The 57,671-nt window shown below is 49.7% G+C and carries 56 protein-coding genes (2 of these 56 running past the window's edge); 55 read left to right on the forward strand and 1 reads right to left on the reverse strand.

From position 1 onward, the window contains the following. The 55 genes from tsf to DX130_RS05995 all read left to right on the forward strand — a co-directional run. Positions 1 to 602 carry the 3' portion of a translation elongation factor Ts gene (tsf, locus tag DX130_RS05730; RefSeq protein WP_116043536.1) on the forward strand. Its footprint begins 49 nt before the window's first position, so 602 of the gene's 651 nt are visible here — the last part of the coding sequence; its start codon lies off the left edge, out of view; it ends in the stop codon at positions 600 to 602. Between the two features lie 131 nt (positions 603 to 733). Continuing rightward, positions 734 to 1,462: a UMP kinase gene (gene pyrH, locus DX130_RS05735; protein WP_116043538.1), complete on the forward strand. Its 729-nt coding sequence runs from the start codon at positions 734 to 736 to the stop codon at positions 1,460 to 1,462. Position 1,463: 1 nt separating this feature from the next. Continuing rightward, positions 1,464 to 2,018 (forward strand): ribosome recycling factor, encoded by a 555-nt coding sequence (frr, locus tag DX130_RS05740; RefSeq protein WP_116043539.1) that lies wholly within the window; start codon positions 1,464 to 1,466, stop codon positions 2,016 to 2,018. 126 nt (positions 2,019 to 2,144) lie between these two features. Beyond that, positions 2,145 to 2,909 carry an isoprenyl transferase gene (locus DX130_RS05745; RefSeq protein WP_116043541.1) on the forward strand — a complete coding sequence of 255 codons (765 nt, stop codon included), beginning with the start codon at positions 2,145 to 2,147 and terminating at the stop codon, positions 2,907 to 2,909. 27 nt (positions 2,910 to 2,936) lie between these two features. Next, complete coding sequence (locus tag DX130_RS05750) at positions 2,937 to 3,731, forward strand: phosphatidate cytidylyltransferase (protein ID WP_116045760.1); 795 nt, start codon at positions 2,937 to 2,939, stop codon at positions 3,729 to 3,731. Between the two features lie 16 nt (positions 3,732 to 3,747). Further along, entirely contained in the window at positions 3,748 to 4,887 is a 1,140-nt protein-coding gene (locus DX130_RS05755; protein ID WP_116043542.1) for a 1-deoxy-D-xylulose-5-phosphate reductoisomerase, read from the forward strand. A gap of 88 nt (positions 4,888 to 4,975) precedes the next feature. After that, a complete protein-coding gene (gene rseP, locus DX130_RS05760; RefSeq protein ID WP_116043544.1) occupies positions 4,976 to 6,250 on the forward strand; it encodes an RIP metalloprotease RseP in 1,275 nt (424 codons plus the stop codon). Positions 6,251 to 6,260: 10 nt separating this feature from the next. Then, positions 6,261 to 7,709, forward strand: a complete 1,449-nt coding sequence (proS, locus tag DX130_RS05765; RefSeq protein WP_116043545.1) for a proline--tRNA ligase — start codon at positions 6,261 to 6,263, stop codon at positions 7,707 to 7,709. Positions 7,710 to 7,754: 45 nt separating this feature from the next. Continuing rightward, a complete protein-coding gene (locus tag DX130_RS05770) occupies positions 7,755 to 12,071 on the forward strand; it encodes a PolC-type DNA polymerase III (RefSeq protein ID WP_116043547.1) in 4,317 nt (1,438 codons plus the stop codon). A 190-nt stretch (positions 12,072 to 12,261) separates the two neighbouring features. Continuing rightward, on the forward strand, positions 12,262 to 12,723 hold the full coding sequence (gene rimP, locus DX130_RS05775) for a ribosome maturation factor RimP (RefSeq protein ID WP_116043549.1): 462 nt from the start codon (positions 12,262 to 12,264) through the stop codon (positions 12,721 to 12,723). 37 nt (positions 12,724 to 12,760) lie between these two features. Then, positions 12,761 to 13,858 (forward strand): transcription termination factor NusA, encoded by a 1,098-nt coding sequence (nusA, locus tag DX130_RS05780; RefSeq protein WP_116043550.1) that lies wholly within the window; start codon positions 12,761 to 12,763, stop codon positions 13,856 to 13,858. 38 nt (positions 13,859 to 13,896) lie between these two features. Continuing rightward, positions 13,897 to 14,214 (forward strand): RNase P modulator RnpM, encoded by a 318-nt coding sequence (gene rnpM, locus DX130_RS05785; protein ID WP_116043552.1) that lies wholly within the window; start codon positions 13,897 to 13,899, stop codon positions 14,212 to 14,214. Further along, positions 14,201 to 14,554, forward strand: coding sequence for a L7Ae/L30e/S12e/Gadd45 family ribosomal protein (locus DX130_RS05790; protein WP_116045762.1), 354 nt, complete (start codon positions 14,201 to 14,203; stop codon positions 14,552 to 14,554). Before rnpM ends, DX130_RS05790 begins: the two co-directional genes overlap by 14 nt. Then, positions 14,523 to 17,321: a translation initiation factor IF-2 gene (gene infB, locus DX130_RS05795; protein ID WP_116043553.1), complete on the forward strand. Its 2,799-nt coding sequence runs from the start codon at positions 14,523 to 14,525 to the stop codon at positions 17,319 to 17,321. Before DX130_RS05790 ends, infB begins: the two co-directional genes overlap by 32 nt. Before the next feature lie 7 nt (positions 17,322 to 17,328). Then, positions 17,329 to 17,685, forward strand: coding sequence for a 30S ribosome-binding factor RbfA (rbfA, locus tag DX130_RS05800; RefSeq protein ID WP_116043555.1), 357 nt, complete (start codon positions 17,329 to 17,331; stop codon positions 17,683 to 17,685). After that, the gene (locus DX130_RS05805; RefSeq protein ID WP_116043556.1) at positions 17,685 to 18,671 is read left to right on the forward strand and encodes a DHH family phosphoesterase; all 987 of its coding nucleotides are present in this window, start codon (positions 17,685 to 17,687) and stop codon (positions 18,669 to 18,671) included. The genes rbfA and DX130_RS05805 overlap by 1 nt, the downstream gene beginning before the upstream one ends. 3 nt (positions 18,672 to 18,674) lie before the next feature. Beyond that, positions 18,675 to 19,607, forward strand: a complete 933-nt coding sequence (truB, locus tag DX130_RS05810; RefSeq protein ID WP_116043558.1) for a tRNA pseudouridine(55) synthase TruB — start codon at positions 18,675 to 18,677, stop codon at positions 19,605 to 19,607. A gap of 120 nt (positions 19,608 to 19,727) precedes the next feature. Further along, on the forward strand, positions 19,728 to 20,675 hold the full coding sequence (locus DX130_RS05815; RefSeq protein WP_116043560.1) for a bifunctional riboflavin kinase/FAD synthetase: 948 nt from the start codon (positions 19,728 to 19,730) through the stop codon (positions 20,673 to 20,675). A gap of 173 nt (positions 20,676 to 20,848) precedes the next feature. Then, on the forward strand, positions 20,849 to 21,118 hold the full coding sequence (gene rpsO, locus DX130_RS05820; RefSeq protein WP_116043562.1) for a 30S ribosomal protein S15: 270 nt from the start codon (positions 20,849 to 20,851) through the stop codon (positions 21,116 to 21,118). A 106-nt stretch (positions 21,119 to 21,224) separates the two neighbouring features. Beyond that, positions 21,225 to 23,327 carry a polyribonucleotide nucleotidyltransferase gene (gene pnp, locus DX130_RS05825; protein ID WP_116043563.1) on the forward strand — a complete coding sequence of 701 codons (2,103 nt, stop codon included), beginning with the start codon at positions 21,225 to 21,227 and terminating at the stop codon, positions 23,325 to 23,327. A 180-nt stretch (positions 23,328 to 23,507) separates the two neighbouring features. After that, complete coding sequence (locus DX130_RS05830) at positions 23,508 to 24,512, forward strand: polysaccharide deacetylase family protein (protein ID WP_116043565.1); 1,005 nt, start codon at positions 23,508 to 23,510, stop codon at positions 24,510 to 24,512. Positions 24,513 to 24,552: 40 nt separating this feature from the next. Beyond that, positions 24,553 to 25,818 (forward strand): M16 family metallopeptidase, encoded by a 1,266-nt coding sequence (locus DX130_RS05835; protein WP_240644320.1) that lies wholly within the window; start codon positions 24,553 to 24,555, stop codon positions 25,816 to 25,818. After that, positions 25,799 to 26,245 (forward strand): dUTP diphosphatase, encoded by a 447-nt coding sequence (dut, locus tag DX130_RS05840; protein ID WP_116043568.1) that lies wholly within the window; start codon positions 25,799 to 25,801, stop codon positions 26,243 to 26,245. Before DX130_RS05835 ends, dut begins: the two co-directional genes overlap by 20 nt. Positions 26,246 to 26,380: 135 nt before the next feature. Continuing rightward, the gene (gene dpsA, locus DX130_RS05845; protein WP_116043569.1) at positions 26,381 to 27,280 is read left to right on the forward strand and encodes a dipicolinate synthase subunit DpsA; all 900 of its coding nucleotides are present in this window, start codon (positions 26,381 to 26,383) and stop codon (positions 27,278 to 27,280) included. Then, entirely contained in the window at positions 27,277 to 27,867 is a 591-nt protein-coding gene (locus DX130_RS05850) for a dipicolinate synthase subunit B (RefSeq protein WP_116043571.1), read from the forward strand. Before dpsA ends, DX130_RS05850 begins: the two co-directional genes overlap by 4 nt. A gap of 144 nt (positions 27,868 to 28,011) precedes the next feature. Further along, positions 28,012 to 28,146 carry a hypothetical protein gene (locus DX130_RS27195; RefSeq protein WP_276310882.1) on the forward strand — a complete coding sequence of 45 codons (135 nt, stop codon included), beginning with the start codon at positions 28,012 to 28,014 and terminating at the stop codon, positions 28,144 to 28,146. Positions 28,147 to 28,312: 166 nt separating this feature from the next. Next, entirely contained in the window at positions 28,313 to 29,527 is a 1,215-nt protein-coding gene (dapG, locus tag DX130_RS05855) for an aspartate kinase (protein WP_116043572.1), read from the forward strand. Positions 29,528 to 29,603: 76 nt separating this feature from the next. Further along, entirely contained in the window at positions 29,604 to 30,479 is an 876-nt protein-coding gene (dapA, locus tag DX130_RS05860) for a 4-hydroxy-tetrahydrodipicolinate synthase (protein ID WP_116043574.1), read from the forward strand. A gap of 270 nt (positions 30,480 to 30,749) precedes the next feature. Then, positions 30,750 to 32,429 (forward strand): ribonuclease J, encoded by a 1,680-nt coding sequence (locus DX130_RS05865; protein ID WP_116043576.1) that lies wholly within the window; start codon positions 30,750 to 30,752, stop codon positions 32,427 to 32,429. Between the two features lie 174 nt (positions 32,430 to 32,603). Beyond that, positions 32,604 to 33,371 carry a ClpP family protease gene (locus DX130_RS05870; protein WP_116043577.1) on the forward strand — a complete coding sequence of 256 codons (768 nt, stop codon included), beginning with the start codon at positions 32,604 to 32,606 and terminating at the stop codon, positions 33,369 to 33,371. Next, the gene (locus tag DX130_RS05875) at positions 33,368 to 33,595 is read left to right on the forward strand and encodes a YlzJ-like family protein (RefSeq protein WP_116043579.1); all 228 of its coding nucleotides are present in this window, start codon (positions 33,368 to 33,370) and stop codon (positions 33,593 to 33,595) included. Before DX130_RS05870 ends, DX130_RS05875 begins: the two co-directional genes overlap by 4 nt. A 76-nt stretch (positions 33,596 to 33,671) precedes the next feature. Next, a complete protein-coding gene (locus tag DX130_RS05880) occupies positions 33,672 to 36,359 on the forward strand; it encodes a DNA translocase FtsK (RefSeq protein WP_116043580.1) in 2,688 nt (895 codons plus the stop codon). 106 nt (positions 36,360 to 36,465) lie between these two features. Next, positions 36,466 to 37,254, forward strand: coding sequence for a spore cortex-lytic enzyme (gene sleB, locus DX130_RS05885; RefSeq protein ID WP_116043582.1), 789 nt, complete (start codon positions 36,466 to 36,468; stop codon positions 37,252 to 37,254). A 108-nt stretch (positions 37,255 to 37,362) separates the two neighbouring features. Then, positions 37,363 to 38,655, forward strand: a complete 1,293-nt coding sequence (gene yfmF, locus DX130_RS05890; protein ID WP_116045764.1) for an EF-P 5-aminopentanol modification-associated protein YfmF — start codon at positions 37,363 to 37,365, stop codon at positions 38,653 to 38,655. 3 nt (positions 38,656 to 38,658) lie between these two features. Then, positions 38,659 to 39,951, forward strand: a complete 1,293-nt coding sequence (gene yfmH, locus DX130_RS05895; RefSeq protein WP_116043583.1) for an EF-P 5-aminopentanol modification-associated protein YfmH — start codon at positions 38,659 to 38,661, stop codon at positions 39,949 to 39,951. After that, on the forward strand, positions 39,948 to 40,694 hold the full coding sequence (gene ymfI / locus DX130_RS05900) for an elongation factor P 5-aminopentanone reductase (RefSeq protein WP_116043585.1): 747 nt from the start codon (positions 39,948 to 39,950) through the stop codon (positions 40,692 to 40,694). The genes yfmH and ymfI overlap by 4 nt, the downstream gene beginning before the upstream one ends. Before the next feature lie 103 nt (positions 40,695 to 40,797). After that, positions 40,798 to 41,049 (forward strand): DUF3243 domain-containing protein, encoded by a 252-nt coding sequence (locus DX130_RS05905; protein WP_116043586.1) that lies wholly within the window; start codon positions 40,798 to 40,800, stop codon positions 41,047 to 41,049. A 177-nt stretch (positions 41,050 to 41,226) separates the two neighbouring features. After that, positions 41,227 to 41,994, forward strand: coding sequence for a DUF3388 domain-containing protein (locus DX130_RS05910; protein WP_116043588.1), 768 nt, complete (start codon positions 41,227 to 41,229; stop codon positions 41,992 to 41,994). Positions 41,995 to 42,017: 23 nt separating this feature from the next. After that, positions 42,018 to 42,938, forward strand: a complete 921-nt coding sequence (locus DX130_RS05915) for a helix-turn-helix domain-containing protein (protein ID WP_116043589.1) — start codon at positions 42,018 to 42,020, stop codon at positions 42,936 to 42,938. A gap of 36 nt (positions 42,939 to 42,974) precedes the next feature. Next, positions 42,975 to 43,466: a YajQ family cyclic di-GMP-binding protein gene (locus tag DX130_RS05920; protein WP_116043591.1), complete on the forward strand. Its 492-nt coding sequence runs from the start codon at positions 42,975 to 42,977 to the stop codon at positions 43,464 to 43,466. A 29-nt stretch (positions 43,467 to 43,495) separates the two neighbouring features. Then, complete coding sequence (locus DX130_RS27330; RefSeq protein ID WP_165861174.1) at positions 43,496 to 43,795, forward strand: hypothetical protein; 300 nt, start codon at positions 43,496 to 43,498, stop codon at positions 43,793 to 43,795. Next, positions 43,792 to 44,367: a CDP-diacylglycerol--glycerol-3-phosphate 3-phosphatidyltransferase gene (gene pgsA, locus DX130_RS05930; protein WP_116043592.1), complete on the forward strand. Its 576-nt coding sequence runs from the start codon at positions 43,792 to 43,794 to the stop codon at positions 44,365 to 44,367. The genes DX130_RS27330 and pgsA overlap by 4 nt, the downstream gene beginning before the upstream one ends. Positions 44,368 to 44,510: 143 nt before the next feature. After that, the gene (locus DX130_RS05935; protein WP_116043594.1) at positions 44,511 to 45,758 is read left to right on the forward strand and encodes a competence/damage-inducible protein A; all 1,248 of its coding nucleotides are present in this window, start codon (positions 44,511 to 44,513) and stop codon (positions 45,756 to 45,758) included. A gap of 236 nt (positions 45,759 to 45,994) precedes the next feature. Then, a complete protein-coding gene (gene recA, locus DX130_RS05940; RefSeq protein ID WP_116043595.1) occupies positions 45,995 to 47,047 on the forward strand; it encodes a recombinase RecA in 1,053 nt (350 codons plus the stop codon). A 71-nt stretch (positions 47,048 to 47,118) separates the two neighbouring features. Continuing rightward, positions 47,119 to 47,823, forward strand: a complete 705-nt coding sequence (locus DX130_RS05945) for a RecX family transcriptional regulator (RefSeq protein WP_240644469.1) — start codon at positions 47,119 to 47,121, stop codon at positions 47,821 to 47,823. 184 nt (positions 47,824 to 48,007) lie between these two features. After that, on the forward strand, positions 48,008 to 49,555 hold the full coding sequence (gene rny / locus DX130_RS05950) for a ribonuclease Y (RefSeq protein WP_116043596.1): 1,548 nt from the start codon (positions 48,008 to 48,010) through the stop codon (positions 49,553 to 49,555). A 78-nt stretch (positions 49,556 to 49,633) separates the two neighbouring features. Continuing rightward, on the forward strand, positions 49,634 to 50,428 hold the full coding sequence (locus tag DX130_RS05955; RefSeq protein ID WP_116043598.1) for a TIGR00282 family metallophosphoesterase: 795 nt from the start codon (positions 49,634 to 49,636) through the stop codon (positions 50,426 to 50,428). A 159-nt stretch (positions 50,429 to 50,587) separates the two neighbouring features. Continuing rightward, positions 50,588 to 50,848 carry a stage V sporulation protein S gene (locus tag DX130_RS05960; protein WP_006036664.1) on the forward strand — a complete coding sequence of 87 codons (261 nt, stop codon included), beginning with the start codon at positions 50,588 to 50,590 and terminating at the stop codon, positions 50,846 to 50,848. 88 nt (positions 50,849 to 50,936) lie between these two features. Further along, positions 50,937 to 51,887, forward strand: coding sequence for a dipeptidase (locus tag DX130_RS05965; protein WP_116043599.1), 951 nt, complete (start codon positions 50,937 to 50,939; stop codon positions 51,885 to 51,887). 184 nt (positions 51,888 to 52,071) lie between these two features. Further along, a complete protein-coding gene (locus DX130_RS05970; RefSeq protein WP_116043600.1) occupies positions 52,072 to 53,805 on the forward strand; it encodes a 2-oxoacid:acceptor oxidoreductase subunit alpha in 1,734 nt (577 codons plus the stop codon). Between the two features lies 1 nt (position 53,806). Further along, complete coding sequence (locus DX130_RS05975) at positions 53,807 to 54,673, forward strand: 2-oxoacid:ferredoxin oxidoreductase subunit beta (RefSeq protein WP_116043601.1); 867 nt, start codon at positions 53,807 to 53,809, stop codon at positions 54,671 to 54,673. 87 nt (positions 54,674 to 54,760) lie between these two features. Next, the gene (pduL, locus tag DX130_RS05980) at positions 54,761 to 55,333 is read left to right on the forward strand and encodes a phosphate propanoyltransferase (RefSeq protein WP_116043602.1); all 573 of its coding nucleotides are present in this window, start codon (positions 54,761 to 54,763) and stop codon (positions 55,331 to 55,333) included. 193 nt (positions 55,334 to 55,526) lie between these two features. Further along, positions 55,527 to 55,913: a GntR family transcriptional regulator gene (locus tag DX130_RS05985; RefSeq protein WP_116043604.1), complete on the forward strand. Its 387-nt coding sequence runs from the start codon at positions 55,527 to 55,529 to the stop codon at positions 55,911 to 55,913. After that, positions 55,910 to 56,782: an ABC transporter ATP-binding protein gene (locus DX130_RS05990; protein WP_116043605.1), complete on the forward strand. Its 873-nt coding sequence runs from the start codon at positions 55,910 to 55,912 to the stop codon at positions 56,780 to 56,782. The genes DX130_RS05985 and DX130_RS05990 overlap by 4 nt, the downstream gene beginning before the upstream one ends. Beyond that, entirely contained in the window at positions 56,775 to 57,398 is a 624-nt protein-coding gene (locus DX130_RS05995) for an ABC-2 transporter permease (RefSeq protein WP_116043606.1), read from the forward strand. The genes DX130_RS05990 and DX130_RS05995 overlap by 8 nt, the downstream gene beginning before the upstream one ends. Before the next feature lie 71 nt (positions 57,399 to 57,469). Here the strand turns inward: DX130_RS05995 and DX130_RS06000 are convergent, their stop codons facing one another. Beyond that, a protein-coding gene (locus DX130_RS06000; RefSeq protein ID WP_116043607.1) for a DHA2 family efflux MFS transporter permease subunit crosses the window boundary here: on the reverse strand, positions 57,470 to 57,671 show its 3' end. It continues 1,289 nt past the right edge of the window; only the last 202 of its 1,491 coding nucleotides appear in the window; its start codon lies off the right edge, out of view; its stop codon occupies positions 57,470 to 57,472.

Genomic DNA, 57,671 nt, shown 5'->3' on the forward strand with positions numbered 1-57,671 from the left:
CAGGTATGCTCGATTGCAAAAAAGCGCTGGACGAGACAGGCGGCGACGTAGAAAAAGCGATCGCATTGCTTCGTGAGAAAGGTCTATCTGCGGCAGCGAACAAAGCTGGACGCATCGCGACTGAGGGCGTAGTTGAATCTTACATCCATGCTGGCGGCCGTATCGGCGTGCTGGTTGAAGTAAACTGCGAGACAGACTTTGTTGCAAAAACGGATCAATTCCGTGAATTTGCTAGAGATATCGCGATGCAAATCGCAGCAGCTAATCCGAAATTCGTTCGTCGTGAAGAAGTACCGGGTGACGAAATCGAAAAAGAAAAAGAAATTCTTAAAAACCAAGCTCTTAACGAAGGCAAGCCTGAAAAAATCGTTGAAAAAATGGTTGAAGGCCGTATTTCGAAATACTATGAAGAATATTGCTTGCTTGAGCAATCCTTCATTAAAGATCCAGACAAAACGATCTCCAACCTGCTGAACGAAAAAATCAGCAAAATTGGTGAAAATATTACGATCCGTCGCTTCGTTCGTTATGAGCTGGGCGAAGGCCTTGAGAAAAAAGTCGACAACTTCGTTGAAGAAGTTATGGCTCAAGCGAAACTGTAATCCGAACGCACAGGCGGGGCGGGGCGTCCGCCCCGCCTTCTTTTCTATAAATGGCCTATCGAACAATACTAGCTAACAGGGAATAAAAAAGAGTGTCCTCGCTTGCGGGGTGCATGATGGAGGTAATTACGTTGGAACATCCAGTATTTAAACGCATCGTCTTGAAGGTGAGCGGCGAATCACTATCAGGCCAAGAAGGTTACGGCATTGAAGCTTCCGTCATCTCGTCCATCGCCAATCAAGTGAAGGAAGTCATCGATCTTGGTGTAGAAGTCGCTATTGTTGTAGGCGGCGGCAACATCTGGAGAGGCATAGCCGGCTCAGCCAAAGGCATCGACCGCGCAACAGCGGATTACATGGGCATGCTGGCTACCGTCATGAATTCGCTAGCTCTTCAAGACGCATTGGAGCAGATTGATGTGCCAACCCGTGTACAAACTTCGATTGCCATGCAGCAAATCGCCGAGCCTTATATTAGACGCCGTGCCATTCGTCACCTGGAGAAAGGCCGCGTCGTCATCTTCGCAGCCGGCACAGGCAACCCGTTCTTCTCCACAGATACGACAGCAGCTCTCCGTGCAGCGGAGATCGAGGCTGAAGTGATTCTGATGGCGAAAAACAAAGTAGATGGCGTATATTCCGCCGATCCATTCAAGGACGAAAATGCCGAGAAGTTCGAAGAGCTTACCTATCTGGACATGCTTAACCGCAATCTGGGTGTTATGGATTCGACCGCTTCGTCACTTTGCATGGACAACAACATCCCGCTAATCGTATTCTCCATAACAGAGAACGGAAATATTAAACGGGTCGTGCTGGGAGAGAAGATCGGCACGATTGTGAAAGGAAGTGCTAAATAATATGCCACAGGCGATTAAGAAAAGTGCAGAAGACCGTATGGAAAAAGCGATCGGCGCTCTAAGACGCGATCTATCCACACTTCGCGCGGGCAAAGCAAGCCCGGCACTGATGGACCGTATCCAAGTTGAATATTATGGTGCGCAAACACCGCTGAATCAGCTTGCGAACATCAATACACCGGATTCTCGGACTCTGATGATTCAGCCTTGGGACAAATCATCCCTGTCAGCCATCGAGAAGGCAATCCTGAAATCGGATCTGGGACTTACGCCATCCAATGACGGACTGGCTATTCGCATCTCCGTACCGCCTCTTACCGAAGAGCGCCGCGCCGAGCTGGTAAAAACATCGAAAAAATTCGGTGAAGAAGCGAAGGTAGCGATCCGTAACATTCGCCGCGACGCAAACGATGATGTGAAGAAGCTGGAGAAAACAGATATTTCCGAAGACGAATCCCGTCGCCATCAGGACGATATTCAGAAAGCGACTGACAAGTATATTGCTGAAGTCGAAAAAGTTCTCTCTTCCAAAGAAAAAGAAATAATGGAAGTTTAATTAACGCCAAGCCCCTCCGATAGGTGGGGTTACGTTTTTATTGATCATACCAAAAGGGATGGGTCCTGGGCTCATCCTTGAAGTACTCCGATAGAGAATTGTTCTTATCGGTTGGGAGGAAGCTAGATGATCAAGCGACTTTGGGCTAAACTAAGCGGATCAATCGCACCGAAGCCGGCTTCAATGGAAGAGGGTAATGTGCCTACGCATGTTGCCATTATTATGGATGGGAACGGACGATGGGCCAAGAAACGCGGATTGCCGCGAATGGCGGGTCATCATTCCGGGATGAAGACAGTCAAGCGCATTACGATTGCGGCGGATCGGCTGGGGATAAAATACTTAACGATGTATGCATTTTCTACGGAAAATTGGAAGCGTCCAAAAGCGGAAGTCGATTTTCTGATGAAACTTCCGCAGCAGTTTCTGGAGATAGAGCTGGACGAGTTGATTGCTAACAATGTACAAGTACGTATGATGGGATCTAGGGATAACTTGCCCTCCCATACGATACATGCTTTGGAAGAAGCAGTGAGCAAGACAGCTGGCAATACGGGACTTGTCCTTAACTTTGCTCTTAATTACGGCAGCCGCATTGAAATGTTGGACGCGATCAAACATATTGCGTTGGACGTGAAAAATGGCAAGCTGGATGCAGAGGATATCGATGAAGATGTCATGTCGAGCCGGTTGCTTACATGCGACATTCCAGATCCTGATTTACTGATTCGTACAAGCGGCGAGCTGCGGTTAAGCAACTTCATGCTCTGGCAGCTGGCGTACAGCGAGTTTTGGTTTACGGATGTGTATTGGCCTGAATTCACGGAGAAGCATTTCCATGAAGCCATTGAAACTTATCAACGGCGGGCTCGGAGATACGGGGGATTATAGCATCAAACGACGGAGTGTGACTTGGCATTGAAACAACGATTGATTACAGGTGTGATTGCAGGCGCAGTATTTGTCGCTTTGGCTCTCTTGGGCGGAGCTTACTACACAGGATTGCTGGTGCTGCTTGCTATTATCGGATTTTATGAATATACCCGTATGAACGGGGTTTCCCCGTTTCACCCAACCGCGTTGCTTGGCTTCGCCGGGGTGCTGTACTTCGTTCTTCCGTGGAAGGCGTGGGGTATTGGCATGCCTTCGCCACTTACGGTTTTATGGATGCTGGCGTTTCTTCTGCTTGCCGTCACGGTTGTTACCAAGAACAAAACGACGATAGACGGCGCTTCGCTCATGCTGCTTGGCGCCTTATATGTGGGTTATGGATTTGCAGCGATGATCGAGGTACGCGATATGGGCGAGCATGGCTTGTTCTGGACGTTTCTTTCCTTCGGATGTATATGGGCTTCCGATATTGGCGCTTATTTCACCGGACGAGCGATCGGCAAGACGAAGCTCTGGCCTTCCATTAGTCCAAATAAGACCATTGAAGGCGCGGTTGGGGGTATTGTGTTGTCCTTGGCTGTAGCCGTTGTATTCGCCCTTCTAGGACCAGATACAGCTAGTATTGGGAGAGCGTTGCTGATTGGTATCATTGCGGCGATCGCCGGACAATTCGGTGACCTTATCCAATCCGCATATAAGCGCGTGAGAGACATTAAAGATACGGGCAATTTGCTTCCCGGCCATGGCGGTGTGCTTGACCGCTGTGACAGCTGGTTGATTGTATTTCCGCTATTAGTGCTGACGGAGCTTATCCCAGGTTAACTTGGAGGTACTTTAGTTGAAGAAAATAGCGCTATTAGGCTCAACAGGGTCCATCGGTACACAAACGCTAGATATTGTCAGGCATCAGCCGGACCGCTTCTGCATCGTTGGCTTGTCTGCTGGCAGCAATGTAGACTTGGTCATCGAGCAAGCGAAGGAGTTCAGGCCTGCTTTGGTCAGTCTGGCTACCAAAGAGCTTGCGGAACAGGCACGGTCCTACTTGCCGGAGGGGACGAGAGTCACCTATGGAGAAGAAGGGCTGATCGAAGTAGCTGCGGGAACGGATGCGGATACTGTAGTGACGGCCATAATAGGCAGCAGAGGGCTGCCTGCTACACTAGCGGCTATTCAAGCTGGCAAAACCATTGGTCTCGCGAACAAAGAAACGCTTGTCACAGCGGGTCATATTGTCATGCAGCGCGCTAAGGAACGCGGCGTGTCGGTCTTGCCGATCGATTCCGAACACTCGGCCATCTATCAATGTTTGAATGGTGAGAGACAGGATGATGTGCTCGGCATTACACTGACAGCCTCCGGGGGTTCGTTCCGCGATCGCACACGAGCAGAACTGGCAGATGTCACGGTAGAGGATGCGCTCAAGCATCCCAACTGGTCAATGGGAGCAAAAATTACGATCGACTCGGCTACAATGGTGAACAAGGGACTTGAAGTCATTGAAGCCAAGTGGCTCTTCGGCTTAGACTACGATCAAGTAAGCGTACTTATCCATCCGGAAAGTATTATTCATTCATTTGTTGAATTCAGGGACCATAGCATCGTCGCTCAGCTAGGTATGCCGGATATGCGAGTACCGATTCAATACGCACTGACGTATCCGGAGCGGATTCCTACACCTACCGAACGACTTAGCCTAGCCCAGATTGGGAAGCTTCACTTTAGAGAGATGGACTACGAGCGTTTTCCTTGCCTCAGATTGGCATTCGATTGTGGACGTCTGGGCCAGTCGGCACCGACGGTATATAATGCGGCGAACGAAGTGGCAGTAGCACGCTTCCTGAACAGGGAGATTTCCTTCCTGGATATCGAGCGGGTTCTGGAAACGGTAGTAGAGCGCCATCATGTATGTGATGTCCATGATTTGCAGACCATTGCGGAAGTGGACGAATGGGCTCGCGGGTTAGCCGCGACGGTCTGACCCTGCCGAAAAAGTGGTTCTCTTGTATCGGGCGGGAGAATAATGATAATCTATGTACAGGCCGTAACGAACAGGAGGCAACACGTCTATGGGGATGATACAGGTCGTATTATCGACTGTGCTCGTATTTTTCGTCATTGTGACGATACATGAATGGGGACATTACTTTTTTGCCAAGCGGGCGGGTATTCTCGTCAGGGAATTTGCAATTGGCTTCGGTCCGAAGCTTCTTTCTGTCAAACGCGGCGAAACCAGATACACACTGCGGCTCATACCGGCAGGCGGCTTTGTCAGGATGGCGGGAGAAGATCCTGAGATCGTTGAAGTGCAGCCAGGGCAGACAGTTGCCCTTCGGATAAAGGATAATCAGGTCACGCGCATTTTTCTGGATCGTCTGGATGAGCGGACAGGAACCGTTCGCGGAGAGGTAGAAGACGTTGATCTGGAACGCAAATTATCGATATCCTTGCTTGTAGAAGGAGAGTCCGAACAATACGACGTTCATCCGCAAGCGCTTGTTATTTCCAAGGGCAGAGACACACAGATCGCGCCGATTGACAGGCATTTCGGCAGCAAGTCCGTCGGCAAGAAAGCGATGGCGATATTTGCCGGTCCGATGATGAATTTTATTCTGGCATTCGTGCTCTACGCCGTGTATGCTCAAATGGTAGGTGTGCCAGTAGAGAATCCGGATAAGCTGATCATAAGCTCCATTGAGGAGAAAATGCCCGCAGCCGGAGTAGATCTGAAAAAAGGCGATGTGGTGGAATCCGTAAACGGCATTAAAATCGGTGCGGATTTGGAACGTATGATCGATATTATTGGTAAGTCTCCAGGTGCTCCGGTCGAAATGATTGTGAACAGGGACGGTCAGATACATACGATCAACGTTACACCGAGGGAAAATGAAGCAGGCGTCGGCAAAGTCGGTATTAGCGCTACTAAGCCTATGCGATCTGCTACATTTGGCGAGACGCTAACAAATGCTGCTACATTGATGGAAAATTCAACGAGGTTTATATTCGAGAGCTTTAAAATGCTGGTTACAGGTCAATTCAAGCTTGAGGATTTAGGCGGTCCAGTCAGAACCGCTGATATGACGGCGGAGATTGCGCGTAAAGGGATTGTATACCTCACGTCCTGGACGGCATTGCTAAGCCTGTATCTGGGCATCTTCAATTTGCTGCCGATTCCGGCGCTGGATGGCAGTAGGCTGATTTTCATTGGCCTGGAGGCCATTAGAAGAAAACCGATTGATCCGAACAAAGAGAGCATGGTGCATTTCGTCGGTTTTGCGATGTTGATGCTGCTAATGCTGGTTGTCACCTATAATGATATTTTACGATTAGTTCGAGGGGAGTAGTCTGTCGCTCATGTCAAAGGATAAAGGATTTGTAACGGAAATTACGCCGCAAAGCGAAGATTTCTCGAGATGGTATATTGATGTTATTAAAAAAGCGGAGCTAATGGATTATTCACCAGTGCGCGGTTGTATCGTCTTTCGTCCGGAAGGCTATGAGCTGTGGGAGAATATTCAGCGTGATCTGGATCGCCGCTTCAAGGAAACGGGGCATCGCAACGCCTATTTCCCGCTCTTCATTCCCGAGAGCTTCTTCCAGAAGGAGAAGGAGCACGTCGAGGGCTTTAATCCGGAGCTTCCGTGGGTAACGGAAGCTGCAGGAGAGAAGCTGGAAGAGCGTCTGGCGATTCGTCCGACATCCGAGACGATGATTGGCCATATGTATGCCAAATGGATTCAATCCTATCGCGATCTTCCTGTATTGATCAACCAATGGGCCAATGTCGTCCGTTGGGAGAAACGTACGCTGCCGTTCCTTCGGACAAGCGAATTTCTGTGGCAGGAAGGCCATACGGCCCATGAGACAGAGGAAGAGGCACGTCAAGAAACGATGCAAATGCTTGATGTGTATACAAGCTTCGTAGAGGATTTCCTCGCTATTCCGGTTATCAAGGGCGAGAAGACACCTTCTGAGCGTTTCGCGGGAGCGGTAGACACTTATTCGATCGAAGCGATGATGAAGGACGGAAAAGCAGTGCAAGCGGGAACGTCGCACTACCTCGGCAATAAATTCGCGATTGCGTTCGACATTAAATATCTGGACCGTGAAAATACGCTTCAATTCGCGCACACCACTTCGTGGGGGGTCAGCACGCGTCTGATCGGCGCGCTTATTATGGTTCACGGTGATGACCGCGGTCTGGCGCTTCCTCCGAAGGTAGCGCCGACTCAAGTGATTATGATTCCGATTGGACCGGCGAAGATGCGTGATCAAGTCGTAGGACGTGTGGATGAGCTGTTTGCCGAGCTGAAGAAAGCCGGCGTGCGCGTGCGCGTAGACGATCGCTCCGATGTGAGCCCGGGCTGGAAGTTCAATGAATACGAGATGCGCGGTGTACCGGTCAGACTTGAGCTTGGACCTCGCGATATGGAGAACGGTGTAGTTGTCCTTGTATCCCGTATTACGGGCGAGAAGCGAAACGTGAAGCAGGATAACCTGGTCGCGGAAGTAGAAGCGATGCTGGAGGAAACCCATCAGGAAATGTTCAACCGGGCGAAAGCGTTCCGCGAGGAGAATTCGCGTACGGTCGATACGCTGGATGAGATGAAGGCGTTCCTGGAAGAGCAGCGCGGCTTTGTTGAAGCTGGATGGTGTGGTTCCGCGGCATGTGAGAAACAAGTGAAAGAAGAGACGGGTGCGACTAGCCGCAATATTCCGTTCGAGCCTTCCGTCCACAAGTCCTCTTGCCTTGTATGCGGAGACGAAGCCAAACATACCGTCGTCTTTGCACGCGCTTATTAAGAACTGAATAGGGTTTTCGGTTCGGATCGACAGGAGCTGATTGTGATGAGCCTAACCGGTAACAAGCGACAGCGCTTCGAGCTGCTATTGCAGCAAGCGGGGCTGCCGCAAGAACTTATTCATACGTATTTTCAAGATGGTTATATAGATCAGGTTGTTGTGAGCAACAGCAACCGCGAATGGACGTTTTGCATCCGCAAGACGTCCATGGTTCCTTTACAAGCCTATAACGGACTTTGCCAAGCCGTCAGGATGAAGTTTGAGCATATTGCCGCTGTAACCTTTGTATTTCAATACGATTCCATTGTCGAGACGGAAAATATCGTGATGCAATATTGGCCGCTCTTCATCGAGTGGGCCCAACGGGAAATTGCTTCGGTTAATGGTTGGCTGCAGAAGGCTTCGATCGAGGCGCAAGGTAACAGTATTCATATATCGTTGCTGGACTCGACCGGGCTTGAGCTGGCAAAGAAGAAGAAAGTGGACGATGCTGTTGCCTCTTTTTACAAAACTTACTTTGATCGGGACTGCCAGGTCAAGCTTGCCGTAGGGGAGCAAAGGCAAGAGGTTTATGAAGAGTTTCAGCAAAAAAAGATGCAAGAAGAGCGCGATGCTGTTCAGCAGCTGATGGCTGATGCAATGGTAGAATCGGCTGCGGGCGAGGACAATGGCGAAGAGGTTGTCCGTCTTGCGGTTGGTTATGATATTCGTGAAGAAGCCGTACCGCTTATGAACATTCAGGATGAAGAGAAGAAGATTACGGTGCAAGGCACAGTATTCGGCCTGGATATGAAGGAGCTTCGCAACGGCAGCACGCTATTCACCTTCAATGTTACGGATTTCTCCGATTCCATCGCGATGAAGATGTTCGCGAAAACGAAAGACGATGTGAAGGTTTTGTCGCAGCTGGCGAACGGCAAGTGGATCAAAGCGCGCGGCAGAATTGAGTACGACCGGTTCATGCAGGAGCCTGAGCTTGTCATGATGCCGAATGACCTTCATGAGGTTAATTCTCCACCGGAGCGGGCGGACAAGGCTGAGGAGAAGCGCGTCGAGTTCCATCTTCATACGACGATGAGCACGATGGATGCCGTCACGCCAATCGGTGAATATGTGAAGATGGCGGCAAAATGGGGCCATAAGGCTATCGCTGTAACGGATCACAGCAACATACAATGCTACCCGGATGCGGTGAAGGCTGCCAAGAAGCATGGCATGAAAGTGTTGTTCGGTCTGGAAGCGAATGTTGTCAATGACGCAGTTCCGATGGTGTTGAACTCAAGACCCGATCCACTTGCGACTGCCACGTACATCGTATTCGATATTGAGACGACGGGGCTCTCTGTCGTGAACAACAAAATTATCGAACTTGCCGGCGTGAAAATGCAGGATGGCAAAGAGATTGATCGCTTCTCTACCTTCATTAATCCGCATGAGAAAATTCCTTATCATATTCAGCAGTTGACGAATATTAATGATGACATGGTCAAGGATGCACCGGAACTTGCGCCGAAGCTGCGCGAGTTTATCGCGTTTATCGGGGACGATATTCTGGTTGCGCACAACGCCAGATTCGATATTGGCTTTATCCAGGCCAATTGCAAGTCGTTGGGTTTGCCGGAGGTAACTAATCCCGTGCTGGATACGCTGGAGCTTGCCCGATTTATCCATCCGACGATGAAGAATCATCGGCTCAATACGCTGTCTGACAAATATAAGATCAGTCTGGAAAACCATCACCGAGCCGTTGACGACTCCGTGGCACTCGGCGGTGTGCTGTATGGACTGATTGGACATGCGGCAGAGCGCAACATTAAGGATTTGCATCAGCTGAACGATTATGTAGGACTGGATTTATCGAACGCAAGGCCATTCCATTGCAACATTTACGCTATGAACGCAGTAGGCAAAAAAAACTTATTCAAATTGATCTCATTATCTCATACCCAACATTTTAAACGAGTGGCAACGATTCCGAGAACCAAGCTGGTTGAGCTGCGCGAAGGCTTATTGGTCATTTCCGGCTGCGAAAAGGGCGAGTTTTTTGAGTCTGTTCTTAATAAATCGCAAGAGGAAGCGACGGAAGTTGCGGGATTTTACGATGTGCTGGAAATTCAGCCGATCGACTTCTACATGCATCTTGTCGATAAAGGGCTCGTCGGCAGCCGTGCGGAGATCGAAGGCGCGATGCGGCGCATCTGCGAGATTGCCGATGAGCTTGGCAAGCCCGTTATTGCGACGGGCAATGTGCATTATTTGAATCCTAGAGATAAAATGTACAGAGATATTACGATTCACGGCATTACCGGCTTCAGCCCGCTTAAAGCACAACGCAAGCCAGATGCTCATTTCCGTACAACGGAAGAGATGCTTCAGGAATTTGCCTTCCTTGGCGAGGCAAGGGCTAGACAGGTTGTGATTACGAATACTTCGGAAATTGCCGATCGATTCGAGTCGTATGATATGTTTCCGAGGGAACTGTTCACGCCGAATATCGATGGGGCTGACGAAGAGATTCGCCATACATGCTACGAGACTGCAAAGTCTATGTATGGAGACGATCTTCCTCAGGTCGTGATCGACAGACTGGAGAAGGAACTGGTTCCGATTATCAAGTTCAAATTCTCCGCCAACTATCTGATCTCCGAGAAGCTGGTCAAAAAGTCCAACCGTGATGGTTATTTGGTCGGCTCTCGGGGTTCCGTAGGCTCTTCAGTCGTGGCTACGTTTCTCGGTATCTCCGAGGTTAATCCGCTGCCAGCGCATTACTTATGCCTGAATTCGGAATGTCGGAACAGCGAGTGGTTCCTCGACGGCAGCGTGCCAAGCGGCTTCGACTTGCCAAGCAAGGACTGCCCGAATTGCGGCAAGCCGATGAAAGGCGAAGGCCAAGATATTCCGTTCGAGACGTTCCTTGGTTTCAAGGGAGATAAAGTTCCCGATATCGACTTGAACTTTTCCGGGGAATATCAGCCCATTGCGCATAACTACACAAAAGAGCTTTTCGGCGAGAAAAGCGTGTTTCGCGCAGGTACGATCGGCACTGTTGCGGAGAAGACAGCCTATGGGTTTGCCAAGAAATACGAGGAAGAGCATCAGAAGAAATGGCGCGGCGCGGAACTTGCAAGACTCGCAAGCGGCTGTACCGGCGTCAAGCGGAGTACAGGTCAACATCCCGGCGGCATCGTAGTTGTCCCCGACTATATTGAGGTTGAGGATGTTACGCCGGTGCAATACCCGGCTGATGATACGAACGCGGAGTGGAAAACAACCCACTTCGATTACCATGCCTTCGACGAGAATCTGTTGAAGCTTGATATACTGGGACACGATGATCCCACCATGATGAGAATGCTGCAGGATTTGACCGGAGTCGATCCGACGACCATTCCGATGAATGATCCTAAAGTCATGAGCATGTTCAACTCAACTGCTGCGATTGAGGTGTCAGCGGAGAAGATCAAGTCTTCCGTTGCGACCTACGGCGTTCCTGAGATGGGAACCAAGTTCGTTCGCCAGATGCTTCAAGAGACGCAGCCGTCTTCCTTTGCGGATTTGCTTCAGATTTCGGGATTATCGCATGGAACCGGTGTATGGCTCGGCAATGCTCAAGAGTTGATCAAAAACGGAACATGCAACATCAAAACCGTTATCGGCTGTCGTGACGACATCATGCTTTATTTGATTTACAAAGCAGGAATGGATGCAGGGCTTGCCTTTAAGATTACGGAAAGCGTGCGTAAAGGTAAAGGTTTGACGCAAGAATGGATCGACGAGATGAAGCGCTGCAAGGTGCCGCAGTGGTATATTGATTCATGCCTTCGCATCGAATACATGTTCCCGAAGGCTCACGCCGCTGCCTATGTTATTTCTGCGGTGCGGACAGCCTTCTTCAAGCTTTATTATCCGATCCATTATTATGCGACTTACTTCACGGTGCGTGCGGACGATTTTGATTTGGAGCTGCTGTGTCAAGGGTACGATGCGATTCTTCGCAAGCTGATTGAGATCGAGGCGAAGGGCTTCAACGCGACTCCGAAGGAGAAGAGCATGGTGTCGCAGTTGGAGATGTCGCTGGAGATGACGGCGCGGGGCTTCTCATTCAAGCCGATCGATCTGTACCGTTCCGATGCGATCAAGTTTCAGGTGGACGGCGAATCATTGATTCCGCCATTCGCTGCCATCGCTGGCATCGGCGACAATGCGGCCCGCAATATCGCGGCAGCGCGCAACGACGGCGAATTCCTGTCGATTGAGGATTTCCAGATGAAATCCAAAGCGTCCAAGACAATTATTGAAGTGTTGAACGGTATGGGCTGCTTTAGAGGTTTGCCTGAATCTAACCAACTCTCCTTGTTTTAATCATTAGATTGCCAATTGTTATCATTCGGGATGACTAGAAATCATTTCTTGTCACGTTTATGCGATTATGATATAATTTTTGTGGCAATGATGAGGATAGATTCTTGATGCAGAAGAGTGGGGAAACCCACTCTTTACGTTTTGTATTCGGCAATATCACATTGCAACCTATACAGGAGGTTAACCCAATTTGAGCACATCCAATATCAAATCCGCCATTGAGCCTATGGTACTTCCGTATCTCAATGACAATGGCTTTGAACTGGTCGACATTGAATATATCAAGGAAGGCAGCAACTGGTTTCTGCGCGTTTTTGTAGACAAGGAAGGCGGCATTGACATCGATGAATGCGGACGTATCAGTGAATACGTCAGTGAGCAGCTAGACAACAACGATCCTATCTCCGGTGCCTATTTCCTTGAAGTATCTTCGCCAGGAGCGGAAAGGCCGCTGAAAAAGCCAGAAGATGTGCGTAGGGCGATCGGTAAGTTTGTGTATGTAACTACTTACGAGCCATTCGATAGTTCCAAGGAGTTCGAAGGCACGCTGCTATCGTTTGACGGCGAGATTGCCGTTATTCGCGTAGGCAAAAAAGAGCATAACATTCCTTACGAAAAAATCGCCAGCGCCCGCTTGGCTATCCAATTTTAATTATTGCTTCTATTATGAAAGGGGGAACATCGTTCCAATGAGTATGGATTTTATTGAAGCGTTGCAGGAGATCGAGAGAGATAAAGGTATCGTTAAGGATGTGCTGCTTGAAGCGATAGAGGCTGCTCTAATTTCCAGCTACAAACGTAATTTCAACTCTGCGCAAAACGTAAGAGTCGATATTAACCGTCATACCGGTGTAATTAAGGTATACGCGCGCAAAACCGTTGTTGACGAGGTGCTTGACCCTCGTCTTGAGATTACGGTAGAGGCTTCCCGCGAGGTCAACCCGCATTATCAGCTGGATGACGTAGCGGAGATCGAAGTTACGCCGCGTGACTTCGGCCGCATCGCCGCGCAGACGGCAAAGCAGGTCGTGACACAGCGTATTCGCGAGGCAGAGCGCGGGCTGATCTATAATGCTTTTATCGACAAAGAAGAGGATATCGTAAATGGTATCGTGCAGCGTCAGGATGTGCGCAATCTGTTCGTAGATTTGGGCAAAGTGGAGGCGGTGCTGCCTTTGACGGAGCTAATGCCGACGGACAAGTTTAAGCATGGCGACCGCGTGAAATCGTTTATTACGAAAGTAGAGAATACAACTAAAGGTCCTCAAATCATTTTATCCCGTACGCATCCAGGCCTTCTTAAACGGTTGTTTGAGCTTGAAGTGCCTGAAATCTATGACGGCGTCGTCGAAATTCGCTCCGTTGCACGCGAAGCGGGATTCCGTTCCAAAATCGCCGTTCATTCTCGTAATGATGAAGTAGATCCGGTAGGTTCTTGCGTCGGCCAAAAAGGGATGCGCGTGCAGACGATTGTCGGCGAGCTGAAAGGCGAGAAGATCGATATCGTGCGCTGGTCGGAGAACGTGGAGGAATATGTGGCCAATGCGCTTAGTCCTTCCAAGGTACTTGAAGTTATCGTGTTCGAGCAAGAGAAGATGGCCAGAGTAATCGTACCGGACTACCAGTTGTCGCTGGCAATCGGCATCAAAGGCCAGAATGCAAGACTTGCGGCCAAGCTTACGGGCTGGAAGATTGATATTAAGAGCGAGGCGCAGGCGGAGCAGGAATACGGGCGTCCGAAATCGGCAACGGGAACGATGCATCAGGATTCCGTATCGATCGACTAACCGTCTTGCTGCAATCACGCTGAAAGGGAGGGTGTACGGTGAGACCGAGGAAAGTACCGCTTCGCAAGTGCGTCGCTTGCCAAGAAATGATGCCGAAGAAGGAGCTCATTCGGATCGTTCGCACTCCGGATGGCGAGGTTGGCATCGATTTGACCGGCAAAAAAGCAGGCCGAGGAGCTTATTTGTGCGGAAAAGTCGCTTGCTTCAAGCTTGCGAAGAAATCGAAAGCGCTGGACCGAGCATTAAAACAGCCAGTCGGCGAGCATATATACGATCAACTAGAACAAGATTTTATTGCGGTGGAGGAGCAATTCATCGCAACCAAGGAGCAGACGCCGGATGATGAAGAGAAATAAGGCATTGTCGCAGCTCGGAATGGCGATGAGGGCAGGTAAGCTCATTACTGGTGACGAAATTGTGCTCAAAGCTGTAAGAGCAGGCAAGGCCCATCTCGTTATTCTTGCAGGAGATGCGTCCGACAACACGAAGAAAAAATTTCGAGATAAATGCGGCACCTACGGAATACAACTCGCCGAGGCATTCGATCGAGAGCAGCTAGGAAGGGCGATAGGCAAGCCTGAACGCGTCGTGCTGGCGATTACCGATATGCAATTCGGAAAAATGATTGGAAGTCATCTGAGCCAAAATACGGAGGTGGATCCTATTGAGCAACACACAAGACAGCAAGGACAGTAAAGACAAGCTGCGCGTGTATGAATACGCAAAGTCGCTTAATATGAGCAGCAAAGAAATTATAACGATTCTAAAACGGTTGAATTTGCCCGTGAACAATCATATGAGTGTCATGGAGAACACAATGGTGAATAAAGTGGAAGGATTCTTCCGCGATATTAAAGCCAACGCGGCAGCAAAGCGCGCACAGGAATCAAGCGGTGCAGCGGTATCTGCAGCGCCGGCCTCAGCGAATCGCCAGCAGCCCGCTTCTAGCACTCAAGGCGGTCAGCAAGCAACAACGAATACAACATCTCAAGACAGACAGGGGACAATGAATTCTATTAATACGAAAACACAACCATCAGAGCAGCAACGTGAGCAACGGGAACAAAGACCACAACAAAGCAATCAGGGCGGAGGCACTCGTCCATCCGGTCAAGGGCAACAAGGCAGCAACCGTCCATCCAGTTCAGGACAACAAGGCGGTACTCGTCCAGCAGGTCAAGGACAACAAAGCGGCAACCGTCCATCCGGCGGCGGAGGCGGTTATCAAGGTAATCGTCCATCCGGTCAAGGTCAAGGCGGAGGCACTCGTCCATCCGGCGGTGGAGGCGGTTATCAAGGCAACCGTCCGTCCGGTCAAGGACAGGGAGGTCAAGGCGGCAGCCGTCCAGCGGGTCAAGGCCAAGGCGGAGGCACTCGTCCATCCGGCGGCGGAGGCGGTTATCAAGGCAATCGCCCAGCGGGTCAAGGCCAAGGCGGCGGAGGCAATCGCTCCTTCGGTCAAGGCGGATCCAGCGCTCCATCCGGCAATCGTCCGGCACAAGCGCCGCAAGGTCAAAGCCGCGGATTCGATGCGGGAGCAAACAGATCGCAACCTCGCAGCGGATCTGACGCTGGCAGAAACAATCGCAACAACGGCGGCCAGAAGCGTTTTGAGGATGGACGTCCGGGTTATGGCGGTAATCGCAACAACCGTGGCAAAGGCCGGAACAACAAAGGGCCGCAACAGCCTCCACGCGAGAAAATCGACAACACACCGAAGAAAATTATCGTTCGGGGTACGTTAACGGTTGGCGAATTGGCGAAATTGCTTCATAAGGATGCTTCCGAAGTCATTAAGAAGCTTCTATTCCTCGGCGTAATGGCAACGATCAATCAAGAGATCGATATGGATGCCATCTTGCTTGTAGCAGGTGAATACGGCGTAGAAGTTGAAGTGAAGATTCCGGTTGAAGAAGACGACTTCGAGACTGTGGAAGAGAATGATGAAGAGGAAGCTTTGACCGGCCGTCCTCCAGTTGTTACCATTATGGGTCACGTCGATCATGGTAAAACAACGCTTCTTGATGCGATTCGCCAAACGAACGTAACAGGCGGCGAAGCCGGCGGCATTACGCAGCATATCGGTGCGTACCAAGTTGAAATCAACGGCAAAAAGATTACGTTCCTGGATACGCCGGGCCATGAAGCGTTCACGCTCATGCGCGCACGCGGCGCACAGGTTACAGATATTACAATTATCGTCGTAGCTGCGGATGACGGCATCATGCCGCAAACGGTAGAAGCGATCAACCATGCGAAAGCGGCTGGCGTACCGATTATCGTTGCCGTGAACAAAATTGATAAGCCGGAAGCGAACGCAGATAAAATCAAGCAAGAAATGACGGAGTATGAGCTGGTTCCGGAAGAGTGGGGCGGCGATACGATCTTTGTTGAAGTATCCGCTAAGCAACGCATCAACCTGGAAGGCTTGCTTGAGATGATCCTGCTAGTTGCAGAAATGAACGACTACAAGGCTAATCCGAACAAGCGCGCGAGAGCGACTGTTATCGAGGCTGAGCTGGATAAAGGTAAAGGCCCGGTAGCTCGTATTCTTGTACAACACGGAACACTGAAAATCGGAGATGCTTTCGTAGCCGGCAACTGCTTCGGACGTGTCAGAGCGATGGTGAACGACCGCGGACGCAGATTGAAGGAAGCGGGTCCATCGACTCCGATCGAAATTACAGGTCTGACAGAAGTGCCGCAAGCTGGCGATCCGTTCATGGTATTCGAGGACGAGCGCAAAGCGCGTGCCATTGCAGAGCGTCGTGCAATCAAGCACCGTCAATCTGAGATGGGCGCCAATACGCGCGTTACATTGGATGATCTGTATACGCATATTAAAGATGGAGAGATCAAGGATCTTAACGTCATTATTAAAGCCGACGTTCAAGGCTCCGCAGAGGCGCTCAAAGGCTCCCTGGCGAAGATTGATATCGAAGGCGTACGTGTTAAAATCATTCATAATGGTGTAGGCGCCATTACGGAATCCGATATTATTTTGGCATCCGCGTCGAATGCGATCGTCATCGGCTTTAATGTCCGTCCAGATCCTCAAGCGGAAGCAACAATTGATCAAGAGAAGGTTGACGTGCGTATGCACCGCGTCATCTATAACGTCATTGACGAGATTGAGCAAGCAATGAAGGGCATGCTTGACCCAATCTACAAGGAAGTTGTTATCGGCCATGCTGAAGTGCGCAACGTATTCAAAGTAACGAAGGTCGGCGCAATTGCGGGTTCGATGATCGTCGACGGCAAAATTACGCGTGCTGCTGAAGCAAGAGTTATCCGTGACGGCATCGTTGTGTACACAGGCAAGATCGACACCCTCAAACGGTTCAAGGATGATGCCAAGGAAGTCGCACAAGGCTACGAGTGTGGTATAACGCTTGAACGCTTTAGCGATATTAAAGAGGGAGATATGATTGAAGCGTTCGTCATGGAAACGGTAGAGAGGTGAATTAAACATGGCTAAAATACGTGTTGGTCGGGTCAGCGAGCAGATCAAGAAAGAGCTGAGCCAAATTATCCAGATGGAGCTGAAAGATCCACGCATCGGTTTCATAACGGTAACAGGCGTCGAAACGACAAGCGACCTGTCCCAAGCCCGCATTTATCTAAGCGTGCTTGGCAGCGACGAACAGAAGGAAGCAACGCTGAAAGCATTGGCTAGCGCCACAGGCTTCCTCCGTTCCGAGCTAGGCAAGCGCATGAAGCTGCGCCATACGCCAGAACTGCTATTCAAATTCGATAGCAGCATTGAGTATGGCAGCCGCATTGAAGCGTTGCTTGACGATATTAATAACGGGAACAAATCGAATTGATGAGCAGCAACCCAATTACACAGCAGTTGGATGAAGCATTGGCCTTTATGAAGGACAATGCTTCCTTCCTTGTCGTGTCACATGTTCAGCCGGATGGAGATGCTATAAGCTCGACCGTGGTCGTAGGCTGGCTGCTCCAACGCTTGGGTAAAAAAGCGATCATGATCAATGAAAGCGAGTTGCCTTCCCGCTTGCAGTATTTGCGTGGGTTTGACGAAATTATATCGCTTAAACAGCAGCAGCCTGAGTTATCCTTTGATGCGGTAATTGCGGTCGATTGTGCTGATTATCGCCGTATTGGTGATGTCGCTGCCCTGTTTCCCGAGGATTGCAAGCTGCTCAACATTGATCACCACCCAACGAATAACGGTTTTGGTACTGTTAATGTGATTTGGCCCGAGGCTGCGGCCACGGTGGAAATCTTATATGACTTGATCATTCATGCGGGATTCGTGCCGGATCAGGAATGTGCAGGAGCCGTCTATACGGGACTGCTGACTGATACCGGCGGATTCCGTTATTCCAATACAACTCCGCGCGTCATGGAGATTGCGGCCAGCTTGCTGGCACTAGGCGTGTCAGGAAGCCAGTTGGCTGATCATCTGCTTGAGAAGATGACAATTGCCAAGCTAAAGCTGCTGCAGACTGCACTGGCGAGACTGACGTTCAGCGATGATCTGAAGATTGGATGGCTCTACATCGGCAAGGAAGACTTGGCCCAGTGCGGTGCTGTTTCTGAAGATTTGGAAGGCATTGTGAACTACGCGCTTAACGTCGATGGTGTAGAAGTCGGTATCCTGTTCAAAGAGACTAATGACGGAGCCGTAAAAGCAAGCATGCGTTCAGCAGGCAAGGCAGATGTAGCGGCGATTGCCCAGTCCTTTGGCGGAGGCGGGCATGTACGCGCATCCGGATGCCGATTGGAAGGGCCGCTGCCTGATGCAATGGGCAGTTTGGTAGATGCAGTTAGAAAGGCGTTGGTATAACCGATGGATGGCATTTTGGCCGTTTGGAAGCCGGAGGGCTGGACATCCCACGATGTTGTCGCCAAGGTAAGACGGCTGCTGAAGCTGAAACGTGTCGGACATACCGGCACTCTTGATCCTATGGTTACGGGCGTGTTGCCCCTGTGTCTTGGCCGGTCCACACGAGTAGTTGAATACGTCCAAGAGAGGCCGAAAGCCTATGAAGCTGTACTAAGACTTGGTATAGCTACGGATACAGAGGATTTGACAGGAGAGATCATCGATCAGCAGCCTGTCGGGTCCGTAAGTACAGCTCAAGTCGAGGAAGTGCTTCAGCGGTTTCTCGGAACAATTGATCAAGTACCGCCTATGTTCTCAGCAGTCAAAGTAGACGGCAAGCGCCTCTACGAGCTGGCGCGCGAAGGAAAGACGGTAGAGCGAAAGTCCAGGCAAGTAACTATTCATTCCATCTCTCTGCTTAAGGCAGAGCTGGAGAATGATCAACCTGAAATAACGTTTTCTGTTGTCTGCTCCAAAGGCACTTACATTCGTACGCTATGCGTCGATATCGGAAAAGCGCTAGGTCTTCCCGCGACAATGGCGAAGCTGACAAGAACGATGTCCGGAGGCATTACGGCAGAGGGTTGTCTCACGCTTGAAGGGATTGAGGAGCTAGTCGCGAGCGGCGGGCTTAAGGATCATCTTATCCCGGCAGATCAGGCGATTGCACATCTTCCATTTGCGACTGTAACGCCGCAGAGGGCCGAGCAGGCGCTGCGTGGACAGAAGCTGCCATTGTCTTATGTAACATGGGAGTCTGTAGAATGGAAGCACGAACAACTAATCCGATTGTATGAAACTTCTGAAAGCGGGAATTTTCTAGGTATATTCCAAGTCGATGTCGAGGGCTCGCAGGTGAGACCGGTCAAAGTATTTTCGGATTCCAACCAGGCATAAGCATCACGTCAACTGACCCCCGGGAATCACCGCGAAACGTTAGCTGGCCTTCTGCGATTAGTCCTGTGCTTATTCGCTCCAAGGACCATTAAAGTTCATGTAGAAATGCAGGTGTCATCGATGGAAATTATTCCTTTATCATATCCTTTGAGTCATTCGGGAGACGGCTTGTCCGGTGAACGAGTGGCAATTGCGATGGGTCATTTTGACGGCGTCCACCGAGGCCATCAGAATGTCGTCAGGCAAGCGGTAACTCATGCCCGGCAATCAGACATGCAGTCGGCTGTTCTGACGTTTTCGCCTCATCCGAAAGAAGTGCTTGGCCATGGCGACCACTATTTCAGCTGTCTGACGCCCATGCAGGGCAAGATGAAGCTGTTCGAGGAACTGGGTATTGATCTCGTGTTCGTCATGAAGTTTGATCCTACCTTTGCTTCGCTGACTCCTCACCAGTTCGTATCCGAGGTGCTTATTCCTTTGGGTGCGAAGCATGCTGTCGTAGGCTTTGACTTTACGTTTGGCAGCCGAGGGGCTGGCAATGCGGAGATGCTTCGCGAGCTTGGCGGTACCGATTTTACGGTTGATATCGTGGAGCCGCTCTTCCAGAATGGAACGAAAGTAAGCAGCACCTACACTAGAGAATCGCTTGAGAAGGGTGACCTGGAGACCGTACACGCTTTGCTGGGCAGGCCTTATGAGGTCGTCGGCACGGTCGTTCACGGTGATGGAAGAGGCCGTACGATTGGCTTCCCGACAGCGAATTTGGATTTAAAGGATCCTTATGTCTCCCCAAGCCTTGGCGTATTCGCCATTACCGCATGGGTGGACGGCAAGCGATATGGCGGCGTGCTTAACCATGGCATGAAGCCGACATTCAACAAATCAGAGATTGTGCCGGTGATGGAAGCTCATCTGTTCGACTTCGACCGTGATATATACGGGACGGAGATGACCGTTGAATTTCAGCACTTTATAAGGCCGGAGAAGCGGTTCGGTTCAGTCACAGAGCTGATCGCACAGATTGCGGCAGATTCCGATCGTGCCAGACAACTTCTGAGTGAGCTTTAATGAGCTTTTCTCGACAATGGAGTATACCTATGCTATACTTTAGAATGTTGTGACTGGCATAAGGTCCATTCTGTGGACGAGCAGCCGATCACATGCTGAACCTTAGCTTGGTTGCCCGATCTCACCGTCGGCGGCGAGGCTAATGGCGATTATGAAAAAGGAGGTGAACTAGGATGGCAATCACTCAAGAACGCAAACATGAACTGATTGAGACTCACAAAACTCACGCGAGCGACACGGGTTCTCCAGAAGTTCAAGTCGCTATCCTTACGGAAAACATCGTTAACTTGACTCAACACTTGCGCGAGCACAAGAAGGATCATCATTCCCGTCGCGGCTTGCTGAAGATGGTTGGTCAACGCCGTAAGCTACTGGCTTACTTGAAGAACAAAGATGTTAGACGTTACAGCGCATTGATCGAAAAACTCGGCCTTCGCCGTTAAAACATGCGTAACGAAAAGCAACCTGATTCATCCCGGCCTCCAGTTCACTGGAACAGGGGTTCGGGTTGCTTTTTGTAATAGGAAATAGGAAAAAGGAGGGACTATGATGCTTCAACGTATTGAAATGACGCTTGGCGGCAGACCACTGGTTCTGGAAACAGGACGATTGGCCAAACAAGCCAATGCGGCAGTTACGGTTCGTTATGGAGAGACGGTTATCTTATGTACCGTTACCGCTTCTTCGGGACCAAAAGATTTGGATTTCTTCCCGCTGACAGTCAATTATGAGGAACGTCTGTATGCTGTCGGCAAAATCCCTGGTGGATTTATTAAGCGTGAAGGAAGACCGAGCGAAAAAGCGATTCTGTCCAGCCGTTTGACAGACCGTACGATTCGTCCGCTATTCCCGGATGGATTCCGCAATGACATTCAAGTTGCGAATATCGTCATGAGCGTGGATCAAGACTACTCGCCAGAAATCGCCGCAATGATCGGCACTTCTGCTGCGCTTTCGATCTCCGATGTACCATTTAATGGCCCTATTGGCGGCGTTATTGTGGGTCGTGTGAACGGACAATTCGTGATTAATCCAACGGTAGCTCAAGAGCAAGAGACAGATATTTTTGTCGTTGTTGCAGGTACTAGAGATGCGATTATGATGGTAGAAGCTGAAGCTAGCGAGGTTTCGGAAGCTGTCATACTCGAAGCGATCATGTTCGGACATAATGAGATTAAATCCATCGTCTCGAAGATTGAAGAACTGCAAGCCCTGTCCGGCAAAGAGAAGATGGCTGTTAAGCTACATACGGTAAATGCTACTGTCAACAGTGATGTTCGCGCCTTTGCGTCCGCGCGTCTTGTGGATGCAATAAAAATTGCGGAGAAGCACGAGCGTCAAGAAGCGATCGATGCGGTTAACGCCGATACTGTCGTTCATTTCGAAGCGCAATATGCAGATACGCCTGAGCTGTTGTCCGATGTGAAGGAAACACTGTATGATATCGTCAAGGAAGAAGTACGCCGCTTGATCACGCATGATAAAGTGCGTCCTGACGGCCGTGGACTCGACGAAATCCGTCCAATCGAATGCGATGTGGCCTTGCTGCCTCGTACACACGGCTCCGGCCTGTTCACACGCGGTCAGACGCAAGCGCTTAGCATCTGTACGCTCGGAGCAATGGGCGACGTGCAAATCCTCGACGGCATCTCGCCAGAGGAAACGAAGCGCTTCATGCATCATTACAACTTCCCGCCGTTCAGCGTAGGCGAGGCTCGTCCGTTGCGTCCTCCTGGCCGCAGGGAAATCGGCCACGGCGCTCTTGGCGAACGTGCATTGTCGAAGGTTATTCCATCGGAAGCGGAATTCCCGTACACGATCCGCCTTGTGTCTGAAGTGCTGGAATCGAACGGTTCGACTTCCCAGGCTAGTATCTGTGCAAGTACGCTTGCCATGATGGATGCCGGTGTTCCGATCAAAGCGCCTGTAGCGGGTATTGCAATGGGTATGATCAAAGACGGAGACCACTTCTCGATTCTGTCTGATATCCAAGGCATGGAAGATCACCTTGGTGATATGGACTTTAAGGTTGCAGGTACTGCTGAAGGCGTAACAGCTATTCAGATGGACATCAAAATCGATGGCATCGACCGCAGCATTTTGGAGCAAGCGCTTGAGCAAGCACGTCAAGGCCGGATGCACATTTTGGGCAAAATGGTTGAAGTGATGTCCGCGCCGCGCACGAATTTGTCCAAGTATGCGCCTAAGATTTTGACGCTTCGCATTAACCCGGACAAAATCCGTGACGTTATTGGTGCCGGCGGCAAAATCATCAACAAAATTATTGAAGAAACCGGCGTGAAAATCGATATCGAGCAAGATGGCATGGTATTCATTGCTTCGTCCGATGAAGAGATGAACCAAAAAGCCAAGGCGATTATCGAAGGCATCGTGAAAGAAGTCGTAATCGGCGAGATTTATCTCGGAACGGTAAAACGTATCGAGAAGTTCGGCGTGTTCGTTGAAATTCTTCCGAACAAAGACGGTCTTGTTCACATTTCGCAGCTGTCTACGGAACGCGTCGCGAAATGCGAGGATGTTGTCAAAATCGGCGATCAAATTACGGTTAAAGTGACGGAGATCGACCAGCAAGGCAGAATTAATCTGTCGCGCAAAGCGATTCTTACGGCAGAGGAGCCTGCTCAGTCTTAAGACGAGCGGGCAATCTGCCAGCGTCAATATCATAGAATGAACCAAAGAGTCAGAGTCATCTGTCTCTTTTTTGTTTTTTTAGGAAGACAAGCATAATCTTGTCCTAAGCTTCATACATTGGTTCATGAGCGCTAGAATAGGCATTCTGCCTGCGCGACTGATCGAAATGGAGTGGGGGATATGCATCTGAAGAAAGCCGCCGCGATCGCGGCGAGTATGCTGATGATACTCGTTTTTGTCAAAATGAACGGTGATATTGCGTCCTTCATCGCCACTGTTAAGGCGGGCGATGCGGTGCAAGCGATTGGACAACCCGTCTACTCGGAGGAAGAGAAACGCGAGCTGTATCAAGCGATTGTTGCCGAGGCAGAGACGAAAGCGATCGCACCCATTGATGCGCGGTTAGATCGTGTGTGGCGCGCGATTCCCGGCTATAACGGACTTTCTATCGATATTGACAAGACTTATGAGACTGCGCTGAGGGCACCGCGCAATAGTCCGATTCTTTATCAATACAAGGAAATCGTTCCGAACATTCAGCTTTCTCAGCTTGGTCCACAGCCGGTCTATCGGGGCAATCCCGAAAAACCAATGATCTCCCTGATGATAAATGTAGCTTGGGGCAATGAATTTATTGATCCCATTCTTCTGACACTAAAGGACAAAGGGGTTAAGGCGACGTTTTTTCTGGACGGAAGCTGGCTCAAAAAAAATGTGGATGTTGCCAAAAAAATTCAGGAAGAGGGACATGAGCTGTCCAATCACGCATATTCCCATCCCGATATGAAAAACTTGAACAGATCAGAGCAATATAATCAGATCGCCAAAACCGAACAGCTATTGAAAGAGCTGCTCGGGGTTGATAATAAATGGTTCGCTCCTCCTTCCGGTTCGTTCAATGCGGCAACGGTGCAGATTGCAAGAGAACAGGGTCTCGGCACCGTTCTGTGGACCATTGATACGGTCGATTGGCGGAAGCCTCCTGCTGATGCCGTCATTCGCAAAATCTCGTCGAAGCTGGAGCCGGGTTCGCTTATTCTGATGCATCCGACGGCAACAACCCGCGATGCGCTGGCGGGCATGATCGATAGTGCTTTCGCAAAGGGATACTCCATCGGAACAGTGAGTGAGACGCTTTCATCCGATCGGGCAGAGCCTCGTGTTGAGGGAGGCCACGTATTTTGATATAGTGGTATCATTCATGTTTCAAATTAGGAGGACAACTGTGAACAAGTATACGCTTAGCAACGGGTTGCGCGTCGTAGTGGAATACATACCGACTGTGCGATCGGTCTCATTCGGCATTTGGGTGAAGACAGGCTCGCGCAATGAAACGAAGGAAAACAACGGGATTTCCCACTTTATTGAGCATATGATGTTCAAAGGCACGGAGAAGCGCACCGCCAAAGATATCGCCGATCTGTTTGATGGCATAGGCGGCAATGTAAATGCTTTTACGGCCAAGGAATATACTTGTTATTTCGCTAAAGTACTTGACGAGCATCTTCCGATTGCGGTCGATGCTCTTTCGGATATGTTTTTCAACTCTCAATTCGATGAAGGGGAATTAGCGAAGGAGAAAAACGTTATTTTAGAGGAAATCGCAATGTATGAGGATACGCCGGATGATAAGGTGCATGACGAGGCGTCCCGTGCTTCTTATGGCGACCATCCTCTTGCTTACTCGATTCTTGGGATTAAAGATCGTCTGGAGGCAATGGGGCCGGAAACGCTGAAAGGATTTATGAAAGAACGGTATACGATTGAAAATACGGTTGTCAGCGTTGCAGGTAATGTGCAGGAAACGGAGCTGCTGGAGCTGCTGGAGTCGCAATTCGGCGGTTTTTCCAATCATGCGGAGACGTCTGCTCCAGAAGCGCCTGCTTTTCAGGGCGACTATATTTTCTACAAGAAGAAAACAGAACAAAATCATATTTGCATGACCTTCCCTGGCTTATCGAACAAGGATAAGCAGCTTTATGCCATGATCTTGCTTAATAATGCGCTGGGCGGCGGTATGAGCTCACGCTTGTTCCAGGAAATCAGAGAGAAGCGGGGTCTTGCCTACTCCGTCTATTCTTATCATATGGGCTATGCGGATTCGGGCTTGTTCACGGTATATGCAGGCACGGCACCAAAGCAGACAAAAGATGTGCTCGATTTGACGCTGGAGCAAATTAATGAGTTGTCTGTCAAAGGGCTGGGCGAGGACGAACTGCATCGTGGCAAGGAGCAACTGAAAGGTTCACTCATTTTAAGCCTGGAGAGCACAAGCAGCCGGATGAACCGAATTGGTAAAAACGAGCTTATGCTGGGACAGCATTATACGCTTGATGAATTGCTGAAGCGGATTGATCATGTAACGATGGAAGATATACAAGATGTCACGAGGAAGCTGCTTGCCGTGCCATTCGCAGTCGCTATGGTTGGATCAAGCGACAAGGAAGCGGCGAAGCTGAGGAGGGATCAATATGTACCAGGTGCTGTTTAAACGATTGGAAGGCAATCATGATATCGCGATCCCGCGTAAAATGTCGGAGTGGGCAGCGGGCTTCGACTTGCAAGCGGCGGTCGGCGAACCGCTTGTTCTGGCTCCAGGTGAGCGGACTCTGGTCCCGACTGGATTTGCGATGGCTATGCCTAAGGAACTCGAAGCGCAAATCCGTCCCAGAAGCGGGCTGGCATACAAACATGGCATCACCTGTTTGAATTCGCCAGGAACAATCGATGCGGATTATCGAGGCGAAGTGAAGGTTCTGCTAGTGAATTTGGGTCAAGAGACATTCACGATTACGCGCGGAGAGCGAATTGCGCAGATGGTATTCCAGGAGGTTCCCGCAGTAGTAATCGAGGAAGCAACGGAACTGCCGGATACCGTTCGCGGAGCGGGCGGATTCGGACATACAGGCGTAAAGTAAGGGAAAATGACCAATAGGAAATAATGGGAAGATCGGGGCGATAGAGCTCCGATCTTTTTTTGTTGTTCCTTCACCCCCCTTTGGGCGCACGCATACGATAGTACATATCTATTGGCCAGAAGGGAGTGAAGCCCGATGTTAACTGGCGTTCAAGTGCTGCTGCTTGGCGGCGACGCGAGGCAGTTGGAAGTGATTCGCAAGCTGAGCGAGCTGGATGCTGCCATTACCGTTTGCGGGTTTGACGGACTGCATTCTTCGCTGGATGGCGCCATGCATGCAGAGTTCGATGAATCGCTGTTCGAGGGTGTAGATGCTTTGCTGCTGCCGGCGGTGGGGACAGACGACCAAGGGTTAATCCATGCTGTGTTCAGCGATCGTGAAATGAAGCTGACAGAGGCGCATTTCGCGAGACTGCCGCAGCATTGCACTGTTTATACAGGAATGGCAAAGCCCTACTTGCGGCAACTATGCGAGTCAAGAGGACTTTCGCTGGTAGAATTGTTCGATCGTGACGATGTGGCGATCTATAATTCCATTCCGACAGCAGAAGGCGCGTTGATGATGGCGATTCAGCATACCGATATTACGTTACACGGGTCGAGCTCTATGGTGCTTGGCTTCGGACGAACAGGATTTACGATGGCAAGATCACTGCAAGGTTTAGGGGCAAAAGTGAAGGTTGGAGTCAGACGATCCGAGCATTATGCAAGAGCATCCGAGATGGGCTTCGAGCCCTTCTACATGGCCAATTTGCTGCAAAATGTGGGCAGTATCGACTTGCTTTTTAATACAATTCCGACTATGATAGTCACAGCGCAAATTATCGCAAATTTACCATCTCGGGCCGTCATTATCGACCTTGCGTCGAGGCCTGGCGGAACGGATTTTCGCTTCGCGGAGAAACGTGGAATTAAAGCGATGCTTGCACCCGGACTTCCCGGTATCGTCGCTCCTAAGACAGCTGGACGCATCATAGCGGATTGCTTAAGTCAGTTGATCATGGACGATACAATTAAGCGGGGGAATGGGATATGAATTGGAACGGAATTACGGTCGGCTATGCCCTGTCGGGCTCTCACTGCACATTTGCCGAAGTGATGCCGGAGATTAAGCGTTTTGTCGATGCGGGGGCCAATGTTGTGCCAATCGTGTCGAATACGCTCATAACGACGGATACGAGATTCGGCACGGCTAAGGAATGGCAGGAGCAGCTTACCGGTATTACGGGCAATGAAATTATTTCAACGATCGTTCAAGCTGAGCCGCTTGGTCCTTCGAAATTATTGGACGTTCTGACGATAGCGCCCTGTACGGGCAATACGACCAGCAGGCTAGCGAATGCGATTACAGATAGCGCAGTACTAATGGCCGCCAAAGCGCAGATGCGCAATGGACGTCCCGTTGTGTTGGCCATCTCGACGAATGATGGACTTGGGTTGAATGCTGCTAACATAGCGAAGCTATTAGTGGCTAAACATATATATTTTGTGCCGTTCGGCCAGGACAATCCGATTCAGAAGCCTAATTCCCTGGTTGCCAGAATGGATCTGGTCTTGGAAGCGTGTGAAGCAGCCCTGCAGGGCAAGCAGCTTCAACCATTGCTAATCGAGCGGCATTCATGAGTTAAACGTTGAGGGAGGGGACGTAACGCTAGTTGATCCGCATAAGGCGTATTTAGAAAGCTGAGAGGCATAGAGGATCCCAGCGCTAATCCTCAAAGTCGCATAGATATTTTGTATCGGTCTATGTCGAACGGATAGACAACTATGAACTGGAAGATGTCAAGCAGCTGCAAGCAGGCGCCGAGCGTAACGCTTAGGCGAGATTCTGCCCATCAGCAGTACCCGCTTGCAACAGATGCGGCAGCTAAGTCTGACGTATTGGTTGGCCGCATGTTATGACCTCTTACAGGATGAGGTTCTTGACTACGCGGATCGTCTCCGACAACCTGCTTTAAGGCGCAGCATAGAATGAAGCTTTGATTGACGAACACATCGCAAAGGGTTAATGGATAAGACACGGGTATAATGCTGCTCTCGTCTTCGGTCGATGATGGAGGCTGACGGTATGCGGATTTTGGTTCAGAAATTCGGGGGAACCTCGCTATCAACCGATTATGCAAGAGAACGTGTTATTCATCATATTGCAAGAGAGCGGGAGAGCGGTTATGCTGTCGTGGTCGTCGTCTCGGCTATGGGCCGAAGAGGCGAGCCGTATGCGACGGATACGCTGCTCTCGCTTATTCGCGACAACGGCAATTCATTGCCCGCACGCGAGCTGGATATGCTGCTTGGCTGCGGAGAGTTGATCTCCGCAGCTGTTTTATGCAGCATGCTTCAATCCCAGGGCATTCCGGCAGCCGCCTTAACCGGCGGTGGAGCGGGGATTCTGACCGATGAGCAATTTGGTTCAGCGCGGATCAAGTCCATAGGGACAGATCGGCTGCTACAGTTGCTCCAAGATGAGAAGGTCGTTGTTGTGACTGGGTTTCAAGGCGTAACGTCGAAGGGCGATATTACAACGCTTGGACGCGGGGGCAGCGATACATCTGCAACGGCGCTTGGCGCAGCGTTGCGAGCTGAAATGATTGATATTTACACCGATGTGGACGGCATATTGACAGCCGATCCCCGTATTGTGAGCGAGGCCAGGCCGCTTGATGTCGTAGGTTATGCCGAGATCGGCAACATGGCTAGACAAGGGGCCAAAGTCATTCACCCGCGTGCAGTAGAGATCGCGCAACAAGCTCATATTCCGGTACGAGTCCGCTCTACGTTCTCTGACGGAACAGGTACGCTGGTGACTGATCAACTATCGGCCAAAGGCGAGTATGTGTTTAAGGATCGAGCGGTGACAGGAATCGCCCATGTGGCGGGGGTTACCCAAATAAGCGTCAAGGCGCTGGATGGCCGGACGGACATGCAGCTTCAAGTGTTTCAAACAATGGCCAGACACCATATCAGTGTTGATTTTATTAATGTCACGCCAAGCGGAGCGGTGTACACCGTATTCGACAAGGATGCCCGGCAAGCGCTTGAGCTGCTGGAAGCAGGGGGCTTCACGCCTGATGCTGTGCATGGCTGCGCCAAAATATCTGTCATAGGCGGGGGGATGAATGGTCAACCCGGCGTGATGGCTCGCATCGTTGAGGCTTTAACGGAGCAGAGCATTACCATCATGCAGTCCGCCGATTCCAACACGACGATATGGGTTTTGGTTCAAGAAACCGATATGGCCAAAGCACTTCGCGCCTTGCATGCCAAATTCGATCTTCACCGATAGGATTATAGAGTAACAAGAGGCAATCATGCTATAATACGATACAATGCTTACCGCTAACTTTTGAGGAGGATCCCAGATGGAATTCGGAAGATTGATCACTGCAATGGTAACACCGTTCGACGCAAATGGACTAATTGATTGGCATACAGCTGGGAAGCTAGTCGATTATTTGATAGAGGAGCAGAAGAGCGACAGTCTGGTTGTTGCAGGCACTACGGGAGAATCTCCAACGCTCTCGGATGAAGAAAAGCTGGAATTGTTCCGATTTGTCGTGAAGCACACAGCGGGTCGCAGCAAAGTCATTGCCGGAACCGGCAGCAACAATACGGCGCATACGATCCATCTGACGCAAGCGGCAGAGGCATGCGGCGTAGACGGTATTCTGCTCGTTACTCCATACTACAACAAGCCTTCGCAGGAAGGACTGTACCAGCACTTCAGCGCGGTCGCTCAAGCTACCAAGCTGCCTATTATCCTCTATAATGTAGAAGGTCGTACTGGAGTTAATCTGTCCGTACAGACGACGCTCAAGCTCGCTCGAATTGATAATGTAGTCGCGACAAAAGACTGCGCGTCAACGGATCAGCTGACGCAAATTATAAGGGAGGCTCCAGCAGGCTTCCAAGTGTACAGTGGTGACGACAGCGCAACGTTACCTGCACTTTCTGTTGGCGCTTATGGCATCATAAGTGTTGCAAGCCATATTGTAGGTGCGAAGATGCAGCAATTGATCTCGGCTTATCTGAGCGGTCAAGTAGCAGAAGCGGCCCGTTTGAACGGCGAGCTGTTCCCGATCTTCAAAGGACTGTTCCATTGTCCTCACCCGGTTCCCAATCCGGTCGCTGTGAAACATGCGTTAGGTTTGAAGGGACTTCCAGTCGGTTCCGTCCGTCTGCCGCTTGTTGACGTGAACGAATCCGAATCCAAATTTTTGCGCGATCTGGTTCTGTAAATTATAGCAATCTCCGTGATAAAGTCGATGCATACAGCATCGGCTTTATGTTTTGAAGGGGGTAATCGCAATAAGTTTGCAGGGATTAAATTGTATGACTTGTGTTCCAGCTTTTTCATCATGTATAATGAGAACAAGTGAATGGGTGCGGCAAAATTGAAGATGAAGAAATGATCGTCAGAGCGGCATCTGACGTTTATTGTATTACGCATAGATTGTAAGTTTATTTGTTTTTTCCACATTACATTACTGTAGGAGGTATAGATCCACTTGTCTAAAAAGAACAACCAGGATAAGCTGCTTATATTTGCACTAGGCGGAGTAGGCGAGATTGGTAAAAATATGTACGTTATTCAGTACAACAACGATATTGTCGTTGTTGACTCCGGCCTGAAATTCCCAGAAGAGGACATGCTCGGCATTGATATTGTCATTCCGGATATATCCTATCTCACAGAGAATCGCGACAAGGTTCGCGGCATTCTCATTACGCATGGTCACGAGGACCATATTGGCGGATTGCCGTATGTTCTCAAGCACTTGAACGTGCCGATATACGGTACGAAGCTTACGCTCGGCCTTATTGAAGGCAAGCTCAAGGAAGCAGGTTTGCTTGGCGAGACGAAGCGTATTCTCATCAATGCTGAATCTGAAATCCAAATGGGCTCGATCCTTGCAAGCTTCTTCAAAACAAACCATAGTATTCCGGACTCCGTAGGTGTCTGCCTGGAAACGCCGGAAGGCATTGTCGTTCATACGGGCGACTTCAAATTCGACCACACACCGGTCAATGATCAGTTTGCTGATCTTCAGCGCATCGCTGAAATCGGCAGCCGTGGCGTACTGGCTCTATTGTCCGACAGCACAAACGCTGAACGTCCAGGCTATACGCCTTCGGAGAGCAATGTCGGAGAAGAGCTGGAAGATATTTTCCGCAAGTCGACTCAACGTGTCGTTGTTGCGACATTCGCGTCAAACGTACACCGTATTCAACAAATTATTAACGCCTCGATCGCAACTCGCCGCAAGATTGCCGTCGTAGGTCGCAGCATGGTCAACGTCGTTAGCATTGCTTCCGATCTTGGCTACCTGAACATTCCGGAAGGCATGATTATCGAGCCGGAAGAGGTTAACAAGCTTGCGGCCGATCGTGTTGTCATCTTGTGTACAGGCAGTCAAGGAGAGCCAATGTCGGCGCTTACACGCATGGCACGCTCTACGCATCGCAAAGTTGATATTTTGCCAGGGGATACGGTGATCATTGCCGCGACGCCAATTCCAGGCAACGAGCGTTATGTAGGTCGTACGGTGGATGAATTGTTCCGTCTTGGCGCGAACGTGATCTATGGTCCGGGTTCCGTATCCGGCGTACACGTATCCGGTCACGGCAGCCAAGAAGAGCTGAAGCTTATGCTGAACCTCATCAAACCTAAGTACTTCATTCCGATTCACGGCGAATATCGCATGTTGCGTCAGCACGCTAAGCTTGGTGAAGCAATCGGTATGGAACGTGAAAATATATTTGTCGTCGACAACGGCGATACCGTAGAATTCCAGGGCGGCAACGCTCGCAAAGGCTCCAAAGTTCAAGCCGGCAATGTACTTATTGACGGTCTTGGCGTAGGGGACGTAGGCAATATCGTACTCCGCGATCGCAAGCTTCTGTCCCAGGACGGCATTCTTGTTGTTGTGGTTACGCTTAGCAAACAAGACGGAACGATTATGTCCGGACCGGATATTATCTCCCGCGGGTTCGTCTACGTACGCGAGTCGGAAGGACTTCTGGATGAAGCGAACCGTATCGTGACATCAACATTGAACAAACTGATGAACGATAAAGTAAACGAGTGGGCATCCCTGAAGACCAATGTGAAGGATGCACTCGGTAGATTCCTATATGAACAAACGCGTCGCCGTCCAATGATACTGCCGATTATTATGGAAGTGTAAGCAACGTGAACCCATCACCGATGAAGCGCTCTTTTATCCGCATAGGATGAAAGAGCGTTTTTGTTAGGTTCAGCGATCACTTGAGATGTTCCTGCTCAAAGGCATGGTATAAAAAAACGGCTCTATTCCATACTATGACGAGCTATTCATTGCCATGAAAGGGGACATGACCTTATGACAAATCCATATGAACCACCAGGGTTTACAAGTGAACAGCCCGAGACGCTGCCGGATGATAAGAAAAAGATGGGCAGTGTCGTAGAGAACATCCAACAGCTAGGTACAGCGGTTACGCCTGCGCCGACGGAATCGAATATCTTTTGCATGACGATTATCGGCCAAGTGGAAGGACATCTTATTCTGCCCCCGCAAAACAAAACGACCAAATACGAACATATTATTCCACAGCTTGTCGCAGCAGAGCAGAATGGCAAGATCGAAGGGGTTCTAGTCGTACTCAATACGGTAGGCGGGGATGTCGAAGCGGGACTCGCCATTGCGGAGATGATCTCTTCTTTATCCAAGCCGACAGTTACGCTCGTGCTTGGAGGCGGCCATTCCATCGGCGTTCCGATTGCGGTAGCGGGCAATAAGTCGTTTATTGCGGAGACCGCAACGATGACGATCCATCCCATTCGGATGAACGGACTGGTCATCGGTGTGCCGCAGACCTTTGAATATTTGGATAAAATGCAAGAAAGGGTCGTTCGGTTCGTAACATCGCATTCCAATGTGATGGAGCATACTTTCAAGGAATTGATGTTCAAGACAGGCGAATTGACGCGAGATATCGGAACCACTGTAATCGGTACGGATGCTGTTCGGCATGGATTAATCGATGCGGTTGGCGGTCTGGGACATGCGCTTCGTGAATTGAATGCCATGATTGAAATGAGGAGAGCTTCCATGTCGATGCCGGGTCCGGGAGGTGTGCCGCAATGACATTGCATACGATCATGCCGCTTGAGTTGGTGCTGCAAGGCATTCATAACGAAGAGGCCGAGCCGATGCACGAAGTAACGGTAAAGGGGATCAAAATGCAAGTCGTACCGATTGCACCGGGTATGGGAAAAATCGTTCGCCTGCTGGATTGCAGTCTTCATGATTATTTGAATCCTGCGTTGATGCCGGGAGCGCTTATTCCTTACCATACATTTGAGGAATAAGTGTTCTCATTTTAGATCTCTTCCGTAGCCTCTTAACCAATATCTGTGTTATAATGGTAGACCAGAGGTGACGGAATTGGCGAAGAAAAAGAGACGTAAGAAATCTATTGGCGCACAATTAAAATATGAAGTATACGGCATATTGCTTATTACGATATCGATTATTGCGCTATCCGGCGAAGCTGCTGTGGGCCGCGCTTTGTCCAAGCTGTTCGGGCTTGCGCTCGGCAAGTTTTATTTTGTTCTGGCCCTCGTAGGCATCTACGTAGGGCTAAGTGTCATGGTTAAGCGGGCATGGCCCAAGACGTGGTCAAACAGGAGAACAGGCTTATTGATTCTTGTGCTTGCATTCACGTTAAGCAGCTCTATCTCGGAAGTGAACATGAGATTTGCAGGCGTGGAGCGTGAAGCATTATCCGGCGGCGTCATTATGAGCACGCTTGGCACGGACCTAAGAGAACAATTGATCTCTGTATCTCCAGCTAATGACATTTCCATCCGAGATAAAACGATCAGCGGCGGTTATATTGGAGCTGTTCAGTATTCCTTGTTGTTTATGCTATTCGGCTATTACGGCGCTCTAATTATCAATATTGTGATGTTTGCGATTTCCCTCATGCTAATAACGGGGAAATCCTACGTAGAGCTGTTCGGGGTTGTACGCAAGCGGGGGGCCCGCATGTTCAAGCTGTTGATGGCGAAGCGAAGCGCCATACTGAAGCGGAAGGCTGCGAAAGTAGCTATTGTTGCCGCCCAAGTGCAGCGTAATGACGAGGTCGGTACGATCGAAGATGATGAGGGCTACCAGGCTGCTCCTCCACGGAAAAAGAGATCTCTATTTTTCGCTTGGAAGCAGGAAGGACAGCCGGAAGCCAAAGTCCAGGATCAACACGACGAATGGCAGCTTTCACAGCATGATCGCGAAGAGATGGATGTCAGACCAGCCTGGGAAAGCGAGCTTGCTGGAGAATGGGAACGATCCGGCCAGCATCCGGCAGAGAATCAAATGGATAATAGGGCTGTCAACGATACGACGCCTCCATGGGATGCTCCAGTTCATGAAGACGATTCGCCATTACATACGGAGTTAGAGGCAACCGAACAATCGGATATCCCAGATAGGGAGGAACAAGCGGCTTGGCCTCGTACAGAGGAGCTAGCGGATCTGCCGGCAGACTCGTTGCCTATAGCCGATTCCTCTGCAGAAGAGGATGCTGAAGGGGGAGAGCTTGTAGAATCCAGCGATCAGCCACAGTTGTCTTCCGAAGCGATTAATGCTGATGGGGATGCAGGGATCTCTGTCCCAAGAAGGCCTATCGGCGGAGAGGAGTCAGCATCCAAGCCATACCGACTGCCTCCATTCACACTGCTTCATAAACCAAGCGGCCTGGCCAAAGGATCGGATGCTACGGATATGTACGATTCCAGGCGGAAGCTTGAAGCTACGCTGGAGAGCTTCGGTGTACGGGCCAAAGTATTGGACGTTGTTCGTGGACCTGCTGTTACCCGCTATGAAGTGCAGCCGGCGACAGGCGTCAAGGTTAGCCGAATTGTTGGCTTGACGGATGACATTGCTCTTGCGCTGGCTGCCAAGGATGTACGGATGGAAGCGCCTATTCCAGGTAAGTCGGCAATCGGCATCGAGGTTCCGAATATGGAAGTGTCAGTCGTTACGATGAGAGAAGTGATGGAAACGCCGGCTTTCCATAATTCTGCCTCCAAACTATCTATTGCATTCGGAAGAGATATCTCTGGCCAGACGATCGTCGGCAACTTGGCGAAGATGCCCCACTTGCTCGTAGCGGGCGCTACAGGCTCAGGCAAGTCTGTATGTATTAACGGCATCATTACAAGCATTTTGTACAAAGCGAATCCTGAAGAAGTGAAGTTTCTGATGATCGACCCCAAGATGGTCGAGCTCAATATATATAACGGCATACCGCATTTGCTTGCGCCTGTTGTGACGGACCCGCGCAGGGCGTCGCTTGCACTGAAGAAGATCGTTGTGGAGATGGAGAAGCGCTATGAGCTGTTCTCCAAGTCATCTACGCGCAATATCGAAGGTTACAACACGCTGATGGGGGACAATCCGGCAGCCGTACTCCCTTATATTGTCGTTATCGTGGACGAGCTTGCGGATTTGATGATGGTTGCTGCGGGAGATGTTGAGGATTCCATAGCAAGGCTTGCTCAGATGGCGCGCGCAGCCGGTATTCATCTTATCATTGCGACACAGCGTCCGTCGGTCGATGTTATTACGGGTGTCATTAAAGCCAATATTCCATCGCGAATTGCGTTTGGCGTTTCCTCGCAGGTGGATTCCAGAACGATTCTGGATATGGCAGGCGCTGAGAAGCTTCTGGGCAGAGGAGACATGCTGTTCCTGCCTGTCGGCATGTCGAAGCCAATTCGTGTGCAGGGTGCTTTCCTGTCCGATCAAGAGGTTGAAGCGCTGGTCGCCTTCGCTCGCGATCAAGGCGAAGCCGTCTATAAGGAAGATCTGGTGCCAGAGATTGAAGAGGAGACAGAAGATCCTGATATGATGCTGGATGAGCTGTACGATCAGGCCGTCCAAATCGTCGTTGAAGCGAAGCAAGCTTCCGTATCTCTCCTGCAGCGCAGAATGCGTGTAGGGTATACGCGGGCGGCAAGAATGATTGACCAGATGGAAGCAAGAAGCGTGGTCGGACCCTATGAGGGCAGCAAACCTCGCGAGGTGCTTATGTCGCTGGAGCAATTGCAAGCGAGCCGCGTCAGCTCATAACCGAATCAGATTTTCCATTGCATAGAAGCTGGGGAACTTTCTCATACTAGAGTTAGGTAACGCTACCTAAAGCGAACTAACTTGCAAGAGAAAGGCAGATCCCTACATGAGAAATCGTTTGTTAGCGGTGACCTTGATCATCGTTCTGCTCGTATGCGGCACCTTCTCCCTATTCAAAGGAAAGAGTCTCGAATCGGCGGAAACGTTCAGCAATGCGACACTTAAGGTTGGATCAACAGGCCAGGATGTACATGAGCTGCAAGGACGCCTTACATTTCTCGGTTTCTACAACGGGAAGATAGATGGCGTATTCGGTTCCAAAACCAAAGGTGCGGTAACATGGTTTCAATGGAAATTTGGACTGAAATCGGATGGCCTTGTTGGTGCAGACACGAAGAAGAAGCTCGTTAACGCCACAAAAGCCTGGAAGCCCGGCGGAACAGCCGGTGGAGGTTCCGGAGGAGCGCCGTCCGGCGGAAGCAGTGATGGCGGCGGAGCGGGCTCCGGAAGCAACTTGGCGCCATCCAACAAGCTTGGCCTATCCGAGAATGACATTCAAATTATGGCCAACGCCGTCTATGGCGAAGCGAGGGGCGAGCCTTATGAAGGTCAGGTGGCGGTGGCTGCCGTTATTCTGAATAGAGTAAAGTCACCAAGCTTCCCTGATAGCGTTTATGGCGTTATTTTTCAGCCGCGTGCTTTTACGGCAGTGGCTGATGGCCAGATCTACCTTACGCCGAATGCGAGGGCAAGAGATGCGGTCATGGACGCCATCAATGGTTCGGATCCCAGCGGAGGCTGTCTCTATTACTTCAATCCCGTTACGGCAACCTCGGCTTGGATATGGACCAGGCCACAGGTGAAGACGATTGGAAAGCATATTTTCTGTATGTAAACATGCCGTCAGATACGCCTGGGATAAGGGAAGCAGCCGCTTCTGCGTGAGCGCAGAAGCGGTTGCTTCTTCCATTTCCATTAGGTTAAAATGGAAAAAACGGCATCTATGAAGGGAGCAAACCGCGTGACCTTATTCCAAAGGGGCCAGTTGCAGCGTATCAGGCTGCATGTGCTGCCAACGAAACGATTCAAGACGTTTGCGATATCTTTGTTTGCCGGTGTTCCGTTAAGCGAAGATACGGTAACGCCAATTGCTCTCATTCCCTTCGTTCTGCGCCGAGGAACGGCGGGAACGCCAGAAACCATCGCGTTCCGCGAAAAGCTGGATGATATGTACGGAGCAGGTTTCGGATTCGATGTATATAAACGAGGCGATTCACAGATCGTTCAATTCCGGATGGATGTCATTAATGAGCAGTTCGTAAGCTCCGAGCAGTCGTTGCTTGCTGCTTCGCTGCAATTTCTGGGAGAAGCATTGACTGACCCCTGTGTAGAGAACGGCGGTTTCCGCGCCAAATACGTTGAAGCGGAAAAAGCGACGTTAAGAAAAAGACTAGAAGCGATCGTCAATGATAAAATCCGTTATGCTGCGGAACGCTGTCTGGAGGAGATGTGCGCGAATGAGCCATATAGACTTCATCCGCTCGGCAAGCTGGATGAAATTGATGGCATCAAGCCGGATGCGCTGTTCCGCCACTATGAAGAATGGCTCGACCGTGCCGCATTGGATTTGTATGTCGTAGGTGACACCTCGCTCGAGGAAGTGACGAAGCTGGTAGGTCAGGCATTCAAGCTGAAGACGGGCACACCTGCGAGCTATTCCAAGCCGGATGTCAATCAAGACGTTCAGGAGGTCAAGTACGTCGTGGATGAACTGGATGTCAGTCAAGGCAAGCTCAATATGGGATTGCGTACGGGCATCGGTTATGACGACAAGCTGTACCCTGCGGCGCTCATGTACAATGGCATCTTAGGCGGATACCCGCACTCCAAGCTGTTCATTAATGTGAGGGAGAAGGAAAGCCTGGCCTATTACGCGGCTTCCAGACTGGATGGGCACAAAGGGATTTGTACCATTCAGTCGGGCATTGAATTCAACCATTATGAAAAAGCGGTTGCTATCATCAAGCAGCAACTTGAGAGCATGGCTAATGGAGAGCTGTCCGAGCTTGAGATGAATCAGACCAAAGCGATGATTTCAGGTCATCTCAGAGAGCTTCAGGACTCCGCATATGAGATGTTATCTTATGATTTCAACAGCGTCCTGACTGGTAATGAGAGAACATCGGCACAGCTGCTGGAGCAAGTTCAGGGTGTTACCGCAGACGATATCGTAGAAGTGGCGAAGCGGGTTCAGCTCGACATCGTCTACTTCCTGCGCGACCGAAAGGAGGCATAAGAGATGGAGACGCTGAATTATTCGAAGGTGCAGGAGAAGCTGTACCGCGAAGTGCTGGATAACGGCCTGGAGGTGATCGTCCTGCCGAAGGAAGGCTTCCAGAAAACGTATGCTACCTTTTCCACCAAATATGGTTCTGTCGATAATCGTTTCTCCGTTGGCAGTGAAGAGCCGATTCGAGTGCCTGACGGCATCGCACATTTCTTGGAGCATAAAATGTTCGAAGAGCCGGAGGGCGATATCTTTGCTGTATTCGCTTCACAAGGCGCTTCGGCGAACGCATATACGACATTTGATCGGACGGTATATCTCTTTTCGGCGACGGAGCAAATCCATGCCAATTTGGAGACGCTGATCAACTTTGTACAGAAGCCTTATTTTACAGACACTAATGTGGATAAGGAAAAGGGCATCATCGAGCAAGAAATCAATATGTATAAGGACAATGCGGATTGGCGTGTATACTTCGGGCTTATTGACGCTTTGTACCACAATCACCCCGTACACATCGATATCGCCGGTACGGTTGAGTCCATCTATCAGATTGACAAGGAAACCTTGTACCGTTGTTATGAGACGTTCTACCATCCGTCCAATATGCTGCTGTTTGTTGTTGGAGGAGTGGATGCGAAGGAAATTTTTGATCTGGTGAAGGCGAACCAGCAAGCGAAAAACGTCCAGCCGCAAGGTCAGATCGAGCGGTACTTTGATGAAGAACCTGTTCATGTGAAAATCCCGCGCAAAGTGGCACAATTGTCGGTCTCGCTTCCTAAATGCATGCTAGGGTTTAAGGAGAAGAAAGTGGGCTTGACGGGTGACGACTTGCTTCGCAACGAGGTTACTACAAAGCTGATGCTTGAAGCTTTGCTTGGACCTAGCTCCAAGCTGTACCAATCGCTTTATGAGCAAAATTTAATATCCGATTCATTCGGTCATGAATACAACTCCAGCAGCAATTATGCATTTTCCGTTGTTGGGGGCGACACGCCTGACCCGGACGCGTTAATTGAAGCGTTGCGCTCCGGCATTACGGCTGCTATAGGCCAAGGTATTGAATCATCGGCATTCGAGCGCTCGAAACGCAAAAAAATCGGCAGCTATCTTCGTATGTTGAACTCCCCTGAATCCATTGCGGGCGAATTTACCCGTTATCGGTTTCGCGACAGCGATATGTTCGACGTACTCGGTTTCTATGAGACCTGTACGCTTGAAGAAGTGAACAATCGGCTTCGCGAGCATTTTGATTTTGAGCAATTGGCGGTATCCATTGTGGAGAAGCCGAAAGCTACAGTATGAAGACTTTGCAGGAGACAACGGTATTGATCACCGGGGGGAGCCGGGGCATAGGCGCTGCGATTGCGAAGCGTTTTGCCTCGGAAGGGGTCAATATCGTGCTCCATTACTTGGAATCCCATGAAAGTGCCAATGAGACGGCGAGAATGTGCATGGCGCTTGGCGCAAATGTTATGACGATTTCAGCGGACCTGCGTTCGCGAGATCAGCTGTCGCGTATGCGCGACAAGCTGGAGAGCCACGATATTCGTCCCGATATTCTGGTTAATAATGGCGGCATATCACATTATGGGATGCTGGCGGATGTGACAGAACAAGAATGGGACGATGTTATGTCCGTCAACTTGAAAGGCATGTTTCTCAGCACACAGTTGTTTATGCCGAATATGATTGCGCAGCGTTATGGTCGTATTATCAATGTCTCATCTGTATGGGGCATGTCCGGCGCATCATGCGAAGTGTTGTATTCCACGACGAAAGGCGGCATGAACGCGTTCACGAAGGCGCTGGCCAAGGAGCTTGCGCCATCCGGCGTTACCGTAAATGCGGTTGCACCTGGAGTTGTGGACACGCTGATGATGAGTGGTTTCAATCAAGAGGAGAAGGATGCTCTTCAACAGGAGATTCCTGCGGGACGCTTCGGATCAGCCGAAGAAATCGCTTCTCTCGTTTATTTCCTTTCATTGCCGGAATCATCTTATATTACGGGACAAATCATAAGCCCCAATGGCGGCTGGCATACGTAAAGGCATCGTCATTATAAATAGCATTGAATAAGTCCATTCTGAAGTGCGCACAATAAGGACTGTTGATGATTCTTTTCCAGACCAACTTAGGAGGCGAAGAGCAATGTCAACTGTCCTGACAAATTTCGATACATGGAAACATTTTTTGGCCGATCGCGTATCGCAAGCGAAGAAGATGGGACTGACTGAAGATACGATCGCCAATCTGGCGTTCGAAATCGGTTCCTTCCTTGACGAAAAAGTCGATCCTAAAAACGATGAAGAACGTGTATTGAAGGAGCTTTGGGATTTAGGCGACGAAACGGAACGCAAGACGATCGCAAGGCTGATGGTCAGATTCGTCGAGAAATCGTAGCACTTATACCGGCCAGCAGGAAAGCCTCCATATGCGGAGGCTTTTCTGCAATGTTTTGTGTCGTTGCAGGATAATGACGAAAATTGTAGAATAGATGATTAAGACAAGCTTTATTGTCGAGCGACTTGATTTTTGCCCTTATACTCTTTATTATTCAGGTTTAGGACGGTGACATCGGTGGAAACGAAACAATGGTATATGGAATACAAGATACATAAGAACCGCCCTGGCTTGCTTGGTGACATCGCGTCCTTGCTCGGTATGCTGGAAGTTAACATTATGACGATTAACGGGGTAGAGGATCGTACGCGAGGCATGCTGCTTCAAACCAATGATGAAGAAAAGATCGAGCTTCTGGGCAAAATGCTGCAGAAGGTGGACAATATTACAGTGAACAAGCTTAGAGCCCCTACTATCGTAGATATCTTGGCTGTGCGTCATGGACGCTACATCGAGAGGGATTCCGATGACCGGAAAACCTTTCGTTTTGTAAGGGACGAGTTAGGCTTGCTGGTTGATTTTCTTGGGGAAGTATTCAAGCGAGAGGGCAATCAAGTGATAGGCTTGCGGGGCATGCCGCGAGTCGGCAAAACGGAGTCCATCATTGCAGGGAGCGTCTGCTCCAACAAACGTTGGGCTTTCGTATCTTCCACGCTGCTCCGGCAGACCGTGCGAAGCCAATTATCCGAAGAGGAAATGCAGCCGAACAATATCTTTATTATTGACGGAATCGTAAGCACGATACGTTCGAATGAAAGGCATCATTCGCTCTTGCAGGAGATTATGGCGATGCCGTCGACGAAAGTAATCGAGCACCCGGACATTTTTGTGAAGGAATCTCATTACGATTACAGTCATTTCGATATTATTATCGAGCTGCGCAATACACCCGATGAGGAAATTACATACGATTCGTTCACTGCCAACTATTCGGACGATTTCTAATCTAATCGGAAGGAGGCATAACTATGTCTGAACTTGGCGCATTGCTACGCAAGGCGAGAGATGAAAAGGGCTTGTCTCTTGATGATATTCAAGAGTTGACCAAAATTAGAAAACGATATTTGGAAGCGATCGAATCGGGCGATTACAGCGTATTGCCGGGCACTTTTTACGTGCGCGCATTCGTGAAAAACTATTCAGAGGCCGTCGGACTCGACCCGGATGAGGTGCTCAGGCTTTATCAGCATGAAGTGCCGGCACCAGCTGTAGAGACGACAACAGAGCCTATTCCGGTACGCAAGCCGCGAAAGGTAAAGTCGCATGCATCCGAACGGTTAGGGAAAATTGGCTTTAATTTGGTGATGTGGTTATTTCTTATTCTGATCATTGTAGTGGTCTGGTATTTTGTCATAAACAAGAAAGACGAATCGCCTGGCAAAGCCGACAACACTCCCATTACCACTAGCTCAAGCACGCCGGATCCAACCACAACGACTAGCGCGCCGCCTGCCTCGCCAACGCCTCCGCCGCCTGCGAAGGAGCCGACAACGGTTACTTTCAACAGCAAAGTAGGAAATGTCGATATGTATGATATCGGTCCCGCGGGCGTCATTCATAAGGTCGAGCTTAAAATTAAGGGCGGACGCAACTGGGTTGGCGTTCAAGAAGTCAGCAAATCGGGGAAAAAGCTGTATTATACGAATGCTGAAGACGGTGAGGTCTTGACATTTGACCTAACGACAAGGCTATATATTAATGTAGGGCGCGCCGACTTTACGGAAGTATGGGTCGATGGTGTACTTGTTCCGGACGGGGATCGTTCAAGCTCCAAGCAGCTGCTCATAAATCCATTGAAAGCAGATGATGCCGAAGGGACGACAGCAGGCGGCACAACGGGCGAAGGAGAAGGTCAGGGAGAAGCACAGAATTCGCTTACGAGCGAATAGACCCGGCCTGTATTACATAGCAAAGGGGAGAATGTAATGAGTTCAGAAAGCTCGTTCGATATTGTTTCAAAGGTGGATATGCAAGAGTTGTCTAATGCGATTACGCAAGCGGAGCGAGAGATCGAGACGCGATTCGACTTCAAGGGCAGCAAAAGCAGCATTGCGCTGGAGAAAGACGAGCTGGTCGTAGGTTCGGACGATGAATATAAGTTGAAAAGCGTGATCGACATTCTGCAATCCAAAATGATCAAACGCGGAGTTCCGATAAAAAATATGGATTACGGGAAACTCGAAGGCGCGTCTGGCGGCACGGTCAAGCAGCGCATTAAGCTCAGACAAGGGATTGAGCAGGATATATCCAAACAAATCAACATACTGATTCGCGATTCCAAGCTTAAAGTGAAAAGCCAGATTCAAGGCGATCAAATTCGTGTAACTGGAAAAAGCCGTGACGATCTGCAAGCAGTTATGGCCTTGCTAAGAGGTGCTGATCTGCCCGTAGAGCTTCAATTTACGAATTACCGCTAAAGCGTTTGGAAGGGATTGGCGATAGACAAATGACTGAACGAGTGAGAGTTGTCACGCTTTGCTGCGGGAAAAACTTGGTCGACTCCGAAATCATGTCAGGCTTAATCCACGAATGCGGCTTTCGGTTGGTAGAAGTACAGGAAATGAACGTGCTGGTGGAGCTTTACGACGACGGCAGCGACGTCTATATTGGCAGAACGATGGATGATGCGCCGGAGATTGACGGCGAGGCGTTCATCTCGAGCTGCCGTGCAAAGATTGGAAACATACAAAAAGTACGTGTTACGCACGCGTATGAGTTTGACCTTTCCGGGGAGGGTATCGCGTGAACTTAGCGAATAAAATTACGCTGGCAAGAATTTTCCTTGTCCCAGTCATCATGTTTTTCCTGCTTATAAAGTTGGACTTGGGCACGCTCAGCTTCTCGGATTTTGAGATTACATATAATCAGATTGTGGCGGCGCTTATCTTTATTATTGCAGCCAGCACAGACGGTCTGGACGGTTATATTGCGCGCAAAAACAAGATTGTTACGAATCTTGGCAAGCTGCTTGATCCGTTGGCCGACAAGCTGCTTGTTGCTGCTGTGCTGATCTCGCTTGTAGAGATGGACAAGCTGAACGCGCTGATCGCCATTATCATTATTAGCCGAGAGTTTGCTGTAACAGGCTTGCGCCAAATTGCACTGCTGGAAGGCTCCGTCATGGCGGCAAGCGCCTGGGGCAAATGGAAGACAGCCATTCAGATCACGATGATTATTGCATTGCTGATCAATAATTTCCCGTTTGCGCTGATCGACTTTCCGTTCGATTTGATTGCAAGCTGGGCAGCTGTCATTATAACGGTCTACTCCGGTATTGATTATTTTATGAAAAACAAGCATCTAATACCGGTGGAATAACGAATAGTATCCTTCTAGCTCCTTAATAAGCGTGATAGAAGGGACCAAATGCAAAGGGAGCACTTTTCCAATAGGGAGAGTGCTTTTCCTATCATCATTCATTTTCAGCGAGATTGGCTAGCGTGCTGAAGAAGGGGGCAACAATGAAAGCAGAAATAATTGCGGTGGGCACGGAGCTGCTCCTTGGACAAATCGTGAATACGAATGCACAAGCGATATCCCAGAAGCTGGCGGAGCTCGGCATCGATGTTTATTTTCAAACCGTAGTCGGCGATAATGCCGGACGATTACGGCAAGCGATTGAGATCGGACGCGGGCGGGCCGATTTGCTCCTATTCACGGGGGGACTTGGCCCGACCCAGGACGATTTGACAAAAGACGTGCTGGCGCAGTATTTGGGACGCAAATTGATCATTCATGAACCGTCCATGGCTGTTATAGAAGAGATGTTTTCTGCAAGAGGAATGGCGATGGTGGAAAGCAACCGCAGGCAAGCCCATATGATTGAAGGGAGCGAGCCGCTTCATAATTCGACTGGACTTGCAGTAGGGAATGCGCTGGAGGCGGATGGGACGCTTTATGTACTGCTTCCAGGGCCGCCAAGAGAGATGAAGCCGATGCTGGAAGGACCGGCTCAAGACTGGCTCCGTTCCATGCTTGGGGAAGAGGTTCCGCTCTTCTCGCGTCTGTTGAAGTTTGCGGGAATCGGCGAATCCAATCTGGAAGCGAAGCTGATGGATCTGATTGAAGGACAAGACGACCCTACAATTGCTCCTTACGCCAAGGAAGGCGAAGTATCCATTCGCGTGTCGACAAAAGCGCGAACCTCTGAGGAGGCAGACGGGAAGATTGATGCCACCGTAGAGGGGATCAAGGAACGAATTGGGGAGCATCTCTATGCGCAAGAGGATATTCCGATCGAGGAAGAGATTGTACGGCTTCTCAGAAGCTCCAGACGCCGTCTTGCGAGCGCCGAAAGCTGCAGCGGGGGATTGTTTGCCGAGCTGATCACGAACGTGCCTGGCAGCAGTGGGGAGTTCGCAGGAGGCGTGGTCACCTATACGAACGTTATGAAGAACAAGTTGCTCGGCATTCCGATGTCCCAGCTTGAAGGAAAGGACGCTCCGGGGGCTATCAGCGAGTCAACGGCGGCAATGATGGCGGAGAATGTCCGGCTTTTGTCCGATGCCGATTTCGGCGTGTCACTGACCGGCGTTGCAGGACCGGCAGAATCGGAAGGCAAGCCTGTCGGCCTAGTCTACTTTGCGGTGGCGGAGCGGGGCAAGGATACAATTGTTTACACGGCGAAGTTAAGCGGGGGACGGTCTATCATCCGTTTGCGTGCCGTAAAGGCGGCTCTATATCGGCTTTGGCTTGCGCTGAAAGCGTAAAAATGCCGAATATTTGTTGTCAAATGTCAAAACTGGGAGTATAATTAGTCCTAGTTACCGGAAGAACCGTGGCGAAGAATACTTTGCTGCGGTTTTTTTATGCTTTTTTCGTAGTTGGAGGAGTGAGGAGGAGAGGGCGGAACGGCAAAATTACGAATGTGTGTTCGAAAAAACTATTGGCAACCCGTTCGAAATGAGGTATTATACTAATATAAATCGTGAAGGATGTGAGTGAGTTGGCGGATCGTCGCGCAGCTTTAGATAACGCCCTTCGTCAAATTGAGAAGCAATTTGGCAAAGGCTCCATTATGAAATTGGGTGAATCCACACACATGCAGGTTGAGACCGTACCTAGCGGCTCGCTTGCTCTAGATATCGCGCTTGGCATCGGCGGATTGCCTAGAGGCAGGGTAATTGAAGTGTACGGACCGGAATCGTCGGGTAAGACGACCGTTGCTCTCCATGCCATTGCGGAAGTTCAACGTATTGGCGGACAAGCCGCGTTTATCGACGCGGAGCATGCACTTGATCCGCTGTACGCTAGCAAGCTAGGCGTTAACATTGACGAATTGCTGCTCTCGCAGCCGGATACAGGCGAGCAGGCGCTTGAGATTGCTGAGGCCCTCGTACGAAGCGGCGCGGTAGACATCATCGTTATTGACTCCGTTGCGGCGTTAGTACCGAAGGCCGAGATTGAAGGCGATATGGGCGACTCCCACGTTGGTCTCCAAGCCCGCCTTATGTCGCAAGCGCTACGGAAGTTGTCCGGAGCCATCGCGAAGTCGAAGACGATCGCTGTCTTCATTAACCAGTTGCGCGAGAAGGTCGGCGTCATGTTCGGCAATCCGGAGACGACGCCAGGTGGACGTGCGCTTAAGTTCTACTCCAGCGTACGACTGGATGTACGCCGTATCGAGACGTTGAAGCAAGGGAACGACATGGTCGGCAACCGTACGCGCATCAAGGTTGTGAAGAATAAGGTCGCGCCTCCGTTTAAACAAGCCGAGATCGACATTATGTACGGTGAAGGCATATCGAGAGAAGGCAGCTTGATTGATATTGGCGTTGAACAGGAAATTGTTCAGAAGAGCGGCGCCTGGTTCTCCTATAACGGCGAGCGTCTTGGACAAGGCCGCGAGAATGCCAAACAATTTTTGAAAGACAACAAAGAACTTGCGGCTGCAATCGAGAAGCAAATTCGGGATGCCAGCAATTTGTCTGCAAATGCCTCGCAGGCTAATTTCTCTGCTGACAAAGATGAGGACGAACTGGATTTTGACGAAGAATAAGCTCTATCGCGTTCGTCGCTCTCTACGGGGAGCGGCGACGTTTTTGTATAGGGAGGAACGTATCTGTGGATATGGAGCAAATGAACAAGGAAGACGAATGGATCATCGGGACGGTCAAACGGGACCGGACGGAAAAAAGGCGTTACTTGGTTTTTCCTGATACGGATACTGAAGAGCCGCTTCTTTCCGTACACGAAGACATGTTGATTCGTTTTCAGCTGCTGAAAGGGCAGATGATTTCGAAGGAGCAGCTCGAAGAAATAAAAAACGAGGACGAGCGTTATAAGGCTTACGCGCTTGCCATTGCTTATTTGGGAGCCAAGCCACGTACTCGGAAAGCCATCGGGCAGTATTTGAGCCGTAAGGAACTACAGGAAGAGAACATTGAATACGCGCTCAATCGTTTAGAATCGGAGCAACTTGTGGATGATGAACAATATGCGCGTCAATTCGCATCAAGCCGAATGCGCAGCGGACTTAAGGGCAGGCTTATGATCAGGCAAGAGCTGCAGCAGCGAGGTGTACCGAAGGAAGTGGCAGCGGAAGCGCTGACAGAGCTGGATCGGGATAGCGAACTGAATGCGGCTAAACGATTAGCAGAGAAGAAAAGTAAGGCGATAAAAGGCGACATGAAGCAGCGCAAGACCAAGCTCATGGCCTTTCTGATGCGCAGAGGATTTCCGGGAGATATCGTGCGGGAAGCGATGCGAGGCATCGAGTGGAAGGACGAGGACAGCGAAGAGCAGGAAGATGATGGCGTTTTGCTTGACAACTGATTTTATGTAAAGATAAAATGAGGTTGTATTCCTTCACAATTTTGAATCGATTTTTCTTCCAAAAGTTGATTCGAAACGATTTATTTCGTCAAAATGGAACATGATGAAACGGTATGGAAACCGGTTAAAAACCTAATAACATCCCAAGCAATGCCTTGGTGTATGCAGCAAGGAGGTGAACAAGATGGGTGTAAGCATCTGGATCTTGATTCCGATCTGTATCCTTGTTGGCGCAATTTTCTTTGGGATTGGTTATTTTATTCGAAAGTCGATTGCCGAGGCCAAAATTTCTAGCGCTGAGCAAGAAGCGGTCCAAATCGTAGAAAATGCGAAAAAAGACGCAGAGGCACAGAAGAAAGAAACGATACTCGAGGCGAAAGACGAAGTCCACAAACTACGTGCAGAAGCTGAGAAAGACATCCGCGAGCGGCGCAATGAGTCGCAACGTCAGGAGAGACGCCTGCTCCAGAAAGAGGAGTCGCTGGATAAAAAATTAGAAGCGCTAGAACGCAAAGAAGAAACTGTAGCCAACAAGGAGAAAAGAATCGAAGAAACACAAGAACAGATTGACTCCATTTACAAGCAGCAACTTAGCGAACTTGAACGTATTTCTAGCTTGACAATGGAGGACGCTAAGTCAATTATTTTGACCAATGTGGAGCAGGAAGTACGTCACGAGACCGCGCAAATGATTAAGGAAATCGAACAGCAAGCGAAGGAAGAAGCAGACAAAAAAGCGCGTGACATTATATCGCTGGCGATTCAGCGTTGTGCGGCCGATCATGTGGCGGAGACGACGGTATCCGTTGTTACCCTGCCTAATGAAGAGATGAAGGGCCGTATCATTGGTCGTGAAGGCCGTAATATACGCGCTTTGGAAACATTGACCGGTATCGATCTCATTATCGACGATACACCGGAAGCGGTCATTTTGTCAGGCTTTGACCCTATTCGCCGCGAAATTGCTCGAACTTCACTTGAGAAGTTGGTGGCGGACGGTCGCATTCACCCTGCGAGAATTGAAGAGATGGTTGAGAAATCTCGCAAGGAAATTGACGAACGTGTCCGTGAGTACGGTGAACAGGCGACATTCGAGGTTGGCGTTCATGGACTGCATCCGGATCTGATCAAAATACTGGGACGGCTTAAATATCGGACTAGCTATGGTCAGAACGTGCTTAAGCATTCGATGGAGGTTGCCTATCTGACAGGACTGATGGCTGCTGAGCTTGGCGAAGATATTACGCTGGCGAAGCGCGCAGGGTTGCTGCATGATATCGGCAAAGCACTTGACCATGAAGTGGAAGGCTCTCATGTTGAGATTGGCGTTGAACTGGCCAAGAAATACAAGGAGCATCCAGTCGTCATTAACAGTATTGCTTCTCACCATGGCGATACGGAAGCAACTTCGGTTATCGCAATGCTGGTCGGAGCAGCGGATGCCTTGTCCGCAGCTCGTCCGGGAGCACGCCGCGAGACGCTGGAGACGTATATCAAACGTCTGGAGAAGCTGGAGGCCATTACGGAATCGTTCGACGGCGTTGAGAAGTCGTACGCGATTCAAGCGGGCCGCGAGGTGCGTGTCATGGTACAGCCAGAGAAGATTGACGATACAGAAGCGTTCCGTCTTGCTCGCGACATTACGAAGAAAATCGAGGGTGAACTCGATTATCCGGGACATATTAAAGTTACGGTTATTCGTGAGACGAGAGCAGTGGAATACGCGAAGTAACATGCATACGCATTCGGAGAAGTGGCTGCTTGGCAGCCACTTTTCTGCATTGTAGGCTTATAAAGGATGGATCTATAGATGAACGTATTGTTTATTGGAGATATTGTAGGGAATGTGGGCAGAAGCGCGCTAAAGCAAGTATTGCCTGCATTACGAGACAAATACAATCCCCATATTATAATCGTGAACGGCGAGAATGCCGCTGCTGGCCGGGGTATTACGAGAAATATCGCTCGCGAGTTTTTTGAGTGGGGCGTTCACGGCATTACGATGGGCAATCATACTTGGGACAATAAAGATATCTTCGAGTGGATTGATGACGAGCCGAGAATCGTGCGGCCGGCGAACTTTTCGCCGCAGGCTCCCGGTCAAGGGATGGCGATGATTAAGGCTAACGGCAAGCAGTTGGCCATTATTAATTTACAGGGCCGAGCATTTTTGCCACCGATCGATTGTCCGTTCCAAGCGGCAGATGAGTTGATCGAGGAAGCTCAGCACACAACAAAAGCGATTTTGGTGGATTTCCATGCGGAGGCCACTTCAGAGAAAATCGCGATGGGCTGGCATTTGGATGGAAGAGCTTCGATTGTTCTGGGCACCCATACGCATGTACAGACCAATGATGATACGATTCTTCCGAACGGAACAGCCTATATTACAGATGTGGGTATGGTGGGCTCCAAGGAAGGCGTGTTGGGAATGGAGAAGAGCGCCGTTCTTCACCGTTTTCTAACCCAGCTCCCGTCAAGGTTCGTAGTGGATGAAGGAAAATGGCATCTTCATGGGCTGTCCCTGCAGATCGATGAGGCAACAGGGAAAGCGACTAAGCTGTCCAAAATTCGGCTAACCGAAGAAGAATGGATATTGATGTAAGGCAAAGGCTGCTCTAATGGAGCAGCCTTTTGTCTTGAAAGTTCTGACTATTCAGAACTGTTAGTAAAGTTAGGACAATAAAAGCAGGAATCTTTCGCCTTCTCTCGAATAGTATTTTAGAAGTGGAATCCATCCAACATTCCAGGGGAGGTACTTTTCATGGACGTATTAAAAGTATCAGCGAAGTCCAATCCGAATTCCGTCGCAGGTGCGCTTGCAGGCGTATTGCGCGAACGCGGCGGCGCCGAGCTTCAGGCCATTGGCGCTGGCGCACTCAATCAAGCGATTAAAGCGGTAGCCATTGCGCGCGGGTTTGTTGCCCCCAGCGGTGTGGATCTCATTTGTATTCCTGCGTTCACAGACATTGTGATTGACGGAGAAGATCGCACAGCAATCAAGCTCATTGTGGAGCCGCGTTAGAGGTTCCGCATGCATACACAACGACATCGGCCTGTTTACCCCGTAGACAGGTTTTTTGCTTTGAGAACGGTTGGAGGGACGTGGCGCTATGCGTATTGTAGATTTCCATTGTGATGTTTTGTATAAGCTGCTGCAGGATAAGGAATTGACCTTTGACGGCGGGAATAAACCCGGTGTACTGGATGTAACGCTGGAACGGCTGAAGGAAGGCAACGTGTTATTGCAGACCTTTGCGGTGTTTATCTCGCCTGGCCGTCCCGATTATTATGAAGCAGCTCCGATTTTGGAAAGTATAGATTTATTTTATGAGAAAGTATTGTGTTTTCCGGAGCTGAGACTTATTCGTACAGCCGCGGATGTGGACGCATGCATACTAGATGGCAAGATAGGCGCATTATTGTCATTGGAAGGCGTAGGCGGCATTCGCGGCAAGCTCTCCACACTGCGGCTGCTTCAGAGGCTTGGCGTCCGCGCAGCAGGTCTTACCTGGAACGATGCTAATTGGGCAGCGGATGGCGTAATGGAAGCCAGAGGAGGCGGCTTGACGGCTCAGGGAGCCGCTTTTGTACAAGAATGCAATAGGCTTGGCATCATCGTCGACGTATCCCACTTGTCGGAGCGGGCTTTCTGGGATGTTGCAGCCTTGTCATCCAGACCGATTGTGGCATCGCATTCCAATGCTCGTGAATTATGCGACCATCCCCGCAACCTGACCGATCTGCAGATAAGGGCCATCATTGAAAGCGGAGGTTTAATCGGTATCACTTATGTGCCTCCATTTGTTCGCGAGAAGGGTGATGTTTCAATAGATGATGTTCTGAGACATATAGAGCATATATGCGCGCTCGGGGGCGAGAAGCATTTGGCGCTTGGGTCTGATTTTGACGGCATTGACCGCCATGTGAAGGGACTTGCTCATCCTGGACAAGTCCTGGGGCTGCGAGAGGCGCTTTTGAAGCGATATAACGATGATATCGTGAGGGGAATCTTGTCTAGCAATGCCGTTACTTTTTTAAAAGGACAACTCCCTGTGGAATAATGGCAATATCATCTCGTACCGATATAGGAATGATCGAAACAAACTATCTTTTATCTAAGCGTTTACATCTTGCCAAACCGCCATCTCAAACATAAAATTGTTGTGACTATAATCATTTCTATTATATAATGCTTAATGTTGTCGAATTTTCATGCACCTTCATGAAGTAGAGGAGATGGGCGTTTTGATAAGTCAATTATCTTGGAAGATTGGCGGACAGCAAGGTGAAGGCGTAGAGAGTACTGACCGTATTTTTTCCACAGCGCTTAACCGGCTAGGCTATTACTTATATGGGTACCGTCATTTTTCATCACGTATAAAGGGCGGTCATACAAATAATAAAATCCGTATCAGCACGAAGCCGATTCGGGCGATTTCGGATGATTTGGATATTTTGGTTGCATTTGATCAGGAGAGCATTGATCTTAATTCCGCCGAGCTGCGCAAAGGCGGGGTAATCGTAGCGGACGCCAAATTCAATCCGACTATACCGGACGGAATCGATGCCCGCTTATTTGCCGTGCCGATCACGAAGATGGCCGAAGAACTCGGAACATCATTAATGAAAAATATGGTGGCATCCGGCGCATCGTGGGCATTGCTTGGCTTGCCGCTTGAAGTGTTCAACAAAGCGGTGGAAGAAGAGTTCGGCCGCAAAGGACCGGCAATTGTAGAGAAGAACATCGAAGCGGTGAAACGCGGCGCAGAATTCGTATTGGAACAAGCGGGCGGCCCGCTTGACGAATTCAAGCTTGGAGAAGCGGATGGCGAGCAAAAGCTGTTTATGATTGGCAATGAAGCGATCGGACTGGGCAGCATTGCAGCCGGCTGCCGGCTGATGTCCGCTTATCCGATCACGCCGGCTTCGGAAATTATGGAGTATTTGATTAAGAAGCTTCCGAAATTCGGCGGTACCGTTGTTCAAACGGAAGACGAGATTGCAGCTGTTACGATGGCCATTGGCGCAAACTACGCTGGTGTCCGTACCATGACGGCATCTGCCGGACCTGGTCTGTCCCTTATGATGGAGGCTATCGGCCTTGCAGGTATGACAGAGACGCCTCTTGTCATTGTCAACACGCAGCGCGGCGGTCCTTCGACCGGCTTGCCGACCAAGCAAGAGCAGTCCGACTTGAATGCGATGGTATATGGTACGCATGGCGAGATTCCGAAGGTCGTTATTGCCCCGGCGTCCATCGAAGATTGTTTCTACGATATGATCGAAGCGTTTAATGTTTCGGAGCAATATCAGGTGCCGGTTATTGTTATGACCGATTTGCAGTTATCGCTTGGCAAACAATCCTGTGATCCGTTTGATTACAGCAAAGTGCAAATTTCACGCGGCAAATTGGTGACGGACGCTCCGGCGCTGGAAGGCCCTGAGCTGTTCAAGCGTTATGAGTTAACCGAAGACGGCATCTCTCCCCGCATACTGCCGGGTGAGAAGGGCGGACTGCATCACGTGACGGGCGTAGAGCATGACGAGGTTGGCCGACCGTCCGAGAACGCGATGAATCGTCAGCGCATGATGGATAAACGTCTCAATAAGCTGAACGATCTATCGATCCGCGATGCCATTCGCGTAGATGCGCCGAATGAAACGCCGGATTTGCTCATTATTGGCATGGGATCGACAGGCGGAACCATTGATGCGGCAAGAACAATGCTGGGGCAGGATGGCGTGACCAGCAACCACATTACGATTCGCCAAATCCATCCGTTCCCAACGGCTGCGCTTACGCCGTATTTGGAGAAGGCCAAAAAGGTTGTCGTAATCGAAAATAATGCTACGGCACAGTTGGCTGGCCAGATTAAAATGTATGCGGGCTATGCCGATAAAATCGAAAGCCTGCTCAAGTATGACGGCAACCCATTCCTTCCGCTTGAAGTTTATAAAGCAAGTAAGGAGCTGAGCTAAGATGGCAACGTTCAAAGAATTTCGTAACAATGTAAAGCCGAACTGGTGCCCAGGTTGCGGAGACTTCTCCATCCAGGCCGCTATTCAACGCGCTGCGGCTAACGTAGGCTTGGAGCCGGAACAGCTGGCGGTCATATCCGGCATCGGCTGTTCGGGTCGTATATCCGGTTATATTAACGCTTATGGCTTGCACGGCATTCATGGTCGTGCGCTCCCAATTGCGCAAGGCGTCAAGCTCGCGAACCGTGAACTGACTGTTATCGCTTCAGGCGGTGACGGCGACGGCTTTGCCATTGGTATGGGCCATACGGTGCATGCGATCCGCCGTAACCTCAATATTACTTATATCGTAATGGATAATCAGATCTACGGTTTGACCAAAGGACAGACGTCGCCGCGCAGCGCAGAAGGGTTCAAGACGAAGTCTACGCCAGAGGGATCTATAGAATCGACGCTTTCTCCACTGGAGATTGCGATGTCGGCAGGCGCAACGTTTGTAGCCCAATCCTTCTCCAGCGATCTGAAAGGGTTGACGAGCTTGATCGAACAAGGAATCAAGCATGAAGGCTTCTCCTTAATCAACGTATTCAGCCCATGCGTGACGTTCAATAAAATCAATACGTATGATTGGTTCAAAGAAAATATTGTCAGCTTGGAGCAGTTCCCGGATTACGATCCGTCGAATCGCGTTGCAGCTATGAACAGAATTATGGAGACAAACGGAATGTTGACGGGTCTGATCTATCAGAATACAACTCGCAAGTCGTATGAGGATATGATTTCGGGCTTCAAGCCCGAGGGGCTGGCTAAGCAGGAGCTCGCGATTACCGAGGAACAATTCAATCAACTTGTGGCCGAATTTAAATAAATGCTATGATAAGCATGCGGCTTATAAGCCGTATGCTTTCTTTATGGGCGCATGCATGAAAATGAGAAGAACAGGGAGTGCAACAACATGAGCAAACAAGTACCAGTAGGCGTATCAGCACGACACATCCATCTATCGGAGGAACACGTACATATACTGTTCGGCGAAGGTTATCAATTGACGGAGATGAAGCCGCTGTCGCAGCCAGGTCAATACGCGGCGAACGAAACAGTAGCAGTCACAGGTCCCAAGGGCTCCTTTGGCAAAGTACGTATTCTGGGTCCGGTGCGCAAGCGCACTCAGCTTGAGGTATCCCGTACAGACGCATTCGCGTTGGGCGTTAATCCTCCAGTTCGTGAATCGGGTGACATTGCAGGCTCTGCAGGCATTACGATTCAAGGACCTGCCGGGGAAGTTGTGGTTGAGGAAGGTGTTATCGTAGCTGCGCGCCATATTCACTTCCATACAAGCGATGCAGAGCGTCTTGGCATCCAAGATAAGCAGAAGCTGAGCGTTCGCGTCGGAGGCGACAGAGGTGTTGTATTCGAGCATGTTGTAGCCCGCGTCTCAGCAGATTTTGCGCTAGACATGCATATCGATACAGACGAAGCGAACGCAGCAGGTGTGAAAAACGGCGATTTGGCAGAGATTATCGATTAGTCACTCCGATTCGAGATGGAAGACTGGCATCACAATAACATGATTGAAACTATGGAAGCTACCACCTCCACATACTTGTGGGGATGGTAGCTTTTTTGTTTTATGGAGCCATTTTGTTACATCTGCTTGACGAAATCGTTAATAGTGTATATATTATATATATACACTATATGCAGAATAGATGGTGATACCTATGAATTTAATCTTATCCAATGCATCCGATGAGCCGATCTACGGACAGATCGTCCGGCAAATTCGAAATTTGATTTTGAACAATGAATTGGCTCCGGGGCAAAGCTTGCCTTCTATTCGTCAGCTTGCCAAGGATTTGGGCATTAGCGTCATTACGACGAAACGGGCTTATGAGGAGTTGGAGAAGGAAGGCTTGATTGATTCTGTCGTTGGCAAAGGCTCGTTCGTATCCGGTGCCAATCCGGAATTTATTAGGGAGCAGCGGCTCAGGATGCTGGAGCGCAAAATGGCTGAGATGGTAGAGGAAAGCCGTTTGCTGCATATGACTCTGGATGAGTTGATTGATCACATACGACTTATTGATGACGAAATGGAGGAAAAGGGATGAGCAACAACGTAATTGAAATTCACAATTTAACCAAGCGATTCAAACAATTCTCGCTTGAAAATGTGAGTTTAGACATAAAACAAGGATTCATAACGGGGTTAATCGGCGCCAACGGTGCAGGTAAGAGTACACTAATTCGATTGGCAATGGGGATGGCCGTTCCGGCAGCCGGAGAAGTACGAATCTTTGGCCAGTCCATTAAAGAGCAGGAAGCTGACATAAAAGAGAGAATCGGATTTGTAGCGGATGATAGCCATTTCTATGAGCATCTCACAATTCGTACGATGAAAGGCATATATGCCCCCTTCTATAAGAATTGGGATGAAACACTGTTCAAACGAAACCTGGAGAGGTTCGAGCTATCTCCCAAAACGAAAATTAAGAGCCTGTCCAAAGGGATGAAAATGAAATTCTCACTGGCGCTTGCTCTCTCCCATAAGGCTGATTTGCTCATCATGGATGAACCGACTGCCGGTCTGGATCCGGTATTCCGGAGAGAACTGCTTGATATTTTGGCAGACCTGATGCTGGATGAGCGCAAATCCATTCTATTCTCGACGCACATTACGACAGATCTCGATCGCGTTGCCGATTATATCGCTTTTCTTCATAAGGGCAAGCTCGTATTCAACGAATCCAAGGAGCAGATCTTTGACCGCTATGCGATGATCAGGGGAGACAATGAACTGCTGGATGCGGATGTACGCAAGCTGTTCGTAGGTATTAAGGAGACGGCTGTGGGTTTTGAAGCATTGACAAACAACCGAAGCGCAGTAGAAGCATTGCTGTCCGGACATGCGCATATTGAGCGTCCTACTCTGGAGGATATTATGTTTCTGACCGCAAAAGGAGCTGCGACACATGTATAATCTGATCCGAAAAGATTTTATCGCTATGAGATGGTACTTATTGTTTGTTTTGGGATACGCCGTTTTCTTTGGGACGTTTTCAGGATTTCCTGTTTTTTCGCCCATTATGATTATCACGCTTCCTGCTGTTATGATGACGTTGTTTGCTGCCAACATAGAGCTGCGCAATAAAACTATGATGTTTGTCGGAACGTTGCCAGTCCGTCGCAAGCAGATTGTTTTGGCCAAATACATATCCATATTCTTATACTTGGCCGTTGGGTTAATTCTGCTCGTCATTGTCCATCTAGTAAACGAATATATCATTCATCAGTCGTTCCCTATAACCGTCCTTAGCCTCATAGTGTCAGCCGGCATAGCTATGACCTATTCAGCGCTATATTTTCCGATACAATTTTTGCTAGGAGTTAAAAGCTCGAATATCGTTTCATTTATTTCCATCTTTTTGATGATCTTTTTGATCAGTTTAATCGGCAATGTTGCCGATAAGGCTACTGAATTTAATTGGCCTATCCTACCCATCATGATTGGCCTCCCTGTTGCAGCCATTATTCTAATGTATCTTTCTTACAGACTTTCGCTCTCTATCTTTAGACGGAAAGACATGGAGGGATAATAGGTGAAAGCAGCATAATAACAGAAGCTTGCTTCCGTTTGCGGAGGCAAGCTTCTTTTGGCTGAATACAATTAATGTCCCATCATCATAGAGACATCCGGTTTGTCCGTTGCGGCGACTCCGTCATCCTGCTGTTTCGGCTTGCGGAGCAGCAGAGCAACTAGTATGCCGAATACCCCGATACACGACAAGGCGAAGAAGGCATCTCCGAAAGAGAGGTACGGAATGTCTGGCCCCGGATTTTGCACCGAATAATGTTTGACCCGTTCTGCG

The organism is Paenibacillus paeoniae, assembly GCF_003388735.1.
Taxonomy (GTDB): Bacteria; Bacillota; Bacilli; order Paenibacillales; family Paenibacillaceae; genus Pristimantibacillus; species Pristimantibacillus paeoniae.

Bases quoted from the DNA above. Each gene is read 5' to 3' on its own strand.
- proS (WP_116043545.1), top strand. From the start codon at position 6,261: ATGTCAAAGGATAAAGGATTTGTAACGGAAATTACGCCGCAAAGCGAA.
- DX130_RS05965 (WP_116043599.1), top strand. From the start codon at position 50,937: ATGCGTATTGTAGATTTCCATTGTGATGTTTTGTATAAGCTGCTGCAG.
- DX130_RS05960 (WP_006036664.1), top strand. From the start codon at position 50,588: ATGGACGTATTAAAAGTATCAGCGAAGTCCAATCCGAATTCCGTCGCA.
- dapA (WP_116043574.1), top strand. From the start codon at position 29,604: ATGGAATTCGGAAGATTGATCACTGCAATGGTAACACCGTTCGACGCA.
- DX130_RS05745 (WP_116043541.1), top strand. From the start codon at position 2,145: ATGATCAAGCGACTTTGGGCTAAACTAAGCGGATCAATCGCACCGAAG.
- DX130_RS27195 (WP_276310882.1), top strand. From the start codon at position 28,012: ATGAACTGGAAGATGTCAAGCAGCTGCAAGCAGGCGCCGAGCGTAACG.
- DX130_RS05770 (WP_116043547.1), top strand. From the start codon at position 7,755: ATGAGCCTAACCGGTAACAAGCGACAGCGCTTCGAGCTGCTATTGCAG.
- DX130_RS05905 (WP_116043586.1), top strand. From the start codon at position 40,798: ATGTCAACTGTCCTGACAAATTTCGATACATGGAAACATTTTTTGGCC.
- DX130_RS05945 (WP_240644469.1), top strand. From the start codon at position 47,119: ATGGAGCAAATGAACAAGGAAGACGAATGGATCATCGGGACGGTCAAA.
- dapG (WP_116043572.1), top strand. From the start codon at position 28,313: ATGCGGATTTTGGTTCAGAAATTCGGGGGAACCTCGCTATCAACCGAT.
- DX130_RS05790 (WP_116045762.1), top strand. From the start codon at position 14,201: ATGAAGAGAAATAAGGCATTGTCGCAGCTCGGAATGGCGATGAGGGCA.
- DX130_RS05805 (WP_116043556.1), top strand. From the start codon at position 17,685: ATGAGCAGCAACCCAATTACACAGCAGTTGGATGAAGCATTGGCCTTT.
- DX130_RS05915 (WP_116043589.1), top strand. From the start codon at position 42,018: ATGTCTGAACTTGGCGCATTGCTACGCAAGGCGAGAGATGAAAAGGGC.
- DX130_RS05955 (WP_116043598.1), top strand. From the start codon at position 49,634: ATGAACGTATTGTTTATTGGAGATATTGTAGGGAATGTGGGCAGAAGC.
- DX130_RS05975 (WP_116043601.1), top strand. From the start codon at position 53,807: ATGGCAACGTTCAAAGAATTTCGTAACAATGTAAAGCCGAACTGGTGC.
- DX130_RS05920 (WP_116043591.1), top strand. From the start codon at position 42,975: ATGAGTTCAGAAAGCTCGTTCGATATTGTTTCAAAGGTGGATATGCAA.
- DX130_RS05815 (WP_116043560.1), top strand. From the start codon at position 19,728: ATGGAAATTATTCCTTTATCATATCCTTTGAGTCATTCGGGAGACGGC.
- DX130_RS27330 (WP_165861174.1), top strand. From the start codon at position 43,496: ATGACTGAACGAGTGAGAGTTGTCACGCTTTGCTGCGGGAAAAACTTG.
- yfmH (WP_116043583.1), top strand. From the start codon at position 38,659: ATGGAGACGCTGAATTATTCGAAGGTGCAGGAGAAGCTGTACCGCGAA.
- DX130_RS05990 (WP_116043605.1), top strand. From the start codon at position 55,910: ATGAGCAACAACGTAATTGAAATTCACAATTTAACCAAGCGATTCAAA.
- DX130_RS05875 (WP_116043579.1), top strand. From the start codon at position 33,368: ATGACATTGCATACGATCATGCCGCTTGAGTTGGTGCTGCAAGGCATT.
- truB (WP_116043558.1), top strand. From the start codon at position 18,675: ATGGATGGCATTTTGGCCGTTTGGAAGCCGGAGGGCTGGACATCCCAC.
- sleB (WP_116043582.1), top strand. From the start codon at position 36,466: ATGAGAAATCGTTTGTTAGCGGTGACCTTGATCATCGTTCTGCTCGTA.
- ymfI (WP_116043585.1), top strand. From the start codon at position 39,948: ATGAAGACTTTGCAGGAGACAACGGTATTGATCACCGGGGGGAGCCGG.
- frr (WP_116043539.1), top strand. From the start codon at position 1,464: ATGCCACAGGCGATTAAGAAAAGTGCAGAAGACCGTATGGAAAAAGCG.
- DX130_RS05985 (WP_116043604.1), top strand. From the start codon at position 55,527: ATGAATTTAATCTTATCCAATGCATCCGATGAGCCGATCTACGGACAG.
- yfmF (WP_116045764.1), top strand. From the start codon at position 37,363: ATGAAGGGAGCAAACCGCGTGACCTTATTCCAAAGGGGCCAGTTGCAG.
- rpsO (WP_116043562.1), top strand. From the start codon at position 20,849: ATGGCAATCACTCAAGAACGCAAACATGAACTGATTGAGACTCACAAA.
- DX130_RS05935 (WP_116043594.1), top strand. From the start codon at position 44,511: ATGAAAGCAGAAATAATTGCGGTGGGCACGGAGCTGCTCCTTGGACAA.
- DX130_RS05995 (WP_116043606.1), top strand. From the start codon at position 56,775: ATGTATAATCTGATCCGAAAAGATTTTATCGCTATGAGATGGTACTTA.
- rseP (WP_116043544.1), top strand. From the start codon at position 4,976: ATGGGGATGATACAGGTCGTATTATCGACTGTGCTCGTATTTTTCGTC.
- nusA (WP_116043550.1), top strand. From the start codon at position 12,761: ATGAGTATGGATTTTATTGAAGCGTTGCAGGAGATCGAGAGAGATAAA.
- DX130_RS05870 (WP_116043577.1), top strand. From the start codon at position 32,604: ATGACAAATCCATATGAACCACCAGGGTTTACAAGTGAACAGCCCGAG.
- rny (WP_116043596.1), top strand. From the start codon at position 48,008: ATGGGTGTAAGCATCTGGATCTTGATTCCGATCTGTATCCTTGTTGGC.
- rbfA (WP_116043555.1), top strand. From the start codon at position 17,329: ATGGCTAAAATACGTGTTGGTCGGGTCAGCGAGCAGATCAAGAAAGAG.
- pnp (WP_116043563.1), top strand. From the start codon at position 21,225: ATGCTTCAACGTATTGAAATGACGCTTGGCGGCAGACCACTGGTTCTG.
- dpsA (WP_116043569.1), top strand. From the start codon at position 26,381: ATGTTAACTGGCGTTCAAGTGCTGCTGCTTGGCGGCGACGCGAGGCAG.
- pduL (WP_116043602.1), top strand. From the start codon at position 54,761: ATGAGCAAACAAGTACCAGTAGGCGTATCAGCACGACACATCCATCTA.
- dut (WP_116043568.1), top strand. From the start codon at position 25,799: ATGTACCAGGTGCTGTTTAAACGATTGGAAGGCAATCATGATATCGCG.
- DX130_RS05850 (WP_116043571.1), top strand. From the start codon at position 27,277: ATGAATTGGAACGGAATTACGGTCGGCTATGCCCTGTCGGGCTCTCAC.
- DX130_RS05830 (WP_116043565.1), top strand. From the start codon at position 23,508: ATGCATCTGAAGAAAGCCGCCGCGATCGCGGCGAGTATGCTGATGATA.